Raw genomic sequence first — 57,671 nt, forward strand, 5'->3', positions numbered from 1 at the left:
TTTTTATAGGTTGCTAATCTTTCAAGGCTCTTCGGAGTATCTTACCTACGTTAGTTTTAGGTAACTCATCCCTAAACTCTACCAGCTTGGGGACCTTGTAATTAGTTAAATTATCACGACAGTGACTTATTATATCTTTTTCAGTTAAAGAAGGGTCTTTTTTCACAACAAAAACTTTAACTTGTTCACCACTTACATCGTGAGGAATACCAATAGCAGCTACTTCAAGCACACCTTCGTGCATAGCCACTACTTCTTCAATCTCATTAGGGAAAACATTAAAGCCAGATACGATGATCATGTCTTTTTTACGATCTACAATAAAGAAGAAACCTTCGTCATCATAAGTCGCAATATCGCCTGTAGCAAACCAGCCGTCTTTTAAACATTCAGCGGTTGCATCTGGTCGCTTGTAATAGCCAACCATTACTTGCGGGCCTTTAACACAAAGCTCGCCAGGTTCACCTTTAGCAGCTTCTTCGCCGTTATCTAAAACTAATTTAATATCAGTGTTAGGCGCTGGTAAACCAATAGAGCCATTGTATGCTTTCAAATCAAAAGGACTAATAGTAACTAAAGGAGAACATTCTGTAAGGCCATAACCTTCCATTAATTTTGAGCCAGTCACTTTTTGCCATTTTTCAGCAACAGGACGTTGAACGGCCATACCGCCGCCTAAAGACATTTTTAAATGACTAAAATCAAGTTCAGCAAAACCTGGTGTGTTTAATAAACCATTAAATAATGTATTAACACCGGTAATAGCTGTGAAATTGTGTTGACCCAGCTCTTTAACAAACCCAGGCATATCTCGTGGGTTTGTAATTAATATATTTAAACCACCGTACTTCATAAATGTTAGGCAGTTAGCTGTTAAGGCAAATATATGATAAAGCGGTAAAGCAGTCACAACCACTTCTTCACCACGGTTTAACACTTTGTCTAAACAACCTGAAACTTGTTCAAGGTTACCAACCATGTTGCCATGGCTCAGCATTGCCCCTTTAGATACACCTGTTGTGCCGCCGGTGTACTGTAAAAAAGCAAGATCAGACAAGCTCATTTCAGGGCGCGTATATTTAGCTTCATCTGCAGCTAAAACGTCTGAAAATTTAATTGTGTTAGGCAAGTTGAACTTTGGCACCATTTTTTTAATGTGCTTAACAACAAAGTTAACTACATGCTTTTTAAGCCCGCCAACCATATCGCCTACTTGCGTGACCACAATATGCTTAACATCAGTATGAGCAAGTGACTTTTCAAGTGTGTCAGCAAAGTTTGCTAGGATGAAAATAGCCGTAGTGTCAGAGTCTTTTAGCTGATGCTCTAATTCACGTACCGTGTAAAGTGGGTTAACATTTACAACCACACAACCTGCACGCAAAACACCTAAAATTGTGACTGGTGTTTGTAGTAAGTTAGGCATCATTACGGCAACTTTGTCGCCTTTTTTAAGACCCAAATCATTTTGAATATAGGAAGCAACTTTTTTTGTTGCTGTGTCTATTTCATCGTAAGACATCGTTTTACCCATATTCGTAAATGCAGGTAAATCGGTGTAGTCACTAAAACTTTTTTCGAACACTTCGAGTAACGAGTTGTAATGCTCAGGATCGATTGTTTCAGGCATACCCTCTGGGTAGCGCTTAAGCCAGATTTTTTCCACTCTTAGCCCCTGTTTATAATTATATTTTTATTAACCTTAATCTAAGTAAGGCGCTTTAACAATTGAGCAAATACTCTAATGCAGGAATAATCCCACATTTAACACAAACTTACAATTAACATGCACCATTTTGCAGCATAAAGTCTTGAATATGCTCAAAACATAGTTCACTGCTTTGCATGTGGCAATGATGCCCACCATCTACATTAATGACCTTCAAGCTATTGTAATAACTAATATACTTTGCCAAATTTTGTTTTACAAACGAATAACCTTCGTTACCTAAAATTAATTGACATGGTGCAATTAAATCTTTTATTGCACCAATACATTGCGCCTCATCAAACCTAAAACCTGAGTGATTTTTGAGCTTTGGATCTGTTGTTAGCACAAAACCATCTAGAACCTGTTTTATATTTCGCTGCATTAATAGCGTAATAAGCTCGCTATTTAAATCGGTTGTTTGAGCGCGTGCTTCATAAATAAGTTCTTTCGATTTATAAATTCTCGACTTTTTATTTTTTAAACGCGCTCTATTTAGTACCGCACTTTTTAACTGTTCACACACACCTTCACTAGGGGTTGTAACACAACCAATTCCCTCAATAAAGGTAACAGACTTTACATAATCACTAAAGCAGCTAGCAAAAAGACCTGCAACCATAGCCCCCATTGAATGACCTACTAAATGTACTTTTTTAACACCAAGCGCACTTATAAGTTGGTACACATCATCTATATAATCAATAAAATAATAGTGTGCATCATCACTTCGCCAAGACGATAAACCGTGCCCAACAAAGTCAATGCAGTACCAAGTGTGCTCTGGGTTAACGTTGTTTAACATTGGCATAAAGCTATGGCAGTTGTCTAACCACCCATGCAACGCTATTACTATTTCGTTCCCTGAACCTACTTTTAAGCCATGAATATTTAAATTATTTGTTTCAATATTAAATGGCTGCACGGTAAGTCCTTTATTAATTTAGAGCATCATTATTTATAGCATACAAGTTGTCAGACCACTAACTTAGAAAATGGTGCCAAATTCACGATTTAATTATCTTTATGATGTAAAAAAAAGCAAAGAATGAAAATCAAACTTAATATTATCAACTACTTAAATTTAAAAAAACAAACTAACCGTTTTCAACAAGCTTGTTTTGTATACTTTTCAAACAATCAAAAGGTAGTGGTATTATATGTACTTAGGCTATAACTAGTATAATTTAAATAAATAGAACTAACAGCGTTAACTACAATTCTATGTATATAAAATCAAAGTATAAATTATAAATATCTCAGATATTCATTTATTTATCATCCTATCTGTATACAATATCAGCGGCTATTAAATAAGGTACACTCATAAGGTACAACCATGAAAAAACAGATCAGCTTATTGGCACTTTTATGCACCGCTTCTGGTGCTTACGCAGAATCAGCACCTAAAAATGTAATTTATATGATTGGTGACGGCATGGGTCCGGCTTACACCACGGCTTATCGCTATTTTAAAGACGACCCTGCAACAAAAGAAGTAGAAGGCACGGTTTTTGACACTATTTTAAAAGGCATGGCTCATACCTACCCTGACGACCATACTTATGTAACAGACAGTGCTGCGGGTGCTACAGCGCTTAGTAGCGGTCATAAAAGTTATAATGGCGCAGTTGCTGTAGATACAGACAAAAAACCAGTTAAAACTATGCTTGAAATAGCAAAAGAGCGTGGTATGACAACAGCGCTTGTTGTAACGTCACAAATAAACCATGCAACACCTGCTAGCTTTACAGCTCACAATGAATCTCGTTACAACTACGATGATATTGCCAACGATTATATTGATAATAAGATTGCTGGTAAATTACCCGTTGATTTAATGCTAGGTGGCGGTACTAAATATTTTATTCGTGATGACCGGAATTTAGTTGAAGAATTTAAAGCGGCAGGTTACCAATACGGTGACGATATTAATAATCTGGGCCAAATCACACAAATACCTGCCATAGGTTTGTATGCGAGCAAAGGCCTGCCATTTGCACTTGATATAAACCCAACTCGCCTTACTCAGTTAACATCTAAAGCGCTTGGTTTACTAGATAACCAGAACGAAGAAGGCTTTTTTGTGATGATTGAGGGCAGCCAAATTGATTGGTGTGGTCACTCTAACGATATAGCCTGTGCGATGGCTGAAATGGACGACTTTGCTAAATCAATCGAAAAAGCAAAAGCGTACGTTGATAAAAATAAAGACACTATACTTGTAGTTACAGCCGATCACTCAACGGGCGGCTTAACTATTGGTTCGCACGGCCAATTTAAATGGGAAACAGACGTAATTAAAGGTGTTAAGGCAACGGCTAGTAAGTTAACAGACAAACTTATGGAGTCTAAAGACTTAAAACCAGTATGGACTGCTAACACCAATATTGAATTTACAACTGAAAACCAAATCAAACTTGAGCAAGCTAAAAAAATGGGCGAAAAAGCGCTTAATTTAGCTGTTAAAAGTATTATTAGTGATGCGAGCTTTACTGGCTGGACAACCGGCGGACACACCGCTGTAGACGTTCAAGTATTTGCCTATGGCAAAGGCAGTGAGCAATTTATTGGCTCACAAAATAATACTGATATTGCCGATAAGCTAATTGGCTTTATTGAACAGTAATACCAATCCGCAATAATACTTAATCAATTTGAGGGGTTAAATCTGACGTTAACTACGTTAAAAATTTCTGATATAGAACAACTAAATAACGAAATTTTTGCCTTGTTATCGACACGATTTTCTTCCCTCAAAATAGATCACTTAATTAAGCGAATTGGTATAATTTCACCTCGTTTTTAACACAAAAGCCCGAACACATGTTCGGGCTTTTTATTAAATTTTATCACTGTATTTATCTAAACGTTTGAATGAGCTTTAAGCGTATATATCAACGCCTATTAAATTTTGTACTTCGGCTCTGCGTTCTAAATTTGCAAATTCAGTATAAGTAGAAATCGCTTTGCTTACTTGAGCTGTCGGTTGGTCGTAAATTGTTTGGCTGTATTCATTGCTTTTAGCACTGCTTTTAAACAGTTGATTAGCCAGTTCGACGCCCTCGACACTGCTTTTTACATAATCGGTATTCGTTTTTTGAGCAGCCGGCTGGTCTAATAAACTCTGTGGTTTATTAGTAACAACTTTAGTAGGGCTAACCCTACCCGGAATATCTCCGGTAAAAAAACCTGAACCAATAGGCAGCGTCATTACGCGTCTCCAACCTTAATATCGCATAAAATTATGATTTAAAAACAACCAATTTGCAAATAATATGATTACTCACGTCCTGGTAGCTTTTTCCACGTTACCGTATCGCGCACATATTTAGGTTGAGCGTCACTCGCTTTTACAACGTAACCCGCTAAAAACGCGGCTTCAACATGCGCTAACATATAACGCGCATCAGGCAATGTAATATCAGTATTAATTCTCACGTTTTCAAAGTCATTAAGCGCATCAGGATAGGTTTTAAAGCCTGTGCCCACGGCTATAGATGGCTCAGTAGTCGCTATATAATGATTATTTAGTAAATCAGGTTTTATAACGCACTCTTGGTTAACTAAAAGCATTAGATTATTTTGCGCTTGGTAATGTGCAAAGTATATCTCCCCCATACGCGCATCTATGCTTGGATAAACACTAAGACTACCGTTTTGTTCAAACGCTTGTTGCGCCATAATAGCCAAAGTAGACACACCTACAAGTGGCAAATTAGTTGAATACGCTAAACCTTGTGCTATTGCTACACTAATACGCACACCAGTAAAACTGCCCGGGCCTTGCCCAAAACCAATGACATCTAAGTCTTTTAATTTACAGTTTGCTTTAGTTAATAGCTCATCCACAAGTGGAAGTATTTTTTGGCTATGTTGCTGCGGACATTCTTCAAAATGATGAAATGTTTGGCCCTGAAAATGTAAAACAATTGAAAGTGCTTCAGTTGAAGCATCAAGGGCAAGAATATTACTTTTGATCATTTTATTACTCTAATTAATTTGTTTTAAAAATGTATTGGCATCTTCTAAGCTTCGCGTGCGGCGCATCGGCGGTAAGCTTTTTAAAAATACTTGGCCATATTGGCGTGTAACTAAGCGATTATCGCATATTACAAGTACGCCTTTGTCTTTGCTATCTCGAATTAAACGCCCTACACCTTGTTTTAGCGCAATAACAGCCTGCGGTAATTGTATGTGTGAAAAAGGGTCTTTTCCCTGCATTTGGCAATCTTGCATTTTAGCTTGAAGCAATGGATCGTCAGGGGCTGCAAATGGCAATTTGTCTATAATAACACAGCTTAATGTGCTGCCGCGTACATCAACGCCTTCCCAAAAAGAAGCCGTGCCCAGTAATACAGCATTACCATGGCGGGTAAATTTCTCTAAAATAATACGCTTAGACATTTGCCCCTGCATATAAACTGGGTAGTCTATTTGTGTGGTGAGCCCTTCGGCAACTAAGTGCATCATTCGATAGCTCGTAAATAACACAAAACAACGCCCTTGCGCTGACTTTATAAGCTCAAGTGTTAATTTTACAATCGCATGCGGCATATTATCAGCGTGCGATTCAGGTAAGTAACGCGGTAAACACAGCAACGCCTGATTAGGGTAATCAAACGGGCTATCTACCATCATGCTTTGCTTTGGTTTTAAACCAAGGCTTGCATTAAAGTGCTCTAGTTTATTGTCGACCGAAAGTGTTGCTGATGTAAATACAAAGCCTGCCCCCGTGTCTTGCATCATTTGAGCAAATTTAGTTGATACATTTAATGGCGTTATATTAATCGTTAAATAACGGCGCGTTGTTTCATACCAATAACTAAAGCCGGTTTGGGCTGTATCAAAAACCCGCTCTAACTGTCCTTTAAACGCAAGTGCACGTTCAAATGGATGCTCAATTTTGTCGCTTCTATCTAGGCAAAGTTTAAGTACTTGATAAACAAAATCTAAATCACTAATGACACGATGAAGTGCCGCGCATATTTGTTTATCACTTAGCTTTTCTCGCCAATCGCCTCTACTGCCATCAACACCAAACTGTAATCGTAAATCAGCAACGCTTGTTTCAAGCTTATTTAAGCTTTTACCTAGCTGCAGCATATCGGGAATTTCGGCTCTATAAATAGCACGTAAATCATTAATTAAATCCACCAGCTTTTTAGTACTAATACTCTCACCAAAATAATCACTGGCAATTTCGCTTAACTGGTGGGCTTCATCAAATATATACGCGTCAGCTTTTGGCATAAGCTCAGCAAAGCCACTTTCTTTTACGGCCATGTCGGCAAAAAACAAATGATGGTTAATCACAACTACGTCGGCATCGGCCGCAGTTAAACGTGCTTTGCGTATATAACAGCTTTGAAAATCTGGACACTCTTTACCTAAGCAATTATCGGCTGTTGAATTTACATAAGGCAGTACTTTCGCGTCATCTTCTATACCAATACAATCGGCCAAATCGCCTGATTGCGTTTCACTGGCAAACTTAGCCACCATCGCTAGTTGATGCATTACGTCGGAGTCGTCAGTAGGCACATGCGCAACATGCTGATTAAGTCGGTAGGTACATAAGTAATTGGCACGCCCTTTTAATAAGGCGGTTTTTTTAGAAGCACCAAGCGCTTTCACTAATTGAGGTAAATCGCGGTGATATAACTGTTCTTGTAAGGCTTTAGAACCAGTCGATATTATCGTTCGGCCTTTTGATTTAAGTGCAGGGGCTAAATATGCAAATGTTTTACCAGTACCCGTGCCTGCTTCAACAACTAATTGCGAACTGTTTTTTAATGCATCTGCAACAGCTACTGCCATATCAATTTGTGGTTGGCGAGGCGTATATCCATCTAACGATGACGCCAAAGGCCCGGTTGCACTAAACAGCTGTTTGATAATACCAATCACTTTAAAATAAATAATAGCGGGATTTTACGTAAGCAAAGCATTTAGGGCAAGTAATTACAAAATCGACTTTTATTTTATGATGCAACACACGTTTCAATAATGTGATTAACCACTAAAGTTTACAACAAACACTGTATTTATAACGTACATTTAATTTAATAATGACAATATTTACAAAGCCTAATTTCCTATTAACTCTTACTAAAAACAATCCGTATTAAAAGCTATATTTAGGCATAAATACTGTGACTCTCAAATATTACAGGAGTAACATACGCGGGTTTATAATCCTCCTTTTTGTGTGTCGTTTAAAAAATAGTTAAGGTTAATCAATGAATGCTTGGTACCTCATTTGTTTTCTCTCTGCAATTGCAATTTTTATAGCCTTTGCAAACCAGTACATCCTCAAAATGCAAACTACCATTGCCATTACTACCGGCTCTGTGGTTATTTCTTTATTACTGATTATTGCAGTAAAATTATTAGGCGATCAGAACGCATTAGCAATGACCCAAATTGTTTCCAGTATTGACTTTAACGAGTTACTACTTAAAGGCATGTTGGGGTTTTTACTTTATGCGGGTGCGCTCGAAATAAACCTACTTGCCCTGCGTAAGCAGCGGTGGGAAATTACTGCACTGGTCTTGTTTTCAACCATTGCCTCCACATTTATAGTGGGTTATTTGAGCTTTTATTTATTTTCAGTTTTTGGTTTTGATGTCCCTTTTATTTATTGTTTACTGTTTGGCGCGCTTATTAGCCCAACCGACCCTATCGCTGTACTTGCTATTATTAAACAAATGCGAGCGCCAGAAGGCATCTCAGTTCAAGTAGAAGGTGAGTCGCTATTTAACGATGGTATTGGTTTAGTTATATTTACCACTATATTTTCTGTTGCTTTTTATGGCACAGATGCACAATTTGGTGACATAGCAGAGCTATTCTTTGTTGATGCAATAGGGGGCATTGCGTTTGGTTTAGTTATTGCATTGGTTGGCCACTTTTTAATTATTAATAGCCGCGATGTAAATATTCGCCTATTAATTACCTTAACTATCCCAACAGCAGGTTTTGCTGCAGCAAATATTTGGGAAATATCTGGCGCACTTGCCATGGTAACCAGTGGCATATTAATGGGTAATATTACCCGCACCAAAGCAACCGAGCGCACGGGCCCCGAAGACACGCGCTACGTAAAAGATTTTTGGCATGCAACCGACAGCTTTCTAAATGCTCTACTGTTTTTAATAATAGGTATGCTAATAGTCACTATGCCAATCACGCTTGGCGAAATTGGTTTAGGGCTATTAATGGTACCTGTTGTACTGCTAGCACGCTTTATAAGTGTAGGCGCACCATTTGTAATTTTTAAACGCTTTAGAACTTACGATAAACACAGTGTTAAAATTTTGACCTGGGGTGGACTACGTGGTGGCCTTGCTCTGGCAATGGCGGCAGCAATCCCACGCGAGCAAGTTTTTGTAGGCGGTTCAGACCTACATAACCTAATCGTTATTGTTACTTACGTAGTGGTTATATTTTCTATTATTGTACAAGGATTAACTATTTCGCCGCTTATTCAAAGCAGCATTAAGTCAGCTGAGCAAGCCAAGTAATAAATGCTTTGTCTGCAACATATTCAGTAACCAAGTTATTATAAAAATCACTTGGTTACTGTTACTCACGTGTTACAAAAACACTTTAAAGTTCTATAAATTGTTATCCTTTTTATTTATCTGCTTTGTTTAAATTAATCCGCTTGAAATGCAAATGAAAACAATTATAATTTTGACTTTTCCTCTACAGGGCTTTTCGATGTCCATAAATAATTCTCACATGTTTTTAAATTTGGTGTCTCTGAGCAAACGACAATTTCAATGTTTTTTTATGCTTTTTATAATGGTCATGGCAAGCTTTAGTGTTTCAGCCTCGCCTAATGAGCAAACAAAAATAAAACAAATTGCACAGCTTGCAGAGTATGTAGGTGTTGATTACGTGGCAGCTGTTGGGAATGGTGAAATACTTGATCCTGACGAATATCAAGAAATGACTGAATTTTCGCACGTTATTATTGAGCAAGCTGGACAGCTATCAAGCCAAACAAATGAGTTTGATACAGTAAAGGCACAAGCTAAAGACCTGCATACAGCGATTGCCAATAAAGCGAGTGTTGCCGATGTACGTGCAGCAAGCTCAGCGCTTCGTGAGTCGCTACTTACCTTTATGCCGCAACTATCGTTACCTACATCACTACTTCCTGTTGAGCAAACCAAAGCGCTTTTTGCTGCTAACTGTTCAATGTGTCACGGCCCTAGTGGTCAAGGCGACGGCCCGCTTGCAAAAAACTTATCGCCAGAGCCTACCAACTTTACCGATGAAGAACGCGCAACTAACCGCTCATTAATGGGTTTATTTGACGCTGTAAGTAACGGTATTAACGACACGCCAATGGTTGCTTTTACTCAATTTAATGAACAACAACGTTGGTCTTTAGCTTTTTATGTAGGTAGCTTGGCATTTAAAGATGTTCAAAAACCACAAAATCTAGAGCAAAACATTACCGCTTCGCAGATTGTAAACTTAAACCCTGCACAATTATCGGCAGGTCAAAGTGAAGCACAAGCTCATTACGTTAAATGGCTTCGTGGTAATCCAGAGCAACTATTTACCGGTAAAAAGAATCCGATAACGGTTACTCGCACGCAGTTACTTGCAGCACAAGCCGCGCATGCTAAAGGCAATTACTCACAAGCAAGTGATTTAGCAATTAGCGCTTACCTAGATGGCTTTGAGCTTGTTGAAAACAACTTAAATGCCTACGACGAAACACTGCGTAAAAACATCGAAGTACAACTGATGAACCTGCGCCAAACATTTAAAAACGAGAAAGATACAGCCATCGTTGGCGAAAAAGTAAGTGCAGCGCTAGCTCAACTCGCTAAAGCAGATAGCATGCTAAACGAAACCAAACTAACTGATGGTGCACTCCTCTCAGCGAGTTTAGTTATATTACTACGCGAAGGCCTAGAAGCACTCCTCGTTATTATTGCCCTTATGACCGTACTTATTAAAACTAAACGCCAAGACGCGCTTAAATATGTACATGTTGGTTGGGTAACCGCACTTCTTGCAGGTGGTTTAACGTGGGCTGCGGCGCAAACATTAATAGAAATAAGTGGTGCAAGTCGCGAAGTTATGGAAGGTGCTGGTGCATTGTTTGCCGCTGTAATTTTACTGTATGTTGGCGTATGGATGCACAGTAAAACCAGTGCGCAGCAATGGCAAAAATACATCAAAGACAATATAGATAAGCGTCTTGAGTCGGGTACATTATGGGGTTTAGCAGGGCTTTCGTTTATAGCCGTATACCGAGAAGTATTCGAAACCGTACTGTTCTATCAGTCTTTATTAACGCAAAGCTCGCCTGCCCAATATTCATCTATTGCTTCGGGTTTTGCGATAGCTGTAGCAATACTGGCTATTATTACGTGGGTATTAATTAAGTACTCAATTAAATTACCGGTTGCTAAGTTTTTTGCAATTACTACTTACCTATTATTTGCACTCTCGTTTGTACTTATGGGCAAAGCCGTTATTGCATTACAAGAGGCCGACATAATAGGTATTGCGCCGCTACCAATGAGCTTTGATATTGCATGGCTTGGTATAAAATCAACATGGCAAGGTATTGTGGCTCAAATATGTGTGTTCGCTATATTTAGCTTTTATATATTTAAAAGCAAAAACCAAGAGTAATGCCAATCTGCTTAAGAGTTTAAGCTAATTGGCATAAGCAAAATACATAGTAAAAAGGCCCGCAAGGGCCTTTTTGAGTTGATTGCTTATGTATTTAGTAAAGTTGGTATTATCAAGCCCATGTATCTAAATGGGGGTTTTCGTCACCATCTAGGTTAGACTTTTTTTTATTATTTTGATCATCAAGCATATTGAGCTTTTTCTTTTTTTGTAACTCACGCCTTTTTTTATTCTCTAATTCAACTTTTTCAGCGGCAGCCCCACTTTGCACACCCGCAATATGAAAAGCACTTTTTGACTCAACTTCTAGCCTAGTTATTCTTCCTAAATAAGGGATCATAATATCCATAAGTACTTCCTTATTTTTTCATTTTATTCATTAACCACTTGGTTTGAGTGATAAACAACCAATTGTTGGCGAAAATTGCGCTTATTATCTTAATATTATCGACAGTTATAACATATGCTTTAATTAAGCTAAAAAAAACTTGCCATAATATAGCTGTTTATGTTTTTATGAATGCGAAATTTATTTAAACAGATAACAACTGCACGTTAACAAACCAACGGGCAGTTACATAGGATAAAAAATGCGCTTAAACCTGACAACAGTACATCATCACCACCATTCACCGGAATAACCTGTCAGGTCTTTCGCTGAGAGGTTATTCCTAAAAGGAACCTCTGGCGATTCAAATAACATTGATTCATTTTCGCCCTGAGGTTCCCCTCGGGGTTTTTAGTTTTTAAATTAAAGGAAAATGAATAATGAACAACAGTAATCGTCTACGTATCGCCATCCAAAAAGGCGGCCGCCTATCTAAAGATTGTCAAGATCTGCTTAAACAGTTAGGTGTTAAACTTAACCTTCGTGAACAACGCTTAATTGCACACTCAACTAATATGCCAATTGACGTACTACGTGTGCGCGATGACGATATTCCGGGTTTAGTAATGGACGGTGTATGTGACTTAGGCATAGTTGGCGAAAACGTACTAGTAGAAGTTCAAGCAGAACGTGAACGCCAAGGTGTTCCAAGTGAAGTAACCAAACTTTCAAAACTAGACTTTGGTTACTGTCGTCTTGCACTAGCATGGCCACAAGAGCTTGGCGCTCGCGATAAGAGCTGGTTTGAAGGCAAACGTATTGCTACTACCTACCCAGAAATTTTAACTCAGTGGTTAAAGCGCGAAGGCATTAACGCAAGTACAGTAATGCTTACGGGTTCTGTTGAAGTAGCACCGCGTGCGGGTTTATCTGATGCAATTTGTGATTTAGTATCTACTGGTGCAACACTTGAAGCTAACGGCTTGATTCAAGGCGAAACAATTTTAGAATCAAACGCCTGTTTAATTCAAAATAAAGATCTTCAAGATGCTGACAAACTAGCACTAATCAATAAACTTATGCCGCGCCTACGTGGTGTTAGACAAGCTAAAGAAAGCAAATACATCATGCTACACGCACCAAAAAACAAACTTGATGAAATTTGTGAAATTTTACCAGGTTCTGGTCAGCCTACTCTACTTGCCCTTGCTGGTAACGATGAATACGTAGCACTTCACATGGTAAGCAGCGAAACATTATTTTGGGAAACAATGGAGCAGTTAAAAGCCCTAGGCGCTAACTCTATTTTAGTTATGCCAATTGAAAAAATGATGGAGTAAGTGCCATGCTTCGTTGGAATGAGGAATCTTCACAAGTACAAGCAGCGGCGCTAATGCGCCCTGCAGTTTCTGCCAGTGCCAAGGTTGAAGCTATATGCAAAACTATTTTAGCTAACGTAAAAGAGCAAGGCGATGAAGCCTTACTTAGCATGGCTAAAGAGTTTGATAATAGATCTAACCCTCGCTTATGTGTTCCGCTTGATGAAATTAACGCATCAGAGCAAGCACTAAGTGCAGAGCTTAAATACGCAATTGATACCGCTTATGCAAACGTTAAACGTTTTCACGAAGCTCAATTGCCAAAAGATATTAAATTATCGACCCAACCAGGCGTTGTATGTGAACTGAAATATCAAGCCATCGAAGCAGTCGGTATTTATGTACCCGGTGGCAGTGCTCCACTGCCATCGTCGGTTATTATGCAGGGTGTATTAGCGCAGTTAAGCGGCGCAAAAACCGTTGTACTTGCTACACCGGTACAAGGTGATAAAGCGATTAACCCTGCTATTTTATATGCAGCTAAGTTATGTGGCATTACTACTTTAATAGAAAGTGGTGGCGCAGGCGCAATTGCCGCAATGGCTTATGGCACCGAATCGGTTCCTAAAGTGAACAAAATATTTGGCCCAGGTAATAGCTTTGTAACAATGGCTAAACAGCTCGTTGCGCAAACTATTCCAGGTATGGCAATTGATATGCCAGCAGGTCCGTCTGAAGTACTTGTTATTGCAGATGAACGTGCAAACCCAGAATTTATAGCCGCCGATTTACTCTCACAAGCAGAGCACGGTGCAGACTCGCAAGTTATTTTATTATGTAACAGCGAAAGTATAATAGAACAAACTCAGCAGGCACTTACACGCCAGTTGGCTAATTTGAGTCGCAAAGAAACAGCCGAGCAAGCGCTCGCTAATTCTTCGCTTATTTTGGTTGATTCAATTGAGCAAGCATTTGATGTATCGGCGCAATACGGGCCAGAGCACTTAATTTTACAACTAGGCGATGCAACACCTTACCTAGATAAAGTTAAAAACGCAGGCTCAGTATTTGTAGGTGACTACACGCCAGAATCTGCAGGCGATTACGCATCAGGTACTAACCACGTGTTACCAACATATGGTTACAGTGCAACATATTCTAGCTTAAACTTGCTTGATTTTTTTCGTACATACACAGTGCAAACAATTACTAAAAGTGGTTTAACCCAGCTTTCAAAAGCTATTTTACCACTTGCAGATGCAGAAGGCCTTGATGCCCACGCTAATGCGGTTTCAATTCGTTTAGAGGCAATTAAAAATGAGCAATGAGAGCGCACAAGCGTCTAGCTTATTACCTAAGAATATTGCAGCCCTTGCTGCATACAGCTCTGCAAAAAGTGAAAAGCTAACCGGTACTACGTGGCTAAATGCTAACGAAAGCCCATATGCTAGAAATCTTGAACTGAGTATTGAAGATTTAAATCGCTACCCTGATCCACAACCGCAACTGGTTATTGACCGTTACGCCGCTTATACAGAGCTTGAAAGCGAAAATATATTAATGACGCGCGGCGCAGATGAAGGCATTGAGCTTTTAGTGCACACATATTGTGAACCAGCTAAAGATAGTATTGCGCTATTTTTACCAACCTACGGTATGTACAAAGTAACGGCCGATACACACAACGTTGGCATTAATGCGCTTACCCAAGAGTTATTACTAAATGGCAGTGTTGACGAAATAATCGCAGCTGTAGGCAGCTCAAAACTGGTGTTTATTTGTAACCCAAATAACCCAACGGGTAGCTTAACGCCACTTGATAAAGTAAAAGCGATTGCAACAGCACTTGCAGGTAAAGCATTAGTTATTGTTGATGAAGCCTATATAGAGTTTTGCCCAGAGCAAAGCGCCACTAAACTTATTAATGAATTTAGTAATGTAGTGGTTTTGCGTACGCTTTCTAAAGCCTTTGCGCTAGCGGGCCTTAGAACCGGCTTTACCCTTGCACAAGCAGTAACTCTTGCGCCAATTCGTAAAGTCATTGCGCCGTATCCGGTATCAGGTGTTGTAGCAAGTATTGCAGCGCAAGCAATTGCACCTGATGCAATTACATCGATGCGCCGCCAAGTGACTATTTTAAATAGCTTAAAAGCTAAATTAGTGGATTGGCTAAACGCCTCCCCTGCTGCATTAAAAATTCTCACTGGTGAAGGTAACTTTGTTACTTTAAAATTAGCCGATAAAAACTACTTTAAAATTGCACTTGAGCAAGGTTTGGTTATGCGCGCTTTTACGCTATACGGTGAAGACGACTGGCTACGAATTTCAATTGGCAGTGAACAAGAACTTGAACAAGTAAAAATTTGGTTAGATGGCTTACAAACGCCGGCTACCACAGCACCTTTAGCAGGAAACGAAGTATCATGAGTAACCCTTATTTATTTATAGACCGCGACGGCACTATTATTGAAGAGCCAATTACCGACAAACAGGTAGATAGCCTTGAAAAGCTAGCATTTTTACCTGGTGTTATTCCTGCGTTGTTACAATTACAAGCTGCAGGTTACCGTTTAGTTATGGTATCTAACCAAGATGGTTTGGGCACAGATAGCTTCCCTACTGCTGATTTTGATATTGCACAAGACAAAATGATGGACATAATGCAAAGCCAAGGCATTAGCTTTGACGAAGTATTAATTTGCCCTCACTTTAACGAGCAAAACTGCGATTGCCGTAAACCTAAAACAGGCTTACTTACCGAGCTTATGCGCTCAGGCAAAGTAGATTTAGCACGCTCTTTTGTTATTGGCGACCGTGAAACTGATATTGGCCTTGCTCAAAACCTATGTTGTGAAGGTATTTTATACGACGGCGATTGGAGTGCGATAGTAACTAAATTGACCACCGCAAACCGCGAAGGTCGTGTTACACGCAACACAAAAGAAACCCAAATTGATGTGGCAATAAACTTAGATCAAACTAAAAATGGCAGCATAGACACCGGGCTTGGCTTTTTTGATCACATGCTTGATCAAATTCGCACCCACGCAAACATTGGTTTAAACATTAAAGCCAAAGGCGATTTACACATAGACGAGCACCACCTTGTTGAAGACATTGGTATTGCTCTTGGTGTTGCACTTAAACAAGCGCTTGGCACTAAATCGCAAATTGCACGCTATGGTTTTGCGCTTCCTATGGATGAATGTAAAGCCGAAGCACAAATTGATTTATCGGGCCGTGCATCATTTGTATTAAACGCTAACTTTAGCCGCGAAAAAGCAGGCGACTTAGACGTGCAAATGGTTGAGCACTTTTTCAAAAGCTTAAGTGATAACGCTGCTATTAGCCTTATTTTATCGGTAAGCGACGGTAACTGTCATCACCAAGTAGAAGGCTTATTTAAAGCATTTTCACGTGCACTTCGCATGGCAGTAGCACAAGACACGACCCAACAAACAGCCAGCTCTAAGGGATGTTTATGATTGCCATAATTAATACCGGTTGTGCCAATATAAATTCAGTACGCTTTGCGTTTGAACGCTTAGGCCAAACGCCAACAGTAATTACTTCACCAGAGCAATTAGCGGGTTTTGAGCGCGCTATATTACCAGGTGTAGGTCACGCATCGGTTGCTATGAAGCGCCTAGTCGATAACGGCTGGCAACAAGCTATAAATGAATACCAGCGCCCGCTTATGGGTATTTGTTTAGGTATGCAGTTACTGTGCGAAAGCACCGAAGAAGGTAACGTACAGTGCCTAGGTAAAATACCAGGGCAAGTAAAAGCGCTTGATGTAGGCAATTTAACGTCGCCGCATATGGGTTGGAATAACTTAAGCGTTAATAAAGAGCATGCATTAACTAAAGGGCTGACGCTCGATGAGCAAGTGTATTTTGTTCACAGCTTTGCGCACACTGTAAATGACGCCACACTCGTGAGCGGCGAATACGGTCAAACCTTTTCAGCCATTGTTGCTAAAGACAATTACGCGGGCATGCAATTTCACCCAGAGCGCAGCGCTAAAGTTGGCGCACGTTTATTACAAAATTTTGTTGATTGGCAGTTGTAAGCTGCCCATTAACTAACAAAAAAGAGATTATTTGTGATTATTCCAGCATTAGACGTATTACAAAATCAAATTGTGCGCTTGTACCAAGGTAAATACGACACAGCACAGTTTTACCCTTTCGAACTTGGCGCGCGTTTAAAAGAATACGCCGACAGCGGCGCAGGTAAACTACACCTTGTGGATTTAGAAGGTGCACGCGATCCAAGTAAAAAACAGTGGAAACATATTCAAGCTGCAACCAAAGCACTTAATGTACCGTACCAAGTGGGCGGCGGTATTCGCTCAGAGCAAGATGTAAGTGATTGGCTAAAAGCCGGTGCAAACCAAGTTGTTATTGGTTCAATGGCAGTAGAAAAACGCGAACAAGTAAAAACCTGGATTGAACAATTTGGCGCAGAGCACTTTGTAATTGCCCTTGATGTAAATAAAACAGCCACGGGCTGGGCACCTGCTACACACGGTTGGTTAAGTGAATCTGAATTTGGTTTACTTGAGCTGGTAGATTTTTACGTGGGCTTAGGTGTTATTGACTTTTTATGCACGGACATCAGTAAAGATGGCACCATGACGGGTCCATCGTTTGAGCTTTACGAAGATCTAACTCGTCACAACAGCACAATTAAAGTGCAAGCCTCAGGGGGCGTAAGCTCACTTGACGACATTAAAAAGCTTAAAGAGCTAGGTGTTGGCGGCGTTATTTTAGGCAAGTCTCTGCTTGATGGCGCATTTAGCGTTGAGGAGGCATTGGCATGTTATCAAAACGCATAATTCCATGTTTAGACGTTAAAGACGGCCAAGTAGTTAAAGGCGTTAAGTTTAAAGGCCATGAAATAGTTGGCGACATTTTGACAATGGCTAAAGCCTACAGCGAAGCTGGCGCCGATGAACTGGTTTTTTACGAAATCAGTGCAAGCGTTGAAAAACGCCTACTTGATGTAAACTGGGTAGAAAGTATTGCACGCAATATCGATATTCCATTTTGTGTAGCCGGCGGTATTAAATCGGTCGCTGATGCAGCGCGTGTTTTAGAGCGCGGCGCTGACAAAATAAGCATCAACAGCCCTGCTATTGCACGCCCTGAACTTATTAAAGAATTACACGATGAGTTTGGTAAGCAATGTGTAGTGGTCGGTATTGATAGCTTTTTTGATGAAACGACCGGTGAATATTTAGTTTACCAATTAACTGGCGATCCTAATGCATCAAGCCGTACACGTTATAAAACACAAGAATGGGTTAAACGTGTACAAGATTTAGGCGCAGGCGAAATTGTATTAAACTGTATGAACCAAGATGGCGTTCGTAACGGTTACGACAACGAGCAGTTAAGTAAAATTCGCGAGCTATGTAACATTCCTTTAATCGCCTCTGGCGGTGCGGGTAGCATGCAAGATTTTGTTGATGTATTTAAACAAAGCAAAGTAGATGGTGCATTAGCCGCCAGCGTTTTTCATAAAAATGTGATTAACATTGGCGAACTAAAACAATTTTTAACAGATAACCAAGTGGCAGCAAGATTATGCAAGTAACACAACAAAACCAAGCTCAAGTCGATTTCGCTAAAAGTGAAATGATCCCTGCTATTATTCAAGATGCCCGCTCTGGTGTTATTTTAATGCAAGGCTTTATGAACAGCGAAGCACTAAACGTTACGCTTGAGAGTAATAAAGTAACGTTTTACTCGCGTTCAAAATCGCGTTTATGGACTAAAGGTGAGTCATCAGAAAACTACTTAAACGTAGTATCTGTGCATACCGATTGTGACTACGATTCAATTTTAGTACTTGCCAACCCAGAAGGTCCAACGTGCCACTTAGGCACACAAAGCTGTTTTGGTGATGAAGCAAAACCAAGTTTAAGCTTTTTAGCACAGTTAGAAGATGTGATTGTAGCGCGTAAAAACGACGACCCTGAAAAAAGCTACACAGCGTCATTATTTGCAAAAGACTTAAGCCGTAGTTGTCAAAAAGTAGGTGAAGAAGGCGTAGAAGTTGCCCTTGCCGCTATGAAACACGATAACGATGAGCTAACTAATGAGTCAGCTGATTTAATTTATCACCTTACAGTATTACTACAACGCCAAGGCTTAGCCCTTGAAGATGTAGTTAAATGCTTGCAAGGTCGCCATAAATAGCATTAGTTGTGACTAACAAAGAGGCTCATATTTATATGGGCCTTTTTATTTTTACAGTAAATCACGTGTGATATAGTGCGTGGCTAAATTAATCGGTTACTGTGAACTATGAAAAACTATATTATTCCTTCTATTGTCGCGTTTATTTTAGCGGGCTGTACCAGCAAAACTAATCAGACTACAACTACAGCAACCACTACTACAACGAATCAGTCTGTAAAAACCACAGATACACCCGATGAATGCAGCACCATCAATAACCTAATAAATGGTTATGAGACTGGTTTTAATTCAATCAAAACAGATAAAGTAAATAACCAGTTTACTAATCAATGGCGTACTAATACTCATATAATTGGAGCAACCTGTACAGTTACTTTAAATAAGTCAGAGCAAGCAAGCTACCAATGCCAAACACCTGTTAAAACACAAACGCAAACAATAAAGTCTCATCAAAAACTGGCTAAGCAATTACGCCAATGCTTAACCAAAACAGGTTGGTTTGAAAGCCAAAAAGAAACAGCAAGTTCAATTTACAGCACCTTTGTACTTGATACTAAAACCCCAGTCATTACACTTGCTACCAATCAAGAAGGTAATGGGTTTTCTTCTCGCTTTGAAATTGCACCACCATTAGGGCTTTAATATGCGCCAATTAAATCAAAACAAAAAACCATCTAAATTAAAAACCGACTGTTTAGGCATATGTGAACGCCGCAGTGGTTTTTGCACTGGCTGCGGACGTACTAACGAAGAAATTTTTGATTGGATAATTTTATCTGAAGAAGAAAAAAAAGTGATTTTAGAAATGCCACGAACCGATATATCAAAAGCGTAATGGAGCTAAAAGCCTCGATATCCCGAGGCTATAAATTAACGTTAAGCTTTATCGAGCGCTTGGCTTACATCAGCAATTATGTCTGTAATGTTTTCAATACCGACCGACAAACGAATTAAATCGCGGCTTACGCCCGCATTAGCAAGTTCTTCATCATTTAATTGGCGGTGTGTGGTTGATGCAGGATGGCACGCAAGCGACTTGGCATCGCCAATATTAACTAAGCGTAAAATCATGTTTAGCGCATCAATAAAACGAGTACCTGCTTCTAGGCCACCTTCAATACCAAAACTTAAAATACCCGATGCTTTACCACTGGTAATTTTTTGACTCATTGCGTTATACGGGCTTGATTTAAGCCCTGCGTAGTTAACCCAGAGCACTTTTGGATGGTTTTCTAAATACTCAGCTAACTGCTGTGCATTTTCGCAGTGGCGATCCATTCTTAAGCCTAATGTTTCAAGGCCAATTAAAATGTCAGATGCGTTTTTAGGGGCAAGCGCTGCGCCAGTATTTCTAAGTGGCACTACTCTGCAGCGACCGATAAATGCAGCTTCAGCAAAAGCTTCGGTATAAACCACATTATGATACGACGGATCAGGCTCGTTCATCATTGCAAAACGCGTGGCATTCGCTTTCCAATCAAATTTTCCTGAGTCGACAATCATGCCGCCAATAGCAGTACCGTGCCCGTTTATATACTTTGTCAGTGAGTGAACCACTATATCGGCGCCTAGCTCAAATGGGCGGCATAAATACGGCGTAGCCACGGTATTATCAACAATAAGCGGCACACCTTTGCTGTGTGCAATACGTGCTAAACGTTCAATATCAACAATATTGCCTGCCGGATTACCAATAGATTCACAAAAAACAGCGCGGGTGTTGTCGTCAATTGCACTCTCGAACGCGGTAAAGTCATCGGCCTTTATCATGCGAGCTTCAATACCTTGCCTAGGTAGTGTATGAGCAAATAAGTTATACGTGCCACCATATACTTGGCTGGTACTCACAATATTAGTGCCTACTTCGCACAAACATTGAATAGCATACGTAATAGCAGCCATCCCAGAGGCCACGGCTAGCGCACCAATGCCCCCTTCCATCGCGGCAATACGTTGTTCAAGTACGGCATTGGTTGGGTTCATTATGCGGGTGTAAATATTTCCAGGTACTTTTAAATCGAATAAATCAGCGCCATGCTGCGTGTTATCAAATGTATAAGAAGAAGTGTGATAAATAGGCACAGCTGCCGATTTGGTCGTAGCCTCAGATTCGTAACCGTGGTGCAGTGCTAATGACTCTAATTTCATAATTATTCCCTTCAATTAATTTACCACTAAGCTAGCACTTCTTGGTTATAAAATGCACATGAAATATATTAAAGGATATCGAGGTGATTTGATTTAAGTTAAAGGCCGATAAGAGCGATAACCAGTCATTAAGGGGGAGCTATAGTTAGCTCAGTAACCCTCAGAGAAAACTATCACTTTTTTATATAGTAAAATAACCTTTACTAGACTTAATATTTATAGGTGGCAATAACTTACACTATTTGCTATTAATAGAAACTCATGAAATAAGGGCGTCTTCGCGCAAAATAGGGAAAGTGTCCGCTGATAAAGATGTCATACGCCTGAAGTGGCGTCAGTTGATACGAATAAATTTTGCAAAACCAAACAAGCAAAAAGTAAATTAAAATAAAAAGGATTACTTCAACAAATGACAACGGATGGAAAACAGCTCAGCAATCCTTTTTCGACAGGCAGTGGTGGCGCAAGATTTGAGGCCAATATCCAGGCCACATTCGTTACCTTAATGCTAAGTGGCGGTTACGCTCCCTGCTTGCCCTCATGGCCAATCGTAGAAATAAAGCTACAGGGCGCAGTAGCAGGCTTTGAGACAGATGATCTGATAGTTTTTGTTGAAAACCTTGTAAACAATGATCGCCGTCGGTTACTTGGGCAAGTAAAAAATTCAATTCCAATTACTACCAAGAGCAAATTATTTGCCGAGGTTATTCAAGCAGCTTGGAATGATTTTAATAATCCTAATGCCTTTACTAAAGGAAAAGATGTAATTGCTCTAATTACGGGGCCAATCAATGCCACAGACACTGACGGGGTTAATGGGCTATTAGAACAAGCTCGCCATACACGTGACGCTGATGAGTTTCTAACCAAAGTAGAACGGGCTAATTTTTGCTCAGACAATGTCAGGAATAAACTGGCAGCATTTAAGGCACAACTCAAAACCGCCAATAAAGGCAACGATGTTGAAGAACAAGACTTATATGAATTTCTTAGACACTTCCACCTCCTCGGTTATGATCTTGCAAAAAAGGGAAGTGTCGTTTCGTCACTTCTGCAATCGCATATTGCACAATTCAATAAGGATATTCCCGATAAGATTTGGTACCAGATAGTTAATGAAGTACAAAATTTCAATCAATATGCGGGTACAATTACTCTCGATACCCTACCTGATGATTTGGTCAAGCATTTCAGAGAACCCGAGATCACACATATACCTAAAGAACTTGCCAAGGAAAATGTAGAAGGTGACGTTATAGTTCAGCCAGTCGCAACTGATTGGAATCAGCACGCTTTTGCTCAAAAGCTGGCTGTTGCAAATCTAATCGGCAGTTGGAATGAAGGTAATGAGGCTGACATCACGGTTGTCACGCAGATTATTGGGGAGGATTACAGTAACTGGATAGCAAATCTGCGAGAAACATTGCAGGTTCATGATTGCCCTTTATCTTATAAAAATGGCTTATGGCGCTTCAAAGACCGTTTAAAGTCTTGGAAGGAGTTAGGAGTCAGGATTTTTGACAATCACTTGGATACTTTTAAGGCCGTTGCCCTAGAGTTACTCCGAATTGATGACCCTTCTTTTGAGCTGCCCGGAGAAGAGCGATATGCCGCTGCCATCCACGGGAAGGTGTTACCGCATTCTAGCAATTTACGTGAGGGCTTGGCGGAAGCATTAGCGCTTATTGGTAGTCAGGCAGCTGCTTTAACTAATTGCACCCAGGGAAAGGCCGGTGCTATTGCGGTGTTATCAGTGCGCGAATTATTCGAGGAAAGTGATTGGGTCCGCTGGGGCAGCCTGAATAGCTTACTACCAACCCTTTCAGAAGCGAGTCCAGATGAGTTTCTGTTGGCTGTAGAAAATGCCAGCGCTGCTACACCCTCGCCCTTTGATAAGTTATTTGAGCAAGAAGATGCGGGGGCTTTCGGCAGAAACTATATTACCGGCCTTCTATGGGCGCTTGAAGGAATCGCATGGGAGGAAGCTTACTTGAGCCGCACTACTGTTGCTTTGGCAGAAATAGCCGCACATGACCCCGGCGGTAACTGGGCAAATAGGCCCGGTAATTCACTAACAGATATTTTTCTTCCTTGGATGCCACATACATTAGCTTCCGTTGAGAAGCGACAAGCGGCACTTAAGACAATCTGTGCTGAGCAACCCGAAGTAGCCTGGAAATTGTTGGAGAGCTTACTTCCAAATCAACATTCAACGACTTCCGGAACTCATAAACCGAGCTGGAGAGCAACGATACCTGAAGGCTGGGAGAAAGGTGTTACGAATAACGAATATTGGGAGCAGTCTCGCTTTTGTGCTGAATTGATTGTCGAACAAGCTGGCTTTGATGTCGTTAAGCTCGCGTCTTTGGCGGGTAATTATGACCATTTGCAACCGCCCGCCTCTGAAAAATTTAGAGATAAGCTTCTATCTGAGAGTTGTTTAATGCTATCTGAGCAAGAGCGTTTGCCACTCTGGGTGGCATTGTGCAAATTTATTGCTCGCCATCGTCGTTTTCCAGAGGCTGAGTGGTCCTTGGGAGAAGATTCTCTGCTTCCAATGGCGGAAATAGCGAGTCAACTGGCTCCAAAAAGCCCAACTCTCCTGTATAAGCGACTGTTTTCAGATGCTGAAGCTTATCTCTATGAAGTCGATGGGGATTGGGAGGAAAAGCAAGAGAAACTATTCCAAATCCGAAAATCAGCCATTAGGGATATCTTGGGTGAAGGAGGGATCCCTCAGGTACTAAAGTTTGCCTCAACAGTTCCCAATGCCCACCTTGTGGGTGAAGTGATGGCAGATTTGGATCAACCTGAGTTTGATACAGAGCTTTTACCCGCTTTGCTAGATGTGGCAAATCAAAAGCTTTGGTCCTTAGTTGCGGCCTATGCATGGCGCCGGAGGTACATGGGCACCTGGAAGTGGTTTGATGATATTAACAAGGTAGGCTGGGAGCCAAAGCAGATAGCTTTACTGTTGTGCGCTTTGCCATTTGAGAGAAATGCTTGGGATAGAGCAGTACAGTTGCTTGGTGAAAACGAAGGTGAGTACTGGAACATGACCAGCGCCAATACCTACCAGACAGAGGGCGATACTGAATATGCTCTCAGGAAGTTGCTTGAATTCGGTCGGCCAGATGCTGTGATAGATGGACTTAGCAGAGACTTATTTAAGAAGAAAGGTATCAACCCGGACTTGGCGTGTGATGCTTTGTTGTCGCTGGTTCAAGTTGAAGAGCCTACTGGAAGAATTGACAGCTACCACATCACCACAATCATTAAAGCTCTTCAAGAGAATACTATCACCGATCAAGATAAACTCTTTCATGTTGAATGGGCGTATGTGTCTTTGCTTGACAAGCACAGTGATGGTTCTCCAATCACCTTAGAAAATAGGCTTGCTTCCGATCCCTACTTTTTCAGTGAGCTTGTTCAAATGATCTATCGTGCTGAGGGTGCTGAGCCAGAAGAGTCCTCTGAGCAGCGTCGTAATATTGCCTCTAACGCATACCGGTTACTTTCTGCATGGAAAGTTGTCCCCGGTGTTCGGGCGGGTGGCGAGTTTGAACCAGATGCGTTTACGAAGTGGCTGACTGAAATGGAAGAGATAGTCAAAGCCTCGGGGCATTATGATGTTGCGATGATTCAACTTGGTGATGTGCTCGTTAATGCCCCAGAGGGGCCAGATGGCTTATGGATTCACCCTGTGGTTGCAGCAATAATGAATAACAGAGAGCGCTCTAGCCTACGTGATGGATATAGCACGGGTATTCGTAACTCTCGTGGAGCCCACACAGTTGACCCGGAAGCTAAGCCTGAAAGAGCACTCGCCGAAAAATATCGGCAGCGGGCTGATCAGGTTGATAATGCTGGATACCAACGATTAGCTACGACCTTACGGGGTGTGGCCGATAGTTATGACCGAGATGCTGAGCGAATCATTTCACGCGGCGGTGTTCCACACTGGGGAGCAGTATAACAAGCCACTGCACTCTGAAATTTTACCGCTGCTAAAATTCCGGTTAGTGGAGCGTTAGACGTTTATCATATTTTAAATGTCGTTATATTTTAAGGATAAAAATGGCAAGACTAAATTTTAAAGAAATCGACTCAACAAAAGACTCGGATTCTGATCAATTTGAAAAGTTCAGCAAGCAGTTCTTCGAACATGTATTAAAGTTTGAAATTATCAGTGGCCCAAGTCGAGGAGCTGACGGAGGAATTGACTTGTGTGTGCGTGATAGAACAAGCGAAGAAAAACTACTTGTGAGTTGTAAGCATTATGCCCATTCTGGCAAATCAGTCGGTCGGGGAAATGAAGAGGATATTTTGGATCGGCTTGCAGAGCACGATTGTAATATATTTATTGGTTTCTACTCTACAATTGCATCATCAGGCTTGGAACAAAAGCTTGATAGACTGAAGCAAAGAAGAGGTATAAATTACAAAATCTACGACAGCGAGAGCATAGAAGCTGATTTACTTGATGGAGTAGCTGGTTTTCGTATAGCAAAAAGATATTTTCCTCTATCCATTAAAAATGTTTGGCCTCAGATTATTTCACTAAACCAGACTTATACTGTTGCTGACGCATGTGAAAATAGCGATGGTAATTGGATTGTTTTGGAAGAGTTTAATGGCAGTGAGACAAAGCCATATGTGAATACCGCTGAAGGTGCGGTATCGGTTGCAAATGAATCTGCAATGTATGTGATTCATCAGCCAATGTTTCTTTCTGCATGGAAAGACGCAGTATCTTTATATCCTAAGTATTTTGTCATACCTCAAAAAGGCATCGATCAAGTAGAAAACTGGCGTGAATTATCTCCAAACTGGGATGAGAAAAGTAATTTAGGCAACTTAAAACCTAATTCTAGATGGACGCTACTCGCGATCTGGAGCTTGGTGGATGCAAAAAAAGTACGAAGTATTCTCAAAGAATTGGGAAGCGATGCGTCGCAACAGGGCCTGGACCTAATGAGTTTTCAATGGCTCGCAGAGTCTACAGCTACAAACCGTAGAGACATACTAACTAGACTTTTTGCATATTACTAAAAACGTTTAACAAGCAATGTTTCGTTCCTCAACAAATTATAGCCCACTATTTTAGTCCGCTTATGTGAGCGTTATATTCACAAGGAGTTTTGAATTGGCAATAGATGTTGCTTTTAGCATTCAGGCAAATGATTATTTAGACCCCGATCGAGCATATGATCTTTACTGGTCTGGCGTTATCACAGATAAGAAGAAGTTTCTTTGTCCAGGAACTGATTGCACGGCGCAAGTAACCTGCGCAAACTTGGATGAAGATCTTCTAGATATGAAGGTCGTCCCGCACTATCGAATCTACGGAGAGCATTCTAAAGACTGTGAAGTTTTTAATAATAAGCCTCTCAATCTTCAATATGAAGATGGCACACCTGTAAAGGAAGAAAAGCGAACTATAGATGAATCTATTGTAGATACCTTTCTTCTGGAGCGACCAGATTCTTATTATGATGAAGCTCGAGCTGACCGTGGAGCTAATAATCAAGTTTTTAAAAAGCCCGAGTTTGTCCGCAGCTCAAAAGACACGAGACTGAGAGAAACAGGAAGTATCGGGAATATATACTCTGTTCGATCTGTTGTTGGAAGATATATCAGATATAGAAACGATGGCTCCATTGATCAGCGTAGAGTAAACATATTAGGCAAAGACATATATTATCGAAGTATATTTAAATGTATATGGGAGCAAGATTTGAATGAGCTTCCAAGCTATCCTGTAATTTACTATGGATGGGCCTTTATAAATAGGCTTCCATCGGGCGCTGGATATCAGATTAAATTTAAGAAGAAATTCAAGAGAGGCGATGATGAATATACAAGCACGATAATGATCGCCGATCGTTTGATTGAAAGCTATAAAATAAAAAAGTTAGTTGCAACAAGGCTTGAAAAGATAAATGCACAAGATAAGCCAACAGCGTTTGTATTTGTGTATGGTGAACCCAGTGAGAACATATCACAGGCGGGTAACAAATATGCCAACTTCTCAATAAAAAACCTAGACATGATAGACATTAATTATGATTGTCCGTTGCCAAAAGAATATAATAAGTAAAGCCAGCCCACGCATAAATGAGAGCGAATGGGGTCAAATCTTGACTTCACATATTAAAAACCTTCATTGTCTGCTAATGGCTGTGAGTTCGGCCACTCGACAACATAAAATGTTGTTTATAATTGGTAAAGTATTTTATTGTGGCGGATGGCGCTTCGCTTATCTTACCTACATCAAAAGGTTGCTTGGTTAAGCTGAAGGCGCCACCCAACAGCGCTATAGATTCACGCCTTGAAGGTCCGAAATGGCGCTTAGCAGTCATATATAAGGAATCCAACATCAACAAAAAAGGCGCTTCCTTTACGGTAAGCGCCCTTCTCTTATCTCACTCATTACTTATTTTACGATTGTCATTTCGTCTAACAAGTTTTGTGCATTATCTACTTTATCCATTACCCACAGCATGTAGCGTGAATCAACATGGATTGAGCGATTAAGCTCAGGGTTGTAATCCCAGTCACCAATAATACTTTCGTAAACACCGTCAAACAGTAAGCCTACAAGCTCTGCTTTGCCGTTAAGTGTTGGCGAACCTGAGTTACCACCAGTAGTGTCTACATTAGATAGAAAGTTAACGGGTACTGTATTCATGCCACCTGTGTAATCACCATAAAGCTTGGCTTTAATTTGCTCTTGTAACTTTTTAGGTGCATTAAATGGGTCAACATCGGTGTTTTTAGCAAGTAATCCTTCAAGCGATGTAAACGGTGTTGCTACCAAGCCATCTTGAGGTGAATAGCCACCTACAGTGCCATAGGTTACTCGTAATGTGCTGTTAGCATCGGCGTATACCGGTTTGTTTTTAGCTTTGTTAAACGCAATTATTGCGCTCATTAACTCTGGGCGAGCGGCTTGTAATTTACCTGCCAGTGCTTTTGATTTATCTTCTTCTGCTTTCATTACTTTAAATATTGCTTTAGCGTACTGCACAAATGGGTCTTGGCTTTGATTTAGCTGGCTAAACGATTGCTCAAATAATGAATTGCGAACAGTGGCATTATCGAGTCTTGACTGCTCATACATGCTATCAACTAACGCGCTTTGGGTTGCTTTATCAAACCCATTTTGTACTTTAAATACGTTATCAACGTCGCTAAAACGCTCTTCTTTTGGAAGTGCTGCATACAGCTCTAAAAAGTGCAGTAAAATAGCTTTATCTACTTTGCTATCATAACGGCGCGTCATGCGCTCAAGCCCTGCTTTAATGCGAGGTAAGTCACGTTCTTGATAACCAGATTCACGTTCGCTATTTGGCTTTTGTTTTTCGTAAGCTAGGCGGTATAAACGTCGTGCTGTACTGATCATTTGTGAGCGGTGCACATAACCTAACATGCGGTCGCGTTCACTGTGCTCTTGTGATTGCGCAATTAGCTCAGATAGCTCACCTAATACGCTTCCGTATTGTTCTTTACGCTCACCATCACTATTGATCCATTGTGTTAACTCTTGCTCAAACTGTTTTTTGCGCTCAAGCATAGTGCCTTTTTTGAAGCTTTCGATCATCGAACCATAGTTTTTAATATAGTTGTTATAACCTGCAATGGTGCTTTCGTAAGCAATACGTGCTTTACTGCCGTCTTCTGAATTTTCTTCAATAAGCGACACGTATTTTGAGTTATGAACGCGTGCTTTAGGGTAACTGTCGTTAAATACGTTATCTACCTCTGTTGCTATACGGTAGCGGTTAGTACGCCCTGGGTAGCCTGTAACCATTACAAAGTCGCCTTCTTGCACGCCTTTGGCACTTACTTTTAGGTAAGAGTCAGGTACGTAAGGTACGTTGTCTTCGCTGTACTCTGCAGGTTTTCCATCTTTGCCTACATAAGCGCGGTAAAAACCAAAGTCGCCTGTGTGGCGCGGCCACATCCAGTTATCTATATCGCCGCCGTATTTACCTACGCCCATTGCCGGTGCATAAGTTAAGCGTACGTCTTTAATTTCAAGTGACTTAATTAGGTAAAACTCTAAACCACCATGAAACGAATACACGTTACAACGATAGCTTTCGTCGGCTTCACACTGGGCTACTAGCGCTTTTTCATTTTTTTCGAGTGCGTCGTAGCGTGCTTTTGCTGTTAACTCGTTAGTACCTTTAATTACTTCATCTGTTACGTTGGTAACCGTTTTTGTTACATAGACGCGTGAGCCCGGCGCTGCAGGTAAATCTTCTGTAGGACTTTTAGCTAAAAAGCCATTTTCTAAAATATTGTTTTCAGGTGTTGAGTTGTATTGTACCGAGCCATAAACACAGTGATGGTTTGACACAACTAAACCCTTAGGCGATACAAACGATGCTGTACAACCACCTAGGCTAATTACCGCATTCATTGGGAATTCGGTTAATTTAGAAATAGATTCAACATCAATTTCAAGCCCCTTGGCTTTTAAAATTGATTCTAATTCTGGAAGTTGGTGTGGTTGCCACATGCCTTCGTCGGCTATGGCACTACTTGAAAGTGATAAAGAAAATGTGGCTACTAATGTAGCTACAAGAGGTTTTAAACGCATTATAGAATCCTTTTTATTTGTTTCCATAACAGGTTACTCGCGATGGGACAATAAGGTCAATAGCCGTGCAATGAATTGTTACAATCGAGTGTTTAATCTTACTTTTTATCAAAATTCATCGAAAAATCAAGAAACTGTTTTGCTGGTATTGGTTTACTAAAATAGAAGCCTTGCATAAAATCACAACCCAATTCGTTCAATAAAGTATGCTGCTCTTTTGTTTCTACACCTTCGGCTACCACTGTCAGTCCTAAGCTGTGCGACATAGCAATAATTGCCTTTACGAGATTACAATCTTCATTGTTTAGTACAATACCGTCAATAAAACTTCTATCTATTTTAAGTACATTAAAAGGGTATTCTCTCAAATAACTTAATGATGAATAACCTGTACCAAAGTCATCCATTGATAAGTTAATGCCTAATGCAGTAATTTCAGTCAGTATATCAACAACATTAGTGTGGCAACTCATCAATACTCCCTCAGTTATTTCAAGCTCTAAACTTTCGGGGTTTACGTTTGCTTCACTCAATGAGTTTTGAATAAAACTGAGCAACCCTACGTCTCTAAATTGGCGAGGAGATAAGTTAACAGCCATGGTGTATTTTTGTTGGCGTTTACAGGTACTTTGCCATGTGTTTAAAAAGTGTAATGCTTGGCTAATTACAAACTTACCAATAGGTACAATTAATCCTGTATTTTCGGCAATAGGTATAAACTCATCGGGTGTTACATTACCTAGCACAGGGTTATGCCAGCGTAATAACGCTTCTGCACCAATGATGTGTTTATTTTTGGCGTCAAATTGGGGCTGGTAGAATAACTCAAATTCATTACGCTCAAGGGCGCCACGCATCTGCTCTTCTATTACTAGTCGGCGCTGAATAATTACGTTCATCTTTTTAGTAAAAAATGAATAAGTATTACGACCATATGATTTTGCTTGATACATTGCAGTGTCAGCATTTCGTAATAAATCAGCAACGGTTGTACCATTTTCTGGGTATATGGCTACACCAATACTCGCTGTTAGTATGTGTTCCCGGCCCTCAATTTTAAAAGGGGCTCTAAAGTTATTGACCAGTTTTTCAGTGATTTTTAGCGCTGCATGGTGATCAGTTATACCTCGTAGTAATACGATAAACTCATCTCCACCTAGGCGCCCTACCGTGTCATCTTTTCGCAGTGCCTCTTGTAGCCTTTGCGCTGATTCAATTAAAAGTTTGTCTCCTGTTTCATGGCCTAAAGAATCATTTATTTTTTTAAAATCATCTAAATCCAAAAACAGTACTGCCGCTTTCTCGTTATTTCTTTGTGCTTCAATAAGTAATTGCGACAAACGATCAAGTGCTAAAAAACGATTTGGGAGTAAAGTTAGACTATCGTAATACGCTTGATGTCTAATTATTTCATCTGATTTATGCTGTTCTGTAATATCTCGAATAATAACCATTAACTGGTTATGTTCTGTTATTTTATTTATTCTTGCTTCAAAAAAAACGAGCCCATGGGGCAAAGCGAGCTCGTATTTAAAGCTCATCATCTGCTCTTTTTCTAATACAAGGCTGATATAGGTTTCAAATTTTTTGGCTACATCTTGAGGGAGTACATCACCCATTTTTTTACCAATAAATTGCTTTGGCTTGGTGTAGAGATCGGTCTCATTACTGGCATGATACTCAATAATAGTTCCATCATTTTCCATCAAGAAAAATAAGTCAGGAATTGCTCCAAAAATAGTTTTTAGCATATGCTCATTAAATGACGCATCTGCTTGTGCCTTTTTAACCTCAGATAAATCAATATCAATACAGTACATTTGTTTTGTATTATATTGATTTGTAAACATAACATGGCTGGAAAAAACCGATACATTGTTTCCATCTTTGTCTTGTAAGATAATTTCAGATGCTGGAATTTCTATATCTTTTTTTACCCAGTCACTATGTGCGTTAATAACTAACTCACACATTGGCTCTGGAATTATAAGGTCTTCTATTTTTTGTCCTATGGCTTCTTCTTTGGTATATCCATAAAGTCGCTCACTGCCTTCATTCCAATAAATAACACGACGTTCATTGTCATAACCTTGAACAGAAATAACATTTACCGCATCAAATAACTGATGCAAATAGTCGTTAATTACAAATTGATGGGTTAAGTTTGAAGTCGGGTTATCTAATTTCATTTGAGGCTATATCCATAAATAATTTTATTTAATAATAGAGAAATACTAAATAATAATTAAATTTAATTTTAATATTAAATTTCCATGTACATTATATACGCCATTATACAAAACAAAAAAAGAGCCGAAGCTCTTTTTTAATAATTGTTAACTATATTTAAACGCTATAAAAACTGAATTTATTTTTTTGTCACATCATTTGGATGTTCCACGCCAATCCATGCTTTGAATAGTGCTTTTTGCTCAGGCGTTGCCTCTTTATCAGCAACTACTTTTTTAGGCTTATCAAAATCTTCTGATAGTACTAATGTTAAGCTTTCAAGAGCATCGCGACGAAGATAGTCAACGGTTACTTTATCGCCTTTTTTAAACGTTTCTAAGCTGGTTTTTAAATCTTTACCTACGTGATGTTTGTTTATAGCGACAATTTTATCATCGGTAGTTAAACCTGCTTTCCACGCACTGCCACCACGGCGAACGTAACTTAACGTAAGTAACTCGCCTGTGTTTTTAGCGGTAGCATCAATACTTGCAAGCGCTTTTGCTTTTTCAGGACGTTCAAATTTCAAGCCTACTTTAGTAAGTAAGTCGTCAAAGTTAATACTTGCAGGCGACTCAACATTTTCTTGCCACCAGCTTGAGTAATCACGCCCTGTTAAATCTTTTAAGATATTAAGTACATCTTCATCTGTAAAACCAGCTGGCATTTTATAATTGTTATAAAGTGCTTTGTGTACGTCGCGATAGCTTATTTTACCTTGGCTTTTTTCTAGCAAGTCGATATCTAAAACTAATGAAAGTAATGAACCTTCTGAATAAATATTAGTGCTGTAGTTACGTGCATGATCGCCACCTTGGTTAATCCATTTATCAAAGCTTGTTTCGCTTGCGCTTTGCACTTCACGGCCCGGTGTTTGTAAATGACGATTAATAGTTTTACTCATCACTTTAAAAAATTCATCTGTGGTTTCAATACCAGAGCGAACCATTAAATGATCTTCAAAATAACTTGTTGAACCCTCTGCAATCCAAAGCAGTTTAGAGTAATTCATATTAGTGTAATCGTACGGCACTAAACCTTGAGGGCGGTATGCTTTAACATTCCACGTATGAACAAACTCATGCGCAGCGGTGCTAATAAAGGCTAGGTAATCTTCGCGGCTACCAAATCTATCGCGTGGACGTTGAATAATTGTTGAGTTTAAATGCTCTGTTGCACCACCTGCGCCCGACGTAGCATGAACCATAAATACATAACGTTCATATGGATAGCCATCCCAAATTACATTACCAGTGGCAACTAATTTTTTAAGATCGGTAAGCATTTGCTCTACATCGTAGTTACCGTCGCCCCATATAACTAAATCGTATTCGCGGCCATCTACTTCAAATGTGTGTAGTTGGTTAATACCCGTTTCGATTGGTGAATCAACAAGCACGTCGTAATCTGCTGCTTTAAATGAATTTTTGCCTTTTAAATTATCCATACCCGATACAGAGCGCCACTTTTTAGGCACCTCTAAATTAACAGTTACTGGCTCTTGGCGAAATGATTCACTAAACATAAAAAAGCCTGATGCATCTATAAATGCATGGCTGTCGTCAATGTGGCGAGCGCGCTTACCAAGCTCATTTGCATACACCTGGTAGTCAATATTAACTTCGGTTGGCTCATTAAGGTGTACACGCCATGTACTGTGATCAATTTTTTCCCATTTTAACTCTTTGCCATCTTCATCTTTAGCTTTGAAGTAACGAATGCCATTGGCAAGGTTTAGCATTTCATAGCGACCCGTTCGCCATGCAGGAAGTTTTATATCAAGATGTGCTTGCGCTGTTTTTGGAAACTCAACACTTACATCGCCTAAATGATGTTGTGGTTGTGAGATTTCTAAAGAATAATTTACGTCGGCAAATACAGGTGCTGAACATGCAGCTAAAATAGATAGGGCTAATAACTTTTTCATAGAGACTCTTAGTGGAAACTTAATTGCCTGCAAGACTAGCAAGCCCCTATTTAAAAGTGAATTAAATACGACAAATTGCCCCGTATACGAGTTTATACGTAGTAGCTTATTAAAATTTCTAAGTTTTTTACTAGATAACTACACATAATAAAAATTTGTTGTAAACTGAAGATAATAAAATTAATTTGATGGCGGTACGCTTAGGTGTCTGAAAGATCTAATCCAACAGATAAAAAACTCAAACAAGCAATTGATGCTCGTATGGCTATTGAGAGTGCACGCAAACATCAAGTGGATATTTTGTGCGACTTTGCAGCTAAACTTTCGCTAAGCTGTAAAGGGCTTGATATTGAGTTAGATAATCGCCTTGCTAAATTTAGAAGTGCACTCAATAAAGGTATGAGCTTTGAAGACCTCTCTCCTCTTGTTAGTGAAACTTTAATATTACTTAAAAATCAAGAATCGATTCAGCAAGCTCAGCAACGTGATTTATTCAACAGTGTACAAAATGCAGGTAAACAGTTACAAAAAACTAAAGGTTTACCTGACGATACTCGCAGAGCCCTGAGAAATTTACTCGATCAAGAGATTAATAACGTTCAATCAACCCATGGTTATATTCCGCTACTTGATCAACTTATTCTCTTTTATCATGAAGCATTGCTAACTAAGCAAGACCCTCAAGCAGATAATCAGCGCCCTGTAAAACAAGCTCGTGCAAAAAAACTACTTGAGCTGGCTAACGAACTTATACTTGAAGAAGAAGCTACACTACAAATTAATAGTATAAAAAATAATATTACGGAAAGTGACACCATCGACGCATTACTCGATGTTGCGATTAACATAATTGAAGTCGTAGTAAAAAACATTAGCAAAGAGCGTAAATCTGCACAAAGCTTTTTAGTTTCATTAAATCAAACCCTCGAAGATCTACATAATTCTATTGTCTCTACTAGTAGACACTCAGAATCGATGAGTATTGAGTTTGATTCGTTAAATAAAAGCATTGAACTAAAAATAAAAAACCTCAACGAACAAACACAAAAAGCAACGTCAATCTCATCTTTAAAAGAACTCGTAGATAACGAATTAAAATCACTAAGCGAAGATTTTCTAGCAAAAGAAAAGTTAGAACGAAAAGACAGAGAAATGCTTAGCACTAGCTTTAGTGAAATAAACAAACGAATTGTTACTTTAGAAGATAAGTTAACAACGTATAAAAAACGCTTAAACGAACAGCGCTTTAAAAGTTTACTTGATGGGCTTACAAAACTGCCTAACCGAGCTGCATTTGATGAACGTTACAATCACGAAATGCATTTGTTTAATGTGCAGCCATCAGATGTTACGCTTGCGGTTATTGATGTTGACCACTTTAAATCTATCAATGATAGATTTGGCCATACCGCAGGTGACATTACCTTACAGGTTATATCAAAAGCGTTGCAAAAATCGGTAAGAAAGTCAGATTTTATAGCGCGTTACGGCGGTGAAGAATTTGTATTGTTAATGCCAGGTGTGTCGCTTGAAAACGCAACATTACCTCTGGATAAAGTAAGAAAGGTAATTAAAAATATACCTTTTAAATTTAGAGAAAAACAAATTGAGATCACTATTTCGGTAGGTGCAACTCAGTTTAAAAAAGGCGATACTCTGTTAAAGGCATTTGATCGAGCAGATGATGCTCTTTACGAGGCCAAGAATTCAGGACGAGATAGACTTTGTACCAGTAAATAATGTCATAGCCATTATAAATTTTATGACAAGTAGTTTTTTACGATTTAGCAGTAAGGAGAACGTCTATGTTAATACAGTTAAACCCAACTGGGGTTTTAGATTTACTGTCGCAATTAGAAGTTGATTTATTAGAGCAATCTTCTGCTAGTGAGCGTTATAAGTTATTTAGAAACTGCGTACTAGCAGTGCTTAATGTAGGTAGCCATACCGACGAAAGTAGCGATATATACGACAAATACAAAGATTTTGATATTCGTTTAGTAAGCCGCGAGCGAGGCATTAAAATTGAGCTTGAAAACCCACCCGAAACCGCATTTGTTGATGGCGAAATAATTACCGGAATTCACGAGCATATATTTTCTGTTATTCGCGATATTTTGTTTATTTGTCAAAAATACGAAAAAGATTTAAAAGAGCAAAAAGCCATTACTCATATGGTATTCGATATGCTCAGAAATGCAGGTGCTTTGCGTGTTAATAGCGAGCCAAGTATGGTTGTTTGCTGGGGCGGACACTCTATAAACGAAGTTGAATATAAATACACAAAACAAGTAGGTTACGAGCTTGGCTTACGTGGATTAAATATTTGTACTGGTTGTGGCCCTGGTGCCATGAAAGGCCCAATGAAAGGTGCCACTATTGGCCATGCAAAACAGCGCAATACCAATAACCGTTACTTAGGCCTAACAGAGCCAAGCATTATTGCTGCAGAGCCACCAAACCCTATTGTTAACGAATTAGTTATTTTACCTGACATTGAAAAGCGCCTTGAAGCTTTTATAAGAACAGCTCACGCTATTATCATTTTTCCTGGAGGCGCAGGTACTGCTGAAGAATTGCTATATTTATTAGGCATATTACTTCATCCAGATAACACCAAACAATGTTTGCCTGTGATTTTAACTGGCCCTAAAGAAAGTGAAGCGTACTTTAAAGAGCTGTGTGAATTTGTTGAAATGACGCTTGGTAAAGAAGCATTAGATAAGTTTGAAGTTATTATTGATAATCCTGAGTTAGTTGGACAGAAGCTAAGATCGGCTATGGCCAATGTTCGTGATTACCGTAAAAGTGAAGGCGATGCCTACTACTTTAACTGGACGTTAAAAATCGATAACGATTTTCAACAACCTTTTGCACCAACACACGAAAATATGGCAAGTCTTGATTTACATCTTGATCAACCAAAGCAGTTATTAGCGGCTAATTTACGCAGAGCTTTTTCAGGTATTGTAGCTGGAAATGTAAAAGACGAAGGCGTTAAAGCCATTAAGCAAAACGGTCCATACATTTTAAGTGGCGAGCCTGCCCTTATGGAAAATATGGATACGTTATTACAAGCATTTGTTGATCAAGGCCGTATGAAACTCCCTGGCAGCAAATACATTCCGTGTTACAAAATAAAAGCATGAGTTTTATAGTTTGAAACCCCATTTACTTCTTATTGATGCGCTTAATTTAATTAGGCGCATTTACGCCGTTGACGCTAATCAAAAACATCACAGCGATGAGCAAATGATACAAACGTGCTGTGCACGTGTAGCTCATGCGTGTAAAAAGCTTTTAGATACAAGTAATGCAACCCATGCGATTGCGGTATTTGATGGTGACAAAAGCTGGCGTTATCATTTTTATAAAGACTACAAACACTCCCGTGCCCCAATGCCTCAAGTGCTAAAAGATGCCTTAGAGCACTTTAAAACCGCAATAGAAGAAACCGGTATTGTTGTATTTGAGCCTATTAACGATGAAGCCGATGACATTATTGCAACGCTTGCATTTAAGGCATCAAATAATCAAATAGCTAATACTGTTGTTTCTACTGATAAAGGCTTTTTACCCTATTTAGGCCCCTACATTACAGTTTATGATTACTTTAAAAAACTCTATTTAGATGAAACAAGTATAAAAGAGCGTTTTGGTGTTGAGCAAAATAAGCTCGTTGATTTTTGGGCTTTGGCTGGTGATAAAACAAATGATATTCCGGGAGTAAAAGGAATAGGTACTAAGTCTGCGCAGCAAATAGTTAATAACTATAATTCAATTGAGCATGCGGCCGAAGATGAGTCTCTAAGCCCGAGTATTAAAGCAAAGTTAGCCGCTAATATGGATATGTACGTAATCTCAAAGCACTTGGTTAGTTTACGCACCGATATAAATTTAGGCTTTAGTTTAAAGCAGTTAAGACTTAATTAGTCGCAAGTTAATAGCCTCTAAACATTACAAAACGTATACTATTATTAGTTACCGGAGTCAGAGTAAACCATATTGAAAAAATTTATCCGATATTTAATCTTAGGTTTAGGGCTATATGCACTGATAGCAGCGTTGGTGATCACCTTTTATAAAGACGATCCTCAGGCTATGATCTGGCAAGACCGAGAAGCTTTTAATAAACGTTATATCGAAAAACTATCACTTGAGCAGCCAACAACACTAAATACTGTGCTTGATTATTTAGGCAGCCCCGACCTTACTTATGCCAAACGAGATGGTGAACAGGTATTTCAGATAGTTTTTTACCGTACACAGCATAAAACATCTGACGGTATAACCACTATGGATGAATGTACTGGGTTATTATTTAAAAATGGGCAGCTATTTTTATGGGGTCCTAGTGCATATAATAAATATCAAGAACAAAATTAGGTGAAGGTTTAATGGATGAAGCTGTTTCAACTACTTTAGAGCAGCTGCTTAATAATACGCAGCTGTTTTTAAGCTATTATAACAATAAACAAAAATGGACAGCCTTATACCCCATGGCAAGTAAGCTAGCTGAGCAATATAGAGTGCTCTATAGTGAACAGCCATTCGCATTACAAGCTCGTTTAACACTTTATAATCCTAATTATTCTTATGCCACCAATTTAGTTGTTAGCCAGAGTGTAATAACCGCTGCACTTTGTAAATCTCAACACTATAACAATGCCCTAAGCGAGCTATACATAGCGGCTTCACTTATTGAGCATTTATGTGTTGGAGCGCAATTAAACAAGCTTTGCGAACAAACACCTTTTCAAGACTCTGATAAAAACATATGGAAAATGCGTCATCAGTTAGCTGCAAAAGTAATGTTATCCAGTGGCGATTCTGCCAAACCCGTTACGCAATTATTAGCTAAGTTAAGTAAATATAAACAAGCATTGGTAAGTGCTCCTAAAATAATGCTTTACGATGGGGGCATAACACTAATTGCTTTAGCAAATATTATTAGTATGAACATTACTAGTAATACGGCTAATAAACACATAAGTTTATTTAAAGCACTTACTGACTTGTATATTCGCACACCAAATTTGTTTGCACTGCAGCTAATCAAATCACTTATAGCCCATTTGGGGCCACTATTACCGGGAAGCCGCGTTTTTTATGCCGAGCAAACCATGATTTATTTAGCGACTGATGCGCAGCAAAAACATATTTTAATTAGTACCGCTAATCCAAATAAATTGGCTTGGTTTAGCGTTAAAGCAACACTTAGCGACAACCCAAAACAATGGCATTGCGCTGATAAAACCATTAGCTTCAAAGTGTTTAACAGTGAACATGTTAAGTCAAAAAGTGTGGTTGGCGTTGATAAAGCACAGTCTTTACTTGAACTAATAAGTAATATTAAGTCACAGCACGAATATAGCTATAAAGGGCTAAACCAGCTAATGGCGGCTCACCCTCAGGTAGTTGCTAATTTATGTGAGGCAGTAAAACCTTATAATAAGGAGCATCAGGCCGCTAAAGACTTAAAGCATAGTTTATCGATGGTCGGTTATTATAATGCGCCTGCGATAATTCAAAGAGTTGTTTTTGAGCAATTAGTTAATGTTACCCCACACCCTCTGCAAGCCTACGTTACTAACAGGTTAAATGGTTTAGTGAAAATAATGGCCTTATTAGTCAGTAAAAATAAACACGACCAGTTTGAACACATTACATTACCTTTATATGCTTATGCTCATTTTTTATTAACGCAATGCAGTACACAGCTTTCTCGTAAAACGCTGATTGACGACACACCAAATAAAACATTAAGTGCCCCTATTTGCTCATTTTTTGGTGTGGATTCAATTAATAACGAGCAACTAACGCAACAGCTTACTCATTTATTAAGTGACAACCCATGGACAACGGCACTTTTAGAAGCAGAGCAAACACCTAAAAAACACTTAACTGATTCTCATAAACTCTGGATCACACTTAAAATTGTTGCACAGAGTGTTTTTAAACCAGAACTTGCGCTAACAGCGTGGCAACTGCAAACATTAAACGAACAACTGAAAATACTAAATTGGCAAAACCCAACTGATTTTAATCAAAAATTAGAATCTCTCGCGTTATTTAATAGTATTTAATTTATGGAACCCTATTTAACGTCTTTATACCCATTATAACTTTGGTGTATACCCAGTATTTCTTGTATAAACTAGCAAAATGGGTGATAAGTTGATATAAATGCGCCCTTAAATTTTCAAGCAAGTTCACATAAATGATCTAACAAGCGATTATCCTCTCAGGGTAATAATTTATGTGCAAATCAAACTCTTTAAAGGAAAAGTCAATGGCCAAACAAACCATCACAGTGATCAAAGGCGACGGCATCGGTCCGAGCATTATCGACTCAGCACTTGAAATATTAAAAGCCGCAGGTTGCGACTTTGATTATGAATTTGTTGATGCTGGCCTAGCTGCACTTGAAAAAACAGGTGAGTTACTTCCACAAGACACGGTTGATACAATAGCTAGAAACAAAATCACTCTTAAAGGCCCATTAACAACGCCTGTAGGTGAAGGTTTTACGTCTATTAACGTAACACTTCGTAAGCAATTTGGTTTATACGCTAACGTACGCCCTGTTAAATCATTTGTTGGCACTAAAGCGCGTTACGACGATATTGATATCATTACTATTCGTGAAAATACGCAAGGTATGTACTCAGGTGCAGGCCAAATAGTAAGTGAAGACGGTAATGAAGCAGAAGCAAAATCGATAATTACGCGTGAAGGCGCAGAAAAAATCGTAACTTTTGCATATGAGCTAGCGGTACGTGAAGGTCGTAAAAAAGTAACTGCTGTTCATAAAGCTAACATTTTAAAATCAACATCTGGTTTGTTTTTAAAAGTAGCACGTGAAGTAGCTGAGCGTTACCCACAAATTGAATCAAATGAAATGATTGTTGATGCAACGTGTATGAAACTGGTAATGACACCTGAAGAGTTTGACGTAATTGTTACGACTAACTTATTTGGTGATATTTTATCTGACCTTTGTGCTGGTTTAGTTGGCGGTTTAGGTATGGCTCCAGGTGCTAACATTGGTGAAGACGCTGCAATTTTTGAAGCTGTACACGGTAGTGCACCAGATATTGCTGGCAAAAACCTAGCTAACCCAACATCTGTAATTTTAGCGTCTATCCAAATGCTTGAGCATTTAGATATGGGCGATACAGCAGAGCGTATTCGTAGTGCTGTTGCTGATGTAATTAAATCAGGCGACCGTACAACTCGCGATTTAGGCGGCAGTCACGGTACAACTGATTTCACTCAATCAGTAATTGACCGTTTATAATTAATATTTGTTATTAATTTAAATAGCCCGCTAATTTAGCGGGCTTTTTTTTATTTGCTAGCTGCGCTTTATCCTAGGTAAGCATAAAAGTAATAACACTAATAAACCTGCCAATGATCCGCCACTTGAACCCGAACTACTTTGTTGCTTTTGCACTGTAAGAGATAACTCTTTAGCAAAAGTGTCATTTGTTTGAGTATCAGTAACATTCAACGTTACACTAAATGCCCCGTCAGTTTGATAAGTATGCCTTGGGTTTTGTAAGTTTGATACTGCACTGCTATCACCAAAATCCCAACTGTAAGTATAACTATTAAAGCCCCCGGTTACTTGCGCATTAAATTGAGCGCTTAAATCATTTACTGTAACGTTTGCGTCGATGCTAAGCGGAACAGTTGCAGTTACATCAACCGCTTTAGTTTGCTCCGTGCCTTCGTTATCTGTCACTGTAAGCGTTACTTGGTAATCACCAGAGTATAAATAATTATAAGTGATCGATTGCGTCGTTAAAGTACTTCCATCCCCTAGCTGCCAATTATAAGTATACGGTGCAACTCCACCTGTAAACGAAGCTTGAGCTGTTAATATTCCTTGGTTTATTTCATATTCAATTTCATTTACAGATAATGGCTCAACTAATGTAACTTGAGCTACAGCTACTTGCTGTGAAGTATCATTACTTGCTATAAACTCAACGCTATAGGTGCCATAGTCTTGGTATTCATGAGTAGGCGTTAACTCTGTGCTTGAGCTACCATCGTCAAAATTCCACGTGAATTTATCCGCAGGCGTGAATGCAAAACCTTCTACATTAAAATTAACGATTAAACCTGTTTTGGTAAAATTAATACCTTTAGTAACATCGTAATTAAGCTCTACTTCTATATCTTCACTATCAGCTGACTGGCTTATAATATTAAACCCAAAGCCAACCTGTGGAAGCACAACGCCCGATGGCTGTTGCGCTGCAAAGCTATAGTCGGTTTTATCAGTAAACTCTGTAATAGCTGATAAATCATCATCACCTAATCCAGCTCGCTGTGGATATAAACTAAAAGCAGCATCACGAATTTGAATTGCTGAAGCAGCCGGAGTTTGCGTACTGCCTTTATTTATCGAGCGCTGATCAGCATCTACCACTAATACAAAACCACTACCTGGATGCTCTGTCGTGTTGTTATCTGCTTGAGATTCATTGCTATACCACAATAATAATCCCGGTGAGTACTGCTCTGCTTGCAAACTACTATCAATGCCTGTGTATGAACGCAATTGTAAATAGTAATGTGATGGCGATGCATATGTGTAACTACCTATTTTTTCAAAGCCATTAAACTCGGTGTTAATTTGATCTTGTGCATTATTTTGCCAAATTAAGGTATCACTTTGCTCAATACGCATATCATCCACAACAAAACCATAATAATGTGTGTTCGCATCTGTTATGTATTCTATTTTTAGATCAATCATTTGCCCAGCATAAGCTGATAAATCAAACTTATGAGTTAAATAGCCGTTTGGCTGCTTAGCATCACTATTAAAAAATGAATCACCTGATATATACGGACCAATGTCACCATAGTATGGGTTAATTGCTTGCGTATAATTACTAGCAATAGGCTCCCCATTTACTTTTACCTGTACTAAATCATAGTCGCGCTCAATACTGTAATAAGCAATAAAGCTTAAAGTAAGTGCCTCAGTTGTGTTTGGTAGCGTTACTGTATTAACTAAGCTGTTACTAACATTGTCGCCCGTATTTGAATAGTATTGAAAATCGCCTTCTACTGGCGTTTTAAATTTTTCGAGTCGAGATGGCAGTGTTATTTTTATTTGGCTTTGTAGTTGTGAAGTACTCGCAGTATTAATTAATGTTTGCTGTGCGTTAGCGTCTATCTCATCCATATCAAGCGTGAGCTGATTAACCCAATTACCCTGATATCGATTTTGTAAATATTCAAGCGCATAAGGGCTAAACATAACAGGCTCTGAGCCTCGTGGCGAACCTGCCCAACTTCCTGTCGACATAACTGACCAAGACGCGACAGGCTCACCTACCGTGTTAGATTGTAAGTCGTATTCATCCAATAATCCCAAGTCATGCCCAAACTCATGTACCACCACGCCAATCCCAGCATCAATTGGATTAATTGTGTAACCAAAGAGTTTAATACTGCTGCCTGCAATCTCGCTCGGCCCGCTATTTTCATCAAATACATAGTAGCGGTGCGACCAAATAGCGTCGGTGCTTAGGTAGCCACCACCCGCTTCCTCGCCAATACTTGAATGAAAAATCATTACATGGTCAATAATGCCGTTGGGTTCATTAATAATTCCATCGCCATCGACATCATCTAAATCAGTTAAATCATAGTCCGCTAAATTAATATTAAACTTTGCAACCGCCTTCTCCACAGCCTCTTTGACTAAAGCGGGCGCATTTTTATCACGCGTACTGCCTTGGCGTTCACCATATATTTTTGCATTACTATCAGCGGTTACCCAGCCATATACCTGCCCGTTAAAGTTTAAGCTATTACCAGACGCTGCTTTATAATAATCTGCAGCCGTTGATAAGCTTTGTCCATCAGGGCCCGCATAGCCTTCAGTATTAAAAAGCATTTGCTGATAGTGCTCAGTTGAATAATCAGCGTAAAACATATCTGTGTCTTGCTCTACAAGTCGATTATCGTCATGTTTGAGGTCAGGAAAATCAATTAAGATAGCTAACACTTTTACATCATTAACGCTTTGATCAGGCACTAGCGACGTTGAAAAAGCGGCTTGTTGTTTATTTGTGTTTGAAAAATCCGTAGAGGAGGATTTAAATTGCCTAAAGCCATTTTTAATTGAGTGATTGGCAACTTCTTTGTTACTCATATATGACTTAAATGAACTATCTAACTCACTAGAGGATATTTGGTTTCTTTTTTTAAGCCAATATAAAATACGTTCTTCGTTAGTTATACCAACATCATGCGGGCTTAAATTATTAGCCGCTACTATAGGGCTTAATAGCGTAGTTAAAAGCGCAATTAACGTCACTTTTTTCACTGTGTTTTCCTCAAACATAATTATGTAGTAATCATACCTAATAATAGAAATTTAAACATGCGATAAAAACATATAGTTAACATGTGCAATAAAAGTTAATGGTCTTTCACACTCTTTTATAACTAAAATCAAACACACAACCTAAAGCGCATAATTTCTGCTAGTTAACTCAGTTAAATACAGTATTTTTGCAGATTTAAATTAAAAAAAGCTACAAAACGAATTTAAAATGCAAAAAAACACTTTCAAGGTTGACATAAGGGTTCAAAACCCTTAAAAATAAACCTATACAGAATTTTTAATTTAAAAGCAGTGTTTTGCTAAGTAGAGTAAAAACTATGAACACACAAATTAACCTTTTAGTCGTACTCGTACTGGTCTTAGTTATAAGCCCAGCGGGGATGTATTAAAAGGTGATACTGCTTTTTAAAAACCCTCGCACTACGCGGGGGTTTTTTTATGCATAAAAAAGCGCACAGAGGAATGAGGATGAGCAAACAAGAATATAATGGCTCTGAACTAGTAGTTCAGGCATTAAAAGAGTTAAAGGTAAAATACATATTTGGCTACCCCGGTGGTTCTGTTTTAGACTTATATGATGCACTTTTTCAGCAAGATGATATTAAGCATATATTAGTACGTCATGAACAAGCTGCCACACATATGGCTGATGGTTATGCTCGTGCTACTGGAGACGTTGGTGTTGTACTTGCAACCTCAGGCCCTGGCGCTACAAACTGTATAACGGGTATTGCAACGGCCTACATGGATTCAATTCCTATGGTTGTATTATCAGGCCAAGTGCCTACAAGTTTAATTGGTGACGATGCATTCCAAGAAACTGATATTGTTGGCTGTTCTCGCCCTATAGTTAAACACAGCTTTAACTGTAGAAGTGCTAAAGAAATCCCAACAATCTTAGCTAAAGCCTTTTATATAGCCAGTACAGGTCGTCCTGGGCCCGTTGTAGTTGAGCTTCCTAAAGATATGCTTAACCCTGCTATAAAGTTTGAATACGAATTTCCTAAAACAACAGAGCTAAGAACATACAGCCCTAATACTAAAGGGCATTCAAAACAAATTCGTAAAGCGGTAACAACTATTCTAGAGGCCAAAAAACTGGTTATCTATTCTGGCGGTGGTATTGTTATTTCAAATACGTCAGAGCAATTAACGCATTTAGTTGAATCGTTAAATGCGCCCATTACCAATACACTAATGGGGCTTGGCGGTATATCAGGTGTACATCCAAACTTTGTAGGTATGCTAGGCATGCACGGTACGCTTGAGGCTAACAAAGCAATGGCAAACGCCGATGTGATTTTAGCGCTTGGTGCACGATTTGATGACAGGGTAACTAATAACGTTAAAAAGTTTTGTCCAAATGCCACAATTGTTCATGTTGATGTTGACCCAACTTCAATTTCAAAAACAATCAAAGCACACATACCAGTTGTAGGTTGTTTAGCAACAGTACTAGAACAACTACAAACGGGTATTGATAAAAGCCCAATTAAAATAGATCGCAGCGCGCAAGAAGATTGGTGGCGCCAAATTATCAGCTGGCGTGAACAAAAATGTTTAAGCTACAACACAGATGGCGACAAAATTAAGCCACAAGCCGTAATTGAAGCTGTTTATAAAGCCACTAATGGCGATGCTTACGTAAGTTCTGACGTTGGTCAGCACCAAATGTTTGCAGCGCAATATTACCCATTTAAGCATCCTCGTCAGTGGATAAATTCAGGCGGCCTAGGCACTATGGGCTTTGGCTTACCTGCTGCTATGGGCGTAAAATTAGCCTTTCCTGATAAAGAATCTGTATGTATTACGGGTGATGGCTCTATTCAAATGAATATTCAAGAGCTATCTACCTGCTTGCAGTACAACCTAGCTGTAAAAGTTGTATCACTCAATAACCGCTCTTTAGGTATGGTACGCCAATGGCAAGATATGGTTTACGGCGGTCGTCATTCATCATCTTACATGGACTCACTGCCTGATTTTGTTAAGTTAGTTGAAAGCTACGGGCATGTAGGCATACAAGTAAACACACTTGATGAGTTACAACCTGCTATCGATAAAGCTATGAGCATAAACGATCGTTTAGTCTTTTTAGATATTCTTGTAGACGAGAAAGAACATGTATACCCAATGCAAATCAAGTTAGGTGGCATTGATGAGATGTGGTTACGTAAAGGAGTAAAAGCATAATGCGTCGTATTTTATCTATTCTATTAGAAAACGAACCAGGTGCACTGTCGCGTATTGTTGGGCTTTTTTCACAACGTGCATACAACATTGACAGCCTAACTGTTGGCACAACTGATGATCAGTCGTTATCACGTATTACCATTACCACCATGGGTGATGACAGAGTGGTTGAACAGATCACAAAGCAAGTTAACAAATTAGTCGACGTGCTTAAAATTATCGATTTAACAGAAATGAGTCACATTGAGCGAGAGTTATTGCTTGTTAAGGTATTTGCTCAAGACGAGACGACTCGTGCAGCGGTTACCCGCGTAGTTGATGTGTTTCAGGGTGTTATTTTAGATATGGGCCGACAAAGCTATAGCCTGCAACTAGTGAGCAGTACAGACAAAATAGAATCGTTTTTAGACACACTTCGCCATGAAACCGATATTATTGAAGTTGTACGTTCTGGTGCTGTTGGCATTGGCCGAGGCGATAAAGCCTTAAAAGCATAAATTTATAATATAAAGGCATCAATTGATGTCTTTATTAAACATAAAAAAAAAGAGCTAAATAGCTCTTTTTTTATTTTAATTCGTTAAACCTATTAAGGGTTTACTTGGTCTTTAAGACCTTTACCTGCTTTAAAGCTTGGGATAGTTGCCGCTGCGATTTGGATCTCAGCACCCGTTTGTGGGTTACGGCCAGTGCGAGCTGCACGTTCTTTTACTGAGAAAGTACCAAAACCAACTAATGCTACTGAATCACCTTCTTTTAAAGAAGAAGTTACAGCACCTGTAAACGCGTCAAGAGCACGAGTAGCAGCGGCTTTAGAGATTTCTGCATCAGTAGCAATTTTTTCAACTAATTGAGCTTTATTCATTGTTAGATTCCTATTCGTTATTATTTTGCCTTCGCAAAACCTATCTTTATGCATTTTTAAAGAGTTAGCAACAGCAAATTGCATTTTTTGCTTAAATTCTTAAAAAATGAGTAAAATTTAAATAATTCTCGGTAGAATACAGCGTGTTGGGTTAACAAAGACTTAATTTGAGTACAATTTTGGCGCAAGTTAAGCAACTGGGTAAATAAGCTATATTCTTTCGATAACTAAGGTCACTTCCCCGACCTCGACTCCAAACTTAACAATAGATGTGCGGTTTATCAAGCGCGATTGTGTAACCAGGTACATCCAATCGTCAAAATTCACTTCTAAAGTACTGCCATCGTATGGAAGCTCTACATCATAATTCCAATGAAATACGCTGCCGTCACTTTTGCCTTTTGCTGTACCTATAACATCAGCTGCTGTCCCCGTTAAACTATTGTCTTCATTTAACGTTATTTTCCAGATTCGCTTTTGGGTTTCGCCATCATCATAAACAAAGTCTTCTTCAATAACGCCCTGGTTACCGTCCCAAGTCGCATTCATATCTACGACAAGCTTTCGGGTCAATTCGCCTTTAAAGTCTTGTACAACACCATAGGCTTTCAAATTTCCACTAAAAAACGTTTTAAAGTCGAAATTTGGCGATGTATTTTTATAATGTTCAACATTTGGTGCCGAACAGCTAATTAAAAGTAGAGCCGAGAGGCTCATAACAGCTGCTTTTAACGTGTTTAATATGTTCATATTAATTCCCTAATAATTGCTTTCGTAATTTTGGTTCAGAGGTTTTTTCATCAAGCCAAATAGCTAAAAAGTCACTCGAAAATTGAGGTTCATCAATTTCACCAATTTTTTCATCATTATGATAAAAAGTGCTCATACCTTGCTCATTTGTCACTAATGTTAGTGAGTCACCCTTTTTTATATCAGGCCAAATAGACAACAATTTACTGTCGTATTTGTCTGCCAGCCCTGTTTTTCCAAGATGTTCCCACTGCTCATTTGTTGCTTTTACTATTTCTTTAGCGTCAAAGTCACGTAAATAGGTAAGCTTAAACTTAACAGGATGTGTTCCTGCGCTGTAATTACCTGAAGGGGTAAATAGCACAGCGTCATATACATCCCAAAATAAATACTCCATTCGTGCTTCGCCTACTTTATTAAATTGTGTGTTAGCTAAAACAATTGAAGTGGTAAGCAAATAAAAAGTAACTGCCTTTAGTAAAAATTTCAAAATAAGCTTCCTTTGAGTCAATGGGTAATATTACGAAATAGAAATTGTGGAAGATCAGCGATTGATGAATAACTTGATTTTTTGGTTTATGAAAAGAATAACAGTAAACACTGTAGACCAAAGCGCCCCGTAAACGAGCCAGAATTGCCATAAAGGTAAACCTAAACTTATTACTTCAAAGCGCGCTCCAGCCCAATAACTTGCTGGCGCAAATGCCATACATACCAAAAAGGCCTGCCAAAGCTTTAGTTTACTCAAAAAAACCATTGAGGTATTTAAAGAAAGTAGTAATGCAGCCCATAAAAACACGAGCCATAGAGGGAAGGGATAAACTTTAAATTCTAACAAGCCTAACTTTACCGCTATAAATTCTAACAATAGTGCTAAAGGTAGGGCTTTAATTAATAGTAAGGAGTCTTGTTTTTTCTGCTTTGACAAACAAAACATTAAAACAATAATCAAGCCACTAAAAAGTAGCGAATTGGCTTCAAGCAGCAATGATAAAAACCACACTGCTTGAAATAAAACAAAATTAGTAACCGAGCGCAATATCATCGTTATCACTAGTAAAACGAGGTTTACGCGCCATTAAATGTACCGTACTTGTTGCTCTGGCTCTAAACGCACCTTCACAATAAGCAAAATAAAATAACCATAAACGATAAAAGCGTTCATCAAATTTAGAGCGGTCTAAATCAGGCCAGCTTTTTATAAAACGAGTTCGCCAATCTGCTAATGTTCGTGCGTAGTGAGCACCAATATCATTAACAGTATGGATAACCATATCGGTATTATTTTTAATCTGCTCACTCATTTCGTTAAGCGATGGCAAACATCCGCCCGGAAAAATATACTGCTGAATAAAGTCAGAGTTTTTTAAGTAGTGCTTATAACGCTGATCGCCAATAGTAATTGCTTGAATAAGCATGGCGCCATCGTCTTTTAGGAGCTCACCACACTGAGTGAAAAAGCTCGGCAAATAATCATGACCCACTGCTTCTATCATTTCAATAGAAACAAGCTTGTCGTATTTACCTTTTAGTAGTCTGTAGTCGAGCTTAAGTAATGTTATTTTACTTTCAAGACCAAGTTCAACAATCTTTTTAGCTACATAATCATGTTGCTCATCAGATATGGTTGTTGTTGTTACATGGCAATCGTAATGTGTGGCAGCATATATAGCAAATGCCCCCCACCCTGTACCAATTTCAATTACTGAATCATTTTTTTGAAGCTCAACTTGCTCACAAATGCGTTTAAGCTTGTATTGCTGAGCCTCTTCAAGTGTGGCTTCTTTTGTAGGATATACAGCACTTGAATAAAGCATTTCTTTACTTAAAAATGATTCGTACAAATCATTACCTAAGTCGTAATGAGCAACAATATTTTTCTTAGATCCCGATTCTGAATTTTTGTTTTTTATGTGATTAAACCGGTGTGCGATATTACTAAAAAATGCGAATTTTTTTTCAAACTCATCAAGTTGCTTTTCATTTATAGCAAATATCTCAATGAATGAAGTTAAGTTGTCACAAGACCAATGTCCCAAAATATACGCTTCGCCGGCGCCAACGCTTCCTGATAACGCAAACGCTTTATACATAGCTTTATCATTGACTGTTACTGATGCTTTTAACGCAGACGATACATCACCAAAAACTGTACGCTCATTTCCTTCAATTAAAACAACTTGACCTGTTTCAATTGACGAAAAGGCTTTAGTCACTAATTTTTTATATATATTAGTTAACCAACTAGTGCTTTGTTCGCAATTTAAGCTCGACACTTTATCCATTAAAATACCTATTAATTGTCCTGACTACCTATGTGCTTTATGGCTTACCTGAGTGACCTAAAAAAGGCACTCGCTTTATAAACAGCTTTAATGCTTGATAATAAATACCTTTGAAAATAGACCATGTCATGGCCGGAAAACGTTTAAACAACTTATTAATCTCTTCGTTAGTGAGTTCTTTACGTTTCAAGCGAAGTGTTGCATCAAATAATAACTCTTCATTTCGCTTATTTTCAATGTGTATCAATGTTTTATCAGGCGATTGTTTAACATGCCAATGATAGTTCATATCCAGATTCATAAAAGGTGATACGGAAAAAACCTTCTTAAAGTTCACTTTTTTTTCTAAAGGGACTAAATAATAATGACGTTCGTTCCATGGTGTATTACTCACTTCAGCTATCATGTACTTAAAACGGGTGTCGTTGTGGCCAAAAAAGTAAAAATTAACAGGGCTAAAATACACACCAAAACAACGAAGCTGCCCTAGCATGTAAATATGAGAAAAGGTTTCAGTAATACCTAAATTGGCAAGTTGATCATGCGCACGCTCAATAAGAGGTCGTTTAGCAAGTTCTGAGGTATCTTTAAGATAATCAGCTTCATTAAATTTTAACGCTTTTAAGCCTGACGTACCTATGTGCTTATGCACACCATTTAGTTGTTGAGGGTTATTTAAATCTACCCACATCATATACAAAGGGTAACTAAAACGATGTTCTTTAACAGCAAAACGGCGATGTTTTACATCGCCTAAATACACTGCACTAGTCAAATTCGACCCCAAGTTGCTTGGCTACATCTACACCACTGTGTACGCCATCTTCATGAAAACCATTGTACCAATAAGCACCACAAAAATAACTATTGTTTTGTCCATCAATACTGTGTTTAAGCTTTTGAGCAGCAATTGACTCTTGGTTAAATACAGGGTGATGATAAGTAAACTCGCGCAAAATTTTACTTTGGCTTATTCCTTCAAGGTGATTAAGCGTTACACAAAACTGTGTATCCGATTGTATACCTTGCAAAATATTCATTTGGTAAGTAACAACAGCTGCTTTATCAGTGTTGTTATTAAGTAGGTAGTTCCAACTTGCCCATGCCGCTTTTCTATCTGGTAAAAGATTTGTATCGGTGTGTAGCACAACTGAATTCTCAGTGTAAGCTATTGCACCCAATACTGACTTTTCTTGCTCAGTCGCATCACCAAGTAGTGCAAGCGCCTGATCTGAATGACAAGCAAATATTACTTTATCAAACTTACTTAATTCACCATTGGCAAACTCTATTGTTACTTCATCATTTTGACGCGTAACAGATTTAATATCTGTATTAAGTTTAATTTTATCAGCAAAACCTCTGATCAGTGGCTTAATATACTGACGAGAGCCACCTGGTACTACATACCACTGTGGTCTGTTTGTTACATCTAAAAGGCCATGATTAAAGAAGAACTTAACAAAAAATTCAACGCCTACATTTTCCATTTCTTTAATACTGGTAGACCAAATAGCCGCGCCCATCGGAAGGATATAATGGTACTTAAAAAAGTCATTAAAGTGATTGTCGCTAAGCAGTTGCCCTAATGATTGATCAGATTGGTAATCATCTTTTTCATGTAGTGCTTTACACAGTTTGTTAAACCTAACAATGTCGTACAATAATCGCCAAAACTTAGGTCTAAAAATATTACGACGCTGTGCAAACAGGCTTGTAAACGTATGGCCATTGTATTCAAAGCCAGTGGCTTCGTTATGAACACTAAAGCTCATTTGCGTTGTTTGTTTATCTACACCAATACGCGATAGTAACTTTTCAAAGTATGGGTAAGTTCTGTCATTAAATACAATAAAGCCAGTATCTATTGCGTATTTTATGCCGCACACATCAACATCAACCGTTGCAGTGTGGCCACCTATATAATCATTTTTTTCAAATACGGTTACATCGTAATGTTTATGAAGCAAGTGCCCACATGTTAAACCAGATACACCAGTTCCTATTATTGCTATTTTTTTCAACGGGCTAATCCTTTTGCGATTTTAAGCCAAATTGGGAGTGGTAAAATACGTAATGCTTTTAATATAAGTGTAAAACGGTACGGAAAGTGAACATCTTTTCGGCGCTTATGTATTCCCTTAATCATATAGTCTGCGGCTTTTTCAGCGGTAACAGCCATAGGCATCGGGAAATCATTTTTATTAGTAAGCGGAGTTTTCACAAAGCCAGGGTGAACTAAAGTCACATCAACATCATCTAAATCAACAGCTAAGCTTTTTGCTAAGTAACTTACACCCGCTTTTGATGCACCATAAGCTTCTGAACGAGGTAGCGCAAGATAGGTAACACTTGAGCTGACCAAAACAAGCTGACCACCTGAATTTATTTTAGGAAGTAGCGCCTCAAGGCAATACCCCATAGAGAGTAAATTTACGTTTATTACACGCTCAAACAATGCACTATCAAAGTTTCGTGCGTCATCTATGTATTCACAGTTACCCGCGTTTAAAATAACACGGTCAAAATGAGGAAAGCCAACTGTCGACTCTTTAATGTCTTGTAGATTAGTTGCATCAAATTTGCATGCTTGAATATTGTCGTATTTAGCAAGCTCAGCGAGCTTTTCACTATTACGGCCACAAGCTATAACAGTGTCTCCTAACTGCGCATATTTAATTGCTAACTGCTCACCAATACCAGAAGTAGCACCCGTTATAAGTGTGATCATAATTAACCTGCCCTTTTATCAATTAGCTTTATAACACTACCAAGTAAAGGAATATGTTTGTACAGCAACTCGCCCACATTAAAGTAGTCTCTGTGCTTGATAATTTTGCCATTTTCAAAAATAAGCTTGCTATGACCTTCTACCGAAATAGTTTTACCTGATGAAAGCTTTGGATGTGCATAGTGCATAGTCCAATAAATAAAAGCATTGTTTCCACTATTAAACGAATCGCTAATATCAAACTGACAATGCTTAACATTGCTATATAAGTTAGCAAAGTACCTGCGCAATTCTACAATGCCATTAATTTCATGCATCGGGTCTATAAACTGTATGTTGTCACAGTAAATATCACTCAATAAATCAAGATTAGTGCTATCAAGCTGTTGGTATATTTCAACAAATTTATCTACTGGTAACTGGTTATCCATATCACACCTTAAATGCAGCAAGTGCACGTTCTCGTGCCGCTTTATGATCAACTATTGCTGGCCAGTAACATTCCTTATCTTTACCTATTGCGGCTAAATAAGTGTGTGGAAAATGAATGTGTTTATCTGGCACGTTTTCAAGCTCTGGCAAATACTTACGGATAAACTTGCCAGTTGGATCAAAGCGCTCGCTTTGTCTGATAGGGTTAAAAACTCTAAAGTAAGGCTGAGCATCACACCCGGTACTTGCAGCCCACTGCCAGCCACCATTATTTGAGGCTAAATCGCCATCAATTAGGTGCTGCATAAAAAAGCGCTCACCTTCGCGCCAGTCTATTAATAAATGCTTAGTTAAAAAGCTCGCAACAACCATACGTAAACGATTATGCATCCAACCGGTTTGCTTTAGTTGTAGCATTGCAGCATCCACTAACGGGTAACCTGTACGCCCTTCACACCATGCTGTAAATTCATTTTCGCTTTTACGCCACACTACGGCGTTATACTTTTCGTTAAAGTTATCACCGCGCGAAAGCTTCGGAAATTCAGCAATTAAATGCCTGTAAAATTCGCGCCAAACAAGCTCGTTAATCCACGTAAACGTTTTACTTTTTGACGTAGTTAAAATATCAGGATAACGCTGCTGAATATTAATAAGCAGCTGTTTTGTGCTTACAATACCAAGTGCTAAATACGGGCTTAAACCTGATGTGCCTTTTACGCTGGGTATATCACGCTGATCATCGTAGCTTGTAAGTTTGTCACATATAAAGTTATCGACCACAGTAGAAAGTGTTTCGTCGTCAACCGGCCACTTATCCGAGCATCCATCACTTTTTAGTAAGCCGCTTTCATCAAATTTTGTTGGCTCAGAAGTTAAAGGCCATTGAGGCAAACTAAAGTGTGTATCTTGATACTGCTTTAACCATGCTCGTTTGAAAGGAGTAAATACTTTATACATTTCATTACTTTGATTTTTGACCGTTCCAACAGGTGCAATTAAATCACCTTCGTACAAAGTAAAAGTAATAGAAAGCTCATCGCATTCGTGCAAAATTGCTTTATCGCGGTTTACTTCATTAAGCTCATATTCTGTATTAGCAATTACGTGTTTTACATCGTTTGATTTACAAAAATCAATAAGCTCACGCGTACAATCAGAAAAGCTAGGTGCTTCAATAACATGTAAAGTAATACCGTAATCAGCAAGCTGAGATTGAAGATAAGTAACTCGGCGCTTGAGTAAGTCAATCTGAATAGGCGCAGTTTGGTGTTGTTGCCACTGTTTTTCAGACACAAAAAAAATGGCGTGTTTAGCGCCATTGTTTAGCGCTTGAATTAACGCTTCGTTAGAAAAAAGGCGCAAATCGCGCCTAAACCAAAATAATGTATCCATTAAATACCAAATCGTAGTTTTAAATCGTGAGGGTAAGGGTTAAAAAACACTTGTTTTTCAAGGTACTCATTTGGGTGAACCTTCAAATGATGTTTTAACAAGGTAAGTGGTACATACAATGGCACCAAACCTTCGCGGTATTCATCTATCGCATCACGAAGTTCTTGTTTTTCAACCTTCGATAAATCAGTTTTAAAGTAACCTTGTAAATGCATTAGCGTGTTGCAATTATTTCTGCGAGAAGCTGGCTTTTTAAGACCCGTCATCAAACCTAAAATATATTCATCAGCAACTGCATTTATATCGTCGCCTACATAAGTCCCCAGCAGGTTACCCAAATCACGATAAGCTTGATAGTTATGAGCCATCAACAAGTACTTATACTGAGAGTGAAATTGAGTAAGCTTATGAACCGTAAGCGGCTCTTGTACTAATTTTTGCCAGTTTTTAAATACGTAAATTCTCATTACAAAGTTTTCACGTAAATGCATGTCGTTTAAACGTCCGTTTTCTTCACATGGCAATAATGGGTTGTGCTTCATTATTTGCTCAGCAAAAAAACCAACGCCTTCAGAGGTATTACCCGTGCCTGCTTCGTTGTATATTTTAATGCGCTCCATGCCGCAGCTTGGGCTTTTTGCACAAAATACAAATCCGCTTAATTCTTTAGCTTGTTCAGTAGCAACTTTTTTACCATATTCAGTAAGTTGTTGGCCTACTTCGCCGGTGCCATCTGGGCGGCATACTTTAATAGTATCGCCAACTTTAACTTGGCGAATAGTTGGACGAGGTATCGGTAAACCAACAGCTACTTCCGGACAAAACCGTGTGTATTCAACGTGTTTACCTAGCTCATCCATACAAAAATTTGACTTTTTATGTCCTGTGTCAAATCTAACTTTTTCGCCTGCTAAGCAGGCGCTTATACCTATTTTTATTATATCTGTGTGCATATATTCTCTTAGTAAATCAAATTACCTATTGGATTTAGTAACTTGCTGAAGCCCTTATTAAAATGTAGCGCACTACTGACAACTGTAAAGCATAAACATCCATCTTTCGTTAAAGGTGTATGTTGATGGCTACCATCTTGCCAAATAAAATCGCCTGGTACGTAATTACCATCTTCATCACTAAACTCACCGTCTAGTAGTAAAGTAACTTCAAATCCGGTATGTGTATGCTCAGGAATTTCGCCACCAGCATCAATATGTAGCAAGCTAGAACGCAGCGCACCATCATCAAGCGAAACGCGAGATCGTGCCAGCTTACCAACTTGTGTAAATTTGCTATGAGAAATACGTGTTAAAGCACGTGGAAGTTGGTAGTCATGCTCATTCACTTTAATAGATACAGGCTCTACTTCGTAAACTTCATCGATAGAATCATCAGACATGATCATATCGAGAACATTTAGTTCAAATTCTTCAAGTAAATCAGATTTCTCAGTTTGAGGTTTCTCAAATTGAGCAGGCTCTTCACTAAATAATGCATTTGCATTACTTGCTTCAATTTTAGCTACTTTAGCTTGGCACACAGGGCACATGTCTACGTGAATAGAAACGGCTAAACTCAATGATGTAGCAAGTGATGCATCGCAATACTGTGTCAGTAAAGTTTCACTCGGGTGATGTTTAATCATGCTGATCTCCCATTTCATTACGTAATTTTTGCAAGGCCAAACGTAACCGTGATTTTACCGTGCCTACTGGAATATTAAGTTGATGTGCAAGTTGCTCTTGCGACATATCTTGAAAATAAACGCCTCTTACCACTTCGCGTTGAGCAATCGGTAATTTGTCTAAATAACGCTTAATTTGCTTATCTTCTAAATGATCACTGTATTCGTGATGCGTATCTTGTGAGTCGTTTAGTAACGGCCAAATATCTTCGCTTATATTTTCTTCTTTATTACTTTTCATTTTACGAAGCATATCGAACGAAGCGTTACGCATAACGGTATAAACCCACGTAGTCGCAGCGCCTTTTTCACTATGATACAAATGTGCTTTACGCCAAACAGACGTTAATGTTTCTTGCACAAGCTCCATGGCTTGGGCTTCAACACCAAACTGCTTAATTCCAAAGCGTTTAATTTTTGGCGCAAAGTATTCAAATAAATATGAAAACGCTTTTTTGTCGCGTGATTGCGCAACATCTATAAGCGCTTGCATGAGCTCTTTACCCGGCGTTTCTGGCATGGCAGTGTACTTACCTGTATTAGGTTCACAACGTGGTGACTGTTGTTGACTTACCATAATAATTTATCCCGTTATTGCTTTTGTATTAAGTAATACGGACAATAATTAATTTAGGATCATAAAATTTAGGCAAATTCGTTATTAATCACAGTATGGAGGAAATTCAGTAAGTTATCAAAATTCGTTTCAAACGCAAGTTGCTGTTTTTTCTCAATAGAAACAGGTAGGAGTTCAAGCCAACGTGCTGCAATCCAGGGAAGCTTGTCAAAATGAGTTTTCTTGTACAACAAATTAAGTTCCGG

The 57,671-nt window shown here is 39.0% G+C and carries 49 protein-coding genes (1 of these 49 running past the window's edge); 24 read left to right on the top strand and 25 right to left on the bottom strand.

The window, feature by feature from the left end; translation table 11 throughout:
- Positions 1–13: 13 nt before the first annotated feature.
- Complete coding sequence (gene fadD, locus P20429_RS16685) at positions 14–1,666, bottom strand: long-chain-fatty-acid--CoA ligase FadD (RefSeq protein WP_007580629.1); 1,653 nt, start codon at positions 1,664–1,666, stop codon at positions 14–16.
- A 115-nt stretch (positions 1,667–1,781) separates the two neighbouring features.
- Positions 1,782–2,633, bottom strand: a complete 852-nt coding sequence (locus tag P20429_RS16680) for an alpha/beta hydrolase (RefSeq protein ID WP_007580630.1) — start codon at positions 2,631–2,633, stop codon at positions 1,782–1,784.
- A 414-nt stretch (positions 2,634–3,047) separates the two neighbouring features.
- Between P20429_RS16680 and P20429_RS16675 the strand changes: the two genes are divergently transcribed.
- The gene (locus tag P20429_RS16675) at positions 3,048–4,337 is read left to right on the top strand and encodes an alkaline phosphatase (RefSeq protein WP_007580632.1); all 1,290 of its coding nucleotides are present in this window, start codon (positions 3,048–3,050) and stop codon (positions 4,335–4,337) included.
- 255 nt (positions 4,338–4,592) lie between these two features.
- Here the strand turns inward: P20429_RS16675 and P20429_RS16670 are convergent, their stop codons facing one another.
- The 3 genes from P20429_RS16670 to P20429_RS16660 all read right to left on the bottom strand — a co-directional run bounded on the left by P20429_RS16670 (position 4,593) and on the right by P20429_RS16660 (position 7,618).
- Positions 4,593–4,922 (bottom strand): hypothetical protein, encoded by a 330-nt coding sequence (locus P20429_RS16670; RefSeq protein WP_007580633.1) that lies wholly within the window; start codon positions 4,920–4,922, stop codon positions 4,593–4,595.
- Positions 4,923–4,990: 68 nt separating this feature from the next.
- Complete coding sequence (gene tsaB, locus P20429_RS16665) at positions 4,991–5,692, bottom strand: tRNA (adenosine(37)-N6)-threonylcarbamoyltransferase complex dimerization subunit type 1 TsaB (RefSeq protein WP_007580634.1); 702 nt, start codon at positions 5,690–5,692, stop codon at positions 4,991–4,993.
- A 9-nt stretch (positions 5,693–5,701) separates the two neighbouring features.
- Positions 5,702–7,618 carry an ATP-dependent DNA helicase gene (locus P20429_RS16660; protein ID WP_007580636.1) on the bottom strand — a complete coding sequence of 639 codons (1,917 nt, stop codon included), beginning with the start codon at positions 7,616–7,618 and terminating at the stop codon, positions 5,702–5,704.
- A 332-nt stretch (positions 7,619–7,950) separates the two neighbouring features.
- Here P20429_RS16660 and P20429_RS16655 point away from each other — a divergent pair, with 332 nt between their 5' ends.
- Together P20429_RS16655 and P20429_RS16650 are read left to right on the top strand one after the other, a co-directional pair.
- Positions 7,951–9,234: a sodium:proton antiporter gene (locus P20429_RS16655; RefSeq protein ID WP_007580638.1), complete on the top strand. Its 1,284-nt coding sequence runs from the start codon at positions 7,951–7,953 to the stop codon at positions 9,232–9,234.
- A 283-nt stretch (positions 9,235–9,517) separates the two neighbouring features.
- On the top strand, positions 9,518–11,374 hold the full coding sequence (locus P20429_RS16650; protein WP_081473419.1) for a cytochrome c/FTR1 family iron permease: 1,857 nt from the start codon (positions 9,518–9,520) through the stop codon (positions 11,372–11,374).
- Between the two features lie 112 nt (positions 11,375–11,486).
- Here P20429_RS16650 and P20429_RS16645 read toward each other — a convergent pair whose 3' ends face one another.
- On the bottom strand, positions 11,487–11,723 hold the full coding sequence (locus P20429_RS16645; RefSeq protein ID WP_007580641.1) for a hypothetical protein: 237 nt from the start codon (positions 11,721–11,723) through the stop codon (positions 11,487–11,489).
- A gap of 419 nt (positions 11,724–12,142) precedes the next feature.
- Between P20429_RS16645 and hisG the strand changes: the two genes are divergently transcribed.
- From hisG to P20429_RS16595, 10 genes are all read left to right on the top strand, one after another.
- A complete protein-coding gene (gene hisG / locus P20429_RS16640; protein ID WP_007580644.1) occupies positions 12,143–13,042 on the top strand; it encodes an ATP phosphoribosyltransferase in 900 nt (299 codons plus the stop codon).
- A gap of 5 nt (positions 13,043–13,047) precedes the next feature.
- Positions 13,048–14,349, top strand: a complete 1,302-nt coding sequence (gene hisD, locus P20429_RS16635) for a histidinol dehydrogenase (RefSeq protein WP_007580646.1) — start codon at positions 13,048–13,050, stop codon at positions 14,347–14,349.
- Positions 14,339–15,448, top strand: a complete 1,110-nt coding sequence (gene hisC / locus P20429_RS16630; protein WP_007580648.1) for a histidinol-phosphate transaminase — start codon at positions 14,339–14,341, stop codon at positions 15,446–15,448. The genes hisD and hisC overlap by 11 nt, the downstream gene beginning before the upstream one ends.
- Complete coding sequence (gene hisB / locus P20429_RS16625) at positions 15,445–16,506, top strand: bifunctional histidinol-phosphatase/imidazoleglycerol-phosphate dehydratase HisB (protein WP_007580650.1); 1,062 nt, start codon at positions 15,445–15,447, stop codon at positions 16,504–16,506. The genes hisC and hisB overlap by 4 nt, the downstream gene beginning before the upstream one ends.
- Positions 16,503–17,093, top strand: coding sequence for an imidazole glycerol phosphate synthase subunit HisH (gene hisH, locus P20429_RS16620; protein ID WP_002960265.1), 591 nt, complete (start codon positions 16,503–16,505; stop codon positions 17,091–17,093). The genes hisB and hisH overlap by 4 nt, the downstream gene beginning before the upstream one ends.
- Before the next feature lie 33 nt (positions 17,094–17,126).
- Complete coding sequence (locus P20429_RS16615; protein WP_007580652.1) at positions 17,127–17,861, top strand: 1-(5-phosphoribosyl)-5-[(5-phosphoribosylamino)methylideneamino] imidazole-4-carboxamide isomerase; 735 nt, start codon at positions 17,127–17,129, stop codon at positions 17,859–17,861.
- On the top strand, positions 17,843–18,622 hold the full coding sequence (gene hisF / locus P20429_RS16610) for an imidazole glycerol phosphate synthase subunit HisF (protein ID WP_007580654.1): 780 nt from the start codon (positions 17,843–17,845) through the stop codon (positions 18,620–18,622). Before P20429_RS16615 ends, hisF begins: the two co-directional genes overlap by 19 nt.
- The gene (gene hisIE, locus P20429_RS16605; RefSeq protein WP_007580656.1) at positions 18,613–19,227 is read left to right on the top strand and encodes a bifunctional phosphoribosyl-AMP cyclohydrolase/phosphoribosyl-ATP diphosphatase HisIE; all 615 of its coding nucleotides are present in this window, start codon (positions 18,613–18,615) and stop codon (positions 19,225–19,227) included. Before hisF ends, hisIE begins: the two co-directional genes overlap by 10 nt.
- 108 nt (positions 19,228–19,335) lie before the next feature.
- Positions 19,336–19,872: a hypothetical protein gene (locus P20429_RS16600; RefSeq protein WP_007580658.1), complete on the top strand. Its 537-nt coding sequence runs from the start codon at positions 19,336–19,338 to the stop codon at positions 19,870–19,872.
- A gap of 1 nt (position 19,873) precedes the next feature.
- The gene (locus P20429_RS16595) at positions 19,874–20,065 is read left to right on the top strand and encodes a DUF1289 domain-containing protein (RefSeq protein ID WP_007580660.1); all 192 of its coding nucleotides are present in this window, start codon (positions 19,874–19,876) and stop codon (positions 20,063–20,065) included.
- A 41-nt stretch (positions 20,066–20,106) separates the two neighbouring features.
- Here the strand turns inward: P20429_RS16595 and P20429_RS16590 are convergent, their stop codons facing one another.
- Positions 20,107–21,378, bottom strand: coding sequence for an O-acetylhomoserine aminocarboxypropyltransferase/cysteine synthase family protein (locus P20429_RS16590; RefSeq protein WP_007580663.1), 1,272 nt, complete (start codon positions 21,376–21,378; stop codon positions 20,107–20,109).
- Positions 21,379–21,787: 409 nt separating this feature from the next.
- Between P20429_RS16590 and P20429_RS16585 the strand changes: the two genes are divergently transcribed.
- From P20429_RS16585 to P20429_RS16580, 3 genes are all read left to right on the top strand, one after another.
- Positions 21,788–25,354 (top strand): hypothetical protein, encoded by a 3,567-nt coding sequence (locus P20429_RS16585; RefSeq protein ID WP_007580664.1) that lies wholly within the window; start codon positions 21,788–21,790, stop codon positions 25,352–25,354.
- A gap of 101 nt (positions 25,355–25,455) precedes the next feature.
- Entirely contained in the window at positions 25,456–26,430 is a 975-nt protein-coding gene (locus P20429_RS20075; protein ID WP_007580666.1) for a restriction endonuclease, read from the top strand.
- Positions 26,431–26,524: 94 nt separating this feature from the next.
- The gene (locus P20429_RS16580) at positions 26,525–27,478 is read left to right on the top strand and encodes a hypothetical protein (protein WP_007580669.1); all 954 of its coding nucleotides are present in this window, start codon (positions 26,525–26,527) and stop codon (positions 27,476–27,478) included.
- Positions 27,479–27,814: 336 nt separating this feature from the next.
- Here the strand turns inward: P20429_RS16580 and P20429_RS16575 are convergent, their stop codons facing one another.
- From P20429_RS16575 to P20429_RS16565, 3 genes are all read right to left on the bottom strand, one after another.
- Positions 27,815–29,986: a S46 family peptidase gene (locus tag P20429_RS16575; protein ID WP_007580672.1), complete on the bottom strand. Its 2,172-nt coding sequence runs from the start codon at positions 29,984–29,986 to the stop codon at positions 27,815–27,817.
- Between the two features lie 98 nt (positions 29,987–30,084).
- The gene (locus tag P20429_RS16570; RefSeq protein WP_007580673.1) at positions 30,085–32,175 is read right to left on the bottom strand and encodes a bifunctional diguanylate cyclase/phosphodiesterase; all 2,091 of its coding nucleotides are present in this window, start codon (positions 32,173–32,175) and stop codon (positions 30,085–30,087) included.
- A 179-nt stretch (positions 32,176–32,354) separates the two neighbouring features.
- The gene (locus P20429_RS16565; protein ID WP_007580675.1) at positions 32,355–34,142 is read right to left on the bottom strand and encodes a M61 family metallopeptidase; all 1,788 of its coding nucleotides are present in this window, start codon (positions 34,140–34,142) and stop codon (positions 32,355–32,357) included.
- A 204-nt stretch (positions 34,143–34,346) separates the two neighbouring features.
- Between P20429_RS16565 and P20429_RS16560 the strand changes: the two genes are divergently transcribed.
- The 6 genes from P20429_RS16560 (at position 34,347) to P20429_RS16535 (ending at position 41,442) form a co-directional block, all read left to right on the top strand.
- Positions 34,347–35,882, top strand: a complete 1,536-nt coding sequence (locus tag P20429_RS16560; RefSeq protein ID WP_007580677.1) for a GGDEF domain-containing protein — start codon at positions 34,347–34,349, stop codon at positions 35,880–35,882.
- Positions 35,883–35,947: 65 nt separating this feature from the next.
- Positions 35,948–37,291, top strand: a complete 1,344-nt coding sequence (gene ppnN / locus P20429_RS16555; protein WP_007580678.1) for a nucleotide 5'-monophosphate nucleosidase PpnN — start codon at positions 35,948–35,950, stop codon at positions 37,289–37,291.
- Between the two features lie 10 nt (positions 37,292–37,301).
- A complete protein-coding gene (xni, locus tag P20429_RS16550) occupies positions 37,302–38,075 on the top strand; it encodes a flap endonuclease Xni (RefSeq protein ID WP_007580680.1) in 774 nt (257 codons plus the stop codon).
- Between the two features lie 69 nt (positions 38,076–38,144).
- Entirely contained in the window at positions 38,145–38,528 is a 384-nt protein-coding gene (locus tag P20429_RS16545) for a DUF3192 domain-containing protein (RefSeq protein WP_024591078.1), read from the top strand.
- Positions 38,529–38,539: 11 nt separating this feature from the next.
- Positions 38,540–40,228, top strand: a complete 1,689-nt coding sequence (locus P20429_RS16540; RefSeq protein ID WP_007580683.1) for a hypothetical protein — start codon at positions 38,540–38,542, stop codon at positions 40,226–40,228.
- Positions 40,229–40,434: 206 nt separating this feature from the next.
- Positions 40,435–41,442 (top strand): isocitrate dehydrogenase, encoded by a 1,008-nt coding sequence (locus P20429_RS16535; RefSeq protein ID WP_007580684.1) that lies wholly within the window; start codon positions 40,435–40,437, stop codon positions 41,440–41,442.
- A 57-nt stretch (positions 41,443–41,499) separates the two neighbouring features.
- On the opposite strand, the gene P20429_RS16530 is transcribed toward P20429_RS16535, so the two are convergent.
- The gene (locus P20429_RS16530; RefSeq protein WP_007580687.1) at positions 41,500–44,496 is read right to left on the bottom strand and encodes an immune inhibitor A domain-containing protein; all 2,997 of its coding nucleotides are present in this window, start codon (positions 44,494–44,496) and stop codon (positions 41,500–41,502) included.
- Positions 44,497–44,985: 489 nt separating this feature from the next.
- Between P20429_RS16530 and P20429_RS16525 the strand changes: the two genes are divergently transcribed.
- Together P20429_RS16525 and ilvN are read left to right on the top strand one after the other, a co-directional pair.
- Positions 44,986–46,710, top strand: a complete 1,725-nt coding sequence (locus tag P20429_RS16525; RefSeq protein ID WP_007580689.1) for an acetolactate synthase 3 large subunit — start codon at positions 44,986–44,988, stop codon at positions 46,708–46,710.
- A complete protein-coding gene (ilvN, locus tag P20429_RS16520; RefSeq protein WP_007580691.1) occupies positions 46,710–47,207 on the top strand; it encodes an acetolactate synthase small subunit in 498 nt (165 codons plus the stop codon). The genes P20429_RS16525 and ilvN overlap by 1 nt, the downstream gene beginning before the upstream one ends.
- Positions 47,208–47,299: 92 nt before the next feature.
- Here ilvN and P20429_RS16515 read toward each other — a convergent pair whose 3' ends face one another.
- The 14 genes from P20429_RS16515 to P20429_RS16450 all read right to left on the bottom strand — a co-directional run.
- Positions 47,300–47,575: an HU family DNA-binding protein gene (locus tag P20429_RS16515; protein WP_002962474.1), complete on the bottom strand. Its 276-nt coding sequence runs from the start codon at positions 47,573–47,575 to the stop codon at positions 47,300–47,302.
- Between the two features lie 210 nt (positions 47,576–47,785).
- The gene (locus tag P20429_RS16510) at positions 47,786–48,325 is read right to left on the bottom strand and encodes a DUF3833 domain-containing protein (protein WP_007580693.1); all 540 of its coding nucleotides are present in this window, start codon (positions 48,323–48,325) and stop codon (positions 47,786–47,788) included.
- Between the two features lies 1 nt (position 48,326).
- The gene (locus tag P20429_RS16505; protein ID WP_007580695.1) at positions 48,327–48,815 is read right to left on the bottom strand and encodes a chalcone isomerase family protein; all 489 of its coding nucleotides are present in this window, start codon (positions 48,813–48,815) and stop codon (positions 48,327–48,329) included.
- A 54-nt stretch (positions 48,816–48,869) separates the two neighbouring features.
- Positions 48,870–49,370 carry a DUF2878 domain-containing protein gene (locus P20429_RS16500; protein WP_007580697.1) on the bottom strand — a complete coding sequence of 167 codons (501 nt, stop codon included), beginning with the start codon at positions 49,368–49,370 and terminating at the stop codon, positions 48,870–48,872.
- Positions 49,348–50,610 (bottom strand): cyclopropane-fatty-acyl-phospholipid synthase family protein, encoded by a 1,263-nt coding sequence (locus tag P20429_RS16495; RefSeq protein ID WP_007580700.1) that lies wholly within the window; start codon positions 50,608–50,610, stop codon positions 49,348–49,350. The genes P20429_RS16500 and P20429_RS16495 overlap by 23 nt, the downstream gene beginning before the upstream one ends.
- A gap of 37 nt (positions 50,611–50,647) precedes the next feature.
- On the bottom strand, positions 50,648–51,385 hold the full coding sequence (locus P20429_RS16490; protein ID WP_007580701.1) for a DUF1365 domain-containing protein: 738 nt from the start codon (positions 51,383–51,385) through the stop codon (positions 50,648–50,650).
- The gene (locus P20429_RS16485; RefSeq protein WP_007580703.1) at positions 51,378–52,634 is read right to left on the bottom strand and encodes an NAD(P)/FAD-dependent oxidoreductase; all 1,257 of its coding nucleotides are present in this window, start codon (positions 52,632–52,634) and stop codon (positions 51,378–51,380) included. The genes P20429_RS16490 and P20429_RS16485 overlap by 8 nt, the downstream gene beginning before the upstream one ends.
- Positions 52,631–53,341, bottom strand: a complete 711-nt coding sequence (locus P20429_RS16480) for an SDR family NAD(P)-dependent oxidoreductase (protein WP_007580704.1) — start codon at positions 53,339–53,341, stop codon at positions 52,631–52,633. The genes P20429_RS16485 and P20429_RS16480 overlap by 4 nt, the downstream gene beginning before the upstream one ends.
- A gap of 2 nt (positions 53,342–53,343) precedes the next feature.
- Entirely contained in the window at positions 53,344–53,772 is a 429-nt protein-coding gene (locus P20429_RS16475) for a nuclear transport factor 2 family protein (protein WP_007580706.1), read from the bottom strand.
- Between the two features lies 1 nt (position 53,773).
- Positions 53,774–55,168 carry a deoxyribodipyrimidine photo-lyase gene (gene phrB / locus P20429_RS16470; protein ID WP_007580709.1) on the bottom strand — a complete coding sequence of 465 codons (1,395 nt, stop codon included), beginning with the start codon at positions 55,166–55,168 and terminating at the stop codon, positions 53,774–53,776.
- The gene (locus P20429_RS16465) at positions 55,168–56,121 is read right to left on the bottom strand and encodes a DUF523 and DUF1722 domain-containing protein (protein ID WP_007580711.1); all 954 of its coding nucleotides are present in this window, start codon (positions 56,119–56,121) and stop codon (positions 55,168–55,170) included. The genes phrB and P20429_RS16465 overlap by 1 nt, the downstream gene beginning before the upstream one ends.
- An 8-nt stretch (positions 56,122–56,129) precedes the next feature.
- On the bottom strand, positions 56,130–56,810 hold the full coding sequence (locus P20429_RS16460; protein ID WP_007580713.1) for a ChrR family anti-sigma-E factor: 681 nt from the start codon (positions 56,808–56,810) through the stop codon (positions 56,130–56,132).
- Entirely contained in the window at positions 56,803–57,426 is a 624-nt protein-coding gene (locus P20429_RS16455) for a sigma-70 family RNA polymerase sigma factor (protein ID WP_007580715.1), read from the bottom strand. Before P20429_RS16455 ends, P20429_RS16460 begins: the two co-directional genes overlap by 8 nt.
- A 68-nt stretch (positions 57,427–57,494) precedes the next feature.
- Positions 57,495–57,671, bottom strand: the 3' end of a protein-coding gene (locus tag P20429_RS16450) for an LON peptidase substrate-binding domain-containing protein (RefSeq protein WP_024591092.1). The gene runs 402 nt beyond the window's last position; only the last 177 of its 579 coding nucleotides appear in the window; the start codon falls outside the window, past its right edge; the stop codon is at positions 57,495–57,497.

Origin of the sequence: Pseudoalteromonas sp. BSi20429 (assembly GCF_000238895.1) — a bacterium.
Classification (GTDB): domain Bacteria; phylum Pseudomonadota; class Gammaproteobacteria; order Enterobacterales; family Alteromonadaceae; genus Pseudoalteromonas; species Pseudoalteromonas arctica.

What these genes read in the sequence shown, in the direction of transcription:
- P20429_RS16590 (WP_007580663.1), bottom strand. Translation starts at nt 21,378, where the DNA reads ATGAAATTAGAGTCATTAGCACTGCACCACGGTTACGAATCTGAGGCT.
- hisF (WP_007580654.1), top strand. Translation starts at nt 17,843, where the DNA reads ATGTTATCAAAACGCATAATTCCATGTTTAGACGTTAAAGACGGCCAA.
- P20429_RS16670 (WP_007580633.1), bottom strand. Translation starts at nt 4,922, where the DNA reads ATGACGCTGCCTATTGGTTCAGGTTTTTTTACCGGAGATATTCCGGGT.
- hisD (WP_007580646.1), top strand. Translation starts at nt 13,048, where the DNA reads ATGCTTCGTTGGAATGAGGAATCTTCACAAGTACAAGCAGCGGCGCTA.
- P20429_RS16465 (WP_007580711.1), bottom strand. Translation starts at nt 56,121, where the DNA reads ATGCACACAGATATAATAAAAATAGGTATAAGCGCCTGCTTAGCAGGC.
- hisC (WP_007580648.1), top strand. Translation starts at nt 14,339, where the DNA reads ATGAGCAATGAGAGCGCACAAGCGTCTAGCTTATTACCTAAGAATATT.
- P20429_RS16540 (WP_007580683.1), top strand. Translation starts at nt 38,540, where the DNA reads ATGGATGAAGCTGTTTCAACTACTTTAGAGCAGCTGCTTAATAATACG.
- P20429_RS16500 (WP_007580697.1), bottom strand. Translation starts at nt 49,370, where the DNA reads ATGATATTGCGCTCGGTTACTAATTTTGTTTTATTTCAAGCAGTGTGG.
- P20429_RS16645 (WP_007580641.1), bottom strand. Translation starts at nt 11,723, where the DNA reads ATGGATATTATGATCCCTTATTTAGGAAGAATAACTAGGCTAGAAGTT.
- ilvN (WP_007580691.1), top strand. Translation starts at nt 46,710, where the DNA reads ATGCGTCGTATTTTATCTATTCTATTAGAAAACGAACCAGGTGCACTG.
- P20429_RS16650 (WP_081473419.1), top strand. Translation starts at nt 9,518, where the DNA reads ATGGTCATGGCAAGCTTTAGTGTTTCAGCCTCGCCTAATGAGCAAACA.
- P20429_RS16515 (WP_002962474.1), bottom strand. Translation starts at nt 47,575, where the DNA reads ATGAATAAAGCTCAATTAGTTGAAAAAATTGCTACTGATGCAGAAATC.
- P20429_RS20075 (WP_007580666.1), top strand. Translation starts at nt 25,456, where the DNA reads ATGGCAAGACTAAATTTTAAAGAAATCGACTCAACAAAAGACTCGGAT.
- tsaB (WP_007580634.1), bottom strand. Translation starts at nt 5,692, where the DNA reads ATGATCAAAAGTAATATTCTTGCCCTTGATGCTTCAACTGAAGCACTT.
- P20429_RS16510 (WP_007580693.1), bottom strand. Translation starts at nt 48,325, where the DNA reads ATGAACATATTAAACACGTTAAAAGCAGCTGTTATGAGCCTCTCGGCT.
- P20429_RS16455 (WP_007580715.1), bottom strand. Translation starts at nt 57,426, where the DNA reads ATGGTAAGTCAACAACAGTCACCACGTTGTGAACCTAATACAGGTAAG.
- P20429_RS16575 (WP_007580672.1), bottom strand. Translation starts at nt 29,986, where the DNA reads ATGCGTTTAAAACCTCTTGTAGCTACATTAGTAGCCACATTTTCTTTA.
- P20429_RS16675 (WP_007580632.1), top strand. Translation starts at nt 3,048, where the DNA reads ATGAAAAAACAGATCAGCTTATTGGCACTTTTATGCACCGCTTCTGGT.
- P20429_RS16600 (WP_007580658.1), top strand. Translation starts at nt 19,336, where the DNA reads ATGAAAAACTATATTATTCCTTCTATTGTCGCGTTTATTTTAGCGGGC.
- P20429_RS16460 (WP_007580713.1), bottom strand. Translation starts at nt 56,810, where the DNA reads ATGATTAAACATCACCCGAGTGAAACTTTACTGACACAGTATTGCGAT.
- P20429_RS16565 (WP_007580675.1), bottom strand. Translation starts at nt 34,142, where the DNA reads ATGAAAAAGTTATTAGCCCTATCTATTTTAGCTGCATGTTCAGCACCT.
- ppnN (WP_007580678.1), top strand. Translation starts at nt 35,948, where the DNA reads ATGTTAATACAGTTAAACCCAACTGGGGTTTTAGATTTACTGTCGCAA.
- P20429_RS16655 (WP_007580638.1), top strand. Translation starts at nt 7,951, where the DNA reads ATGAATGCTTGGTACCTCATTTGTTTTCTCTCTGCAATTGCAATTTTT.
- P20429_RS16525 (WP_007580689.1), top strand. Translation starts at nt 44,986, where the DNA reads ATGAGCAAACAAGAATATAATGGCTCTGAACTAGTAGTTCAGGCATTA.
- P20429_RS16535 (WP_007580684.1), top strand. Translation starts at nt 40,435, where the DNA reads ATGGCCAAACAAACCATCACAGTGATCAAAGGCGACGGCATCGGTCCG.
- P20429_RS16475 (WP_007580706.1), bottom strand. Translation starts at nt 53,772, where the DNA reads ATGGATAACCAGTTACCAGTAGATAAATTTGTTGAAATATACCAACAG.
- hisIE (WP_007580656.1), top strand. Translation starts at nt 18,613, where the DNA reads ATGCAAGTAACACAACAAAACCAAGCTCAAGTCGATTTCGCTAAAAGT.
- P20429_RS16585 (WP_007580664.1), top strand. Translation starts at nt 21,788, where the DNA reads ATGACAACGGATGGAAAACAGCTCAGCAATCCTTTTTCGACAGGCAGT.
- hisB (WP_007580650.1), top strand. Translation starts at nt 15,445, where the DNA reads ATGAGTAACCCTTATTTATTTATAGACCGCGACGGCACTATTATTGAA.
- hisH (WP_002960265.1), top strand. Translation starts at nt 16,503, where the DNA reads ATGATTGCCATAATTAATACCGGTTGTGCCAATATAAATTCAGTACGC.
- hisG (WP_007580644.1), top strand. Translation starts at nt 12,143, where the DNA reads ATGAACAACAGTAATCGTCTACGTATCGCCATCCAAAAAGGCGGCCGC.
- P20429_RS16595 (WP_007580660.1), top strand. Translation starts at nt 19,874, where the DNA reads ATGCGCCAATTAAATCAAAACAAAAAACCATCTAAATTAAAAACCGAC.
- P20429_RS16495 (WP_007580700.1), bottom strand. Translation starts at nt 50,610, where the DNA reads ATGGATAAAGTGTCGAGCTTAAATTGCGAACAAAGCACTAGTTGGTTA.
- phrB (WP_007580709.1), bottom strand. Translation starts at nt 55,168, where the DNA reads ATGGATACATTATTTTGGTTTAGGCGCGATTTGCGCCTTTTTTCTAAC.
- P20429_RS16480 (WP_007580704.1), bottom strand. Translation starts at nt 53,341, where the DNA reads ATGATCACACTTATAACGGGTGCTACTTCTGGTATTGGTGAGCAGTTA.
- P20429_RS16570 (WP_007580673.1), bottom strand. Translation starts at nt 32,175, where the DNA reads ATGAAATTAGATAACCCGACTTCAAACTTAACCCATCAATTTGTAATT.